This window comes from Bradyrhizobium australiense, from assembly GCF_013114825.1.
GTDB lineage: Bacteria > Pseudomonadota > Alphaproteobacteria > Rhizobiales > Xanthobacteraceae > Bradyrhizobium > Bradyrhizobium australiense.
The window spans coordinates 281,703-337,456 of the sequence record NZ_JAAVLX010000009.1; the positions used below are offsets into that span (position 1 = coordinate 281,703).

Consider the following 55,754-nt stretch of genomic DNA (forward strand, 5'->3'; position numbering starts at 1 on the left):
GCGGCGGTCGCGATGCTGACGGAAAATTCCTCGGCCACATGCGGCAGCACGGGATCGAGAGCACGGGCAGAAAGGCTTGCGGAAAAGGTCGCGAGCGCAATGATATTGAGCGCCGGCGGCATGCCGCTGGTGGCGGTCACCGCGAGGCGTTCTTGGCCAGCGCGTCGAAGGCCATCAGCCTCTTCACCAGCGCCTCGAACTCGCGCAACGGCACCATGTTGGGCCCATCCGACGGCGCATGATCGGGATCGGGATGGGTCTCGATGAACACGCCGGCGACGCCGACTGCGACCGCGGCACGCGCCAGCACGGGAACGAATTCGCGCTGGCCGCCGGATGAGGTGCCCTTCCCGCCGGGCTGCTGCACCGAATGGGTGGCGTCGAAAATAACGGGCGCACCCGTCGTCTGCGCCATGATCGGCAGCGCGCGCATGTCCGACACCAGCGTGTTGTATCCGAACGACGCGCCGCGTTCGGTAACCAGCACGTTCGGATTACCGCCGCCGGCGATCTTGCCCACGACATTTGCCATATCCCACGGCGCAAGGAATTGGCCTTTCTTGACATTGACGACCTTGCCGGTCGCCGCTGCCGCGAGCAGCAGATCCGTCTGCCGGCACAGGAAGGCCGGAATCTGCAACACGTCGACGGCCTGCGCGGCTTCGGAACATTGCGCCGCCTCATGCACGTCGGTCAGCACGGGCAAACCGAGCGAGGAACGAATCTCCGCAAAAACCGGCAGCGCCTGCGAAAGCCCGATGCCACGCGCCGCCGAGCCGCTGGTACGGTTGGCCTTGTCGAAGGAGGTCTTGTAGACGAGGCCAATGCCAAGGCGGCCGGCGACCTCTTTCAGCGCGGTCGCCACTTCGAGGGCGTGCGCACGGCTTTCGAGCTGACACGGACCGGCAATGATCGAAATCGGCAGATCGTTGCCGAATTTGACCGGACCGACCGAGACGACCGGAGCTGCTGCGGGTTTCGCGTTCAAGGGATTTTCCTTCGTGGCTGGCGCGGACCATGCCGGTCCGAGACCCCAGGATCAACCCCGGTTACTCCCCGAATATCAGGGTTGCGCCGCCACCTATTTTACCGCGGAGAACGCCGTCGGCACCAGTAATTGGCTCACGATGTTGTCGATGATCTGGCCGTCCTCCTCGCTCTTGGCACGGCCGGCAATCCAGTCGGGGTCTGACTGGAATGCGGTCCACTTCCTTTCGCGATCGGCAAGCGAATCCCAGGCGATGAAATAGGTCAGTTCCTGATTGGAGGTGCCGATCAGCGTGGTGAAGAAGCCGGCCTGCTTGATGCCGTGCTTGTCCCACAGCTTCAGCGTCAGCGTATCGAAGCGCTTAATCAGCGCCGGCAGGCGTCCCGGCAGACAGCGATAGACGCGCATTTCCATGATCATCGGTGGTCCTCCCCGGATTATGACGGAGGCGCGTTATAGCGGCTGGCCCGGACGCTGTCTTGGGTCCGATTTGGGGGATCCTGCGGCGCCGCGCGCATGGCTCGGGCAATCAGAACTCCTCGGCCCCTGCCGATCCCGCAATGCTGCCGCAATGTTACTGGCGCTACTAGGGCTGGTCCGGAAACGCGGGTGCAGGATGAGGGTTTTGCTGGTTGAAGACGAAGCGGAAATGGCGGCGGCGCTGTCGTCAGCATTGAAACGCTATGACATGGTCGTTGACCATGCGCCGACGCTGGCCGACGCCGAAGCGGCTATTTCGGCCGACGTACATGGCGCGGTGCTGCTCGACCGCCGATTGCCCGACGGAGACGGGCTGGCGCTGATCCCGAAACTCAGAGCGCGGGCCGATGGCGTCCCCATAATTGTGCTGACCGCACGCGGCGAGCTTGCGGACCGCATCGCCGGACTGGACAGTGGAGCTGACGACTATCTGGCCAAGCCGTTTGCGGTCGAAGAACTTCTCGCGCGGCTGCGCGCCGTGCTGCGCCGGCCGGCCGGCATGCAGCCGGACGTCATGCGGGCCGGACGTCTGGCTTTCGATTTCAGCCATCGAGAGGCCAGCGTCGAGGGGCGTCCGCTCGATCTGCCGCGGCGCGAACTGCTGGTGCTGGAAGCGCTGCTCCGACGCATGGGACGCACCGTGCTGCGCTCGGCGCTCGAGGAGGCCGTCTACAATTTCGACGACGCAGTCCAGTCGAACGCGCTGGATACTCACGTGTCCCGGCTCCGCCGCAAGCTCGCCGATAGCAACGCCGGGGTTGAAATTCACGGAATCCGCGGCGTCGGCTATTTGCTGAAACCGCTGCCGTGACCGAGACAGCCCGCTCGCATTGCCTGCAGACGCGGCTCGTCTGGCGATTGATATCGCTGCAGGCGGGGCTGCTCGCGATCCTCGCAATCCTGGTCATCGGCACACTATGGGGCGCAGGCTTCCTGCTGGACGTGCGGGACGAAGACCACGTCATCGACATCGTCCAACAGGCGGTGGCGCGCGATACCTCGGGTGGCCTGCTGCTGCGTTCGACCCCCGAGCTTGCGCAACTGCGCGAGGAGATTCCCGATCTTTGGTTCGTGGTACGGGACGGCCAGGGGCACAGGCTGTCGGAAGGCGCGGTGCCGCCGGACTTTGCCGGCATTGTCGAGGCGCTCAGCCATATCAGCCAGGCGCGGCTCGGCTGGCAGCTCCTCGCAGACGACCTGAGCAAGCCGGCGGCGCGATTGAAGCGCGTCGAAACCGCAGCCGGCAAGGTGCAGATCCTGACGGCAACCCAGGGCAAGCTGTCCGGACGCAAGGCGGTTCTGATGAGCTCGCTCAGTTTTCTCGGCATCGTCCTTCCCGGACTGCTGCTGATGACGGCCGCGACATTCATCGCGACGCCGATGGTGGTGAAGCGGGCGCTCGCCGGCCTTGCCATGATTGCCGATCAGGCACGCCGGATCGACATCCATCAACGTGGCGCGCGGCTTTCGGTGGAACACGTCGCCGACGAGATTGCTCCGCTGGTAAGGGCCGTCAACGAGGCGCTGGCGCGACTGGATGATGGTTATTCGCGGCACCAGCGCTTCGTGGCCGATGCCGCGCATGAGCTGCGCACGCCGATCGCGATCCTGAACACGCGCCTGGAATCCTTGCCGCCGGGCGCGGAGAAAACCCGCTTGCTCGAGGATACGGCGCGGCTTTCGACGCTGACCGAGCAATTACTGGACATCCAGCGGCTCGACCAATGCAGAAGCCCGTTCACTCCGGTGGATGTGGTGGCAGTCGCGCAGGGCGTCGCTGCGGACCTGGCGCCGCTGGCGATCGCCGCCGGCTATGAATTGTCGCTTCAAGTCGCGGCCGATCGCATCGAGACGCTTGGCGACCACGCCGCGATCGAGCGGGCGGTTACTAATCTCGTGCAGAACGCGATCCAGCACGGCGGCCGCCACGGCACCATCAGCATCCACGTGAGCCGTCCAGCGACCATCGAAGTCACCGACGAGGGCCCGGGTATTCCGGCGGAACAGCGCGCATTGATCTTCGAGCCGTTCTATCGCGTGACGCCGCTTGATCGCGGCGCCGGCCTCGGACTGAACATGGTGCGCGAGATCGCGCGCATGCATGGCGGCCACATCTCGGTACTCGACGGCCCGAATGGCGGCGCATGTTTTCGACTGACGCTGCCGCCTCGCCCGTCGTTGCCACCTGCGCCGTCAGCGAAATAGCGGTGCGCACGGGGCGCGCTCCGCAATGCTCTCGCAATGCAGGCACGCGAGATTGTTCGCGCCTCGTCATCGAATCGAGGCGCGGTCAATTCGTTGGAGTGCCTATGTCACACGACTTCTTCTCGTTCTTTCTGGCCTGGATGTCGGCCCCTGGCCGCGTCGGCGCGATCGCACCATCGAGCCCCGCCCTCGCCGAGCTCATCACCAGCGAGATAACGGCGGGAAGTGGCCCGATCATCGAGCTTGGTCCCGGGACCGGCGCCTTCACCTATCAATTGTTGAGGCGGGGCGTCCGCCAGGAGGACCTGACGCTGGTCGAATACGGCTCCGACTTCATGAAGCTGTTGCAGGTCCGCTTCCCGGGAGCGCGCGTGCTTTGGATGGACGCCGCAAGGCTGGCGGCACAGCCCCTGTATGATGGCGCGCCGGTCGGCGCGGTCATCAGCGGCCTTCCGCTGCTGAACATGTCGATGCGCAAGGTGGTCTCAATCCTCAACGGCGCCTTCAGCTACATCCGCCCGGGCGGCGCATTCTACCAATTCACCTATGGCATGACCTGCCCAGTGTCGCCGCGGGTGCTTGACCGGCTAGGATTGAAGGCGAAGCTCATCGATCGCGCGATCCTGAACGTGCCGCCGGCGGCGGTTTACCGGCTGACGCGGCGACCGCAGAGCAAGCTTTTCGCGGGGAACGTTACGCTGCCGCAGCCAGAGCTGGTCCGACCGCAGGTGGACCAGCCGACGTAGACGTCGTTACACTAGCCGGCTCTGCACCACCGCTGCCTGAATGAACGAGGCAAACAGCGGGTGGGGCTCGAACGGCCGCGATTTCAGCTCGGGGTGGAACTGCACGCCGATGAACCAGGGATGGTCCTCGTATTCGACGATCTCCGGCAGCACACCGTCGGGCGACAGGCCGGAGAAGCGCAGGCCGTGCTGTTCGAGGCGGTCTTTGTATGCCGTGTTGACCTCGTAGCGGTGGCGGTGGCGTTCGGAAATCTCGGTGGCGCCGCCGTAGACCGCCGAGACGCGGCTGCCGCGCTTCAGCGTTGCGGGATAAGCGCCAAGCCGCATGGTACCGCCGAGATCGCCCGACTGCGAGCGCTTCTCCAACTCGTTGCCGCGCAGCCATTCCGTCATCAGGCCGACCAGCGGCTCCTTGGTCGGGCCGAACTCGGTTGAGTTAGCCTCCTCGATGCCGACCAGATTGCGTGCGGCCTCGATCACCGCCATCTGCATGCCGAAGCAAATGCCGAAATACGGCACGTCGCGCTCGCGCGCGAACTGCGCTGCGCGGATCTTACCCTCGGCGCCGCGCTGGCCGAATCCGCCCGGCACCAGAATGCCGTTGACGTGTTCGAGGAACGGCGTCGGGTCTTTGTTCTCGAACACCTCGCTCTCGATCCAGTCGAGATTGACTTTCACCTTATTGGCGATGCCGCCATGGGACAGCGCCTCGATCAGCGATTTGTACGCGTCCTTCATGCCGGTGTATTTGCCGACGATGGCAATGGTCACCGCGCCTTCCGGATTGCGCACGCGCTCGTTGATGACGTTCCAGCTCTGCAGCGCCGGCGGAATCTTTGGCGCGATGCCGAACGCGGCCAGCACTTCATCGTCGAGACCGGCGGCGTGATAGGCTTCGGGCACGGCGTAAATATTGTCGACGTCCCTCGCCTCGATCACGGCACTTTCGCGCACGTTGCAGAACAGACCGAGCTTGCGCCGCTCTTCCTTCGGGATTTCGCGGTCGGTGCGGCAGAGCAGGATATCCGGCTGGATGCCAATCGAGCGCAGCTCCTTCACCGAGTGCTGGGTCGGCTTTGTCTTGAGTTCACCTGCGCTCGGAATGTAGGGCAGCAGCGTCAAATGAATGTAGACCGCGTGATCGCGCGGCAGCTCGTTCTTGAGCTGACGGATCGCCTCGAAGAACGGCAAGCCCTCGATGTCGCCAACGGTGCCGCCGATCTCGACCAGCACGAAATCATATTGGTCATTTCCCGAGAGCACGAACTCCTTGATCGCGTTGGTGACGTGCGGCACGACCTGGATGGTCGCGCCGAGATAATCGCCGCGGCGTTCCTTGGTGATGATGTCCTGGTAGATGCGCCCCGTGGTAATATTGTCGGCCTTGGTCGCCGGCCGCCCGGTGAAGCGCTCGTAATGGCCGAGATCGAGGTCGGTCTCGGCGCCGTCATCGGTCACGAATACTTCGCCGTGCTGATACGGCGACATCGTTCCGGGATCGAGGTTGAGATAGGGGTCGAGTTTGCGGAGGCGGACCTTGTACCCGCGAGCCTGCAGCAGGGCACCGAGTGCCGCCGAAGCCAGCCCCTTTCCGAGCGAAGAAACCACGCCGCCGGTGATGAATATGTACCGCGCCATGGGATTCTACCTTTAAGGCCACTGCCCCGATTCTCCAAAACGAATCGCATGCGCGGGCAAACATTTTGCCGGGCTGTGGGTGACGTTAAATTTGAAACGATTTCAAAGCATTGATGGGAAGGCCTGATGCAGGACGGTAGAGGCCGCCCTGCATAGCCACCCTGCTTTATTGCGAACGCGGAGCCTGCGGGCCCGACTGACCCTGCTGTTCATCCACCTTCTTAAGCGTATCGAGCACGCCACCGGAGGTCGGCGGAGCGGCTGGCGTCGCGCCGCCCGGCTGGGACTGCGTCGCCGGCGCGGTGCCGAGGATCGAGGTCGGCTTGCGGTCGATGCCCGCCATCCACGCCAGTGCCATGCTGGTCAGGAAAAAAAGCCCCGCGAGGACCGCGGTCGTCCGCGTCAGGAGATTGGCAGTGCCGCGACTCGACATGAAGCCGGCGCCGCCGCCCATGCCAAGGCCGCCGCCTTCGGATTTCTGCAGCAGCACCGAGCCGATCAGCACGGCGACGATCATGAGGTGAACGACGATAATGACGGTCTGCATCTTGAAACCTTCCGTCACAAGCCGAGAGCGCCGGGCTTCGGCTGCACCAACAGCTTGCGGGTTTTCCTGAAGTTGCGCGGTGTTACACGATCGGACAGGGCATTGTCACCCCCAACCGCCGCCGTGGAGATAATTGCCGCAGGCGCGACGGCAAGGCTGTCCATACCCCTCGCCCGACGTTCGCATCTGGGGCTTGCGGTCGGGCCGATTTCTCTTATACTGGACGAATGGATACTTTAGTAGACGATCTCAGCGCCCGGCTTGCGCACCGCCTGCGGCTCGAGCGCGACAGCCGCGGCTGGTCGCTGGCCGACCTCGCCGAGCGCTCCGGCGTGTCAAAAGCCACCATCAGCAAGATCGAGCGCGCGGAGGTCAGCCCGACCGCGGTGGTGCTGGTTCGGCTCGCGAGCGCCTTCGATCTCACCCTCGCCGGCCTGATGCTGCGCGCCGAAGGCCAGGGCGGACGTCTGTCGCGCGCAGCCGAGCAGCCGGCGTGGCGCGATCCCGAAACCGGCTATTTGCGCCGGCAGGTGTTCAACCGGCCCGATCATCCCATCGAGATTATCAAGGTCGAGATGCCGGCGAAGCAGCGCGTGACGCTGCCCGCTTCGTCCTACGCCCACATCCGTCAGGTTCTCTGGGTGTTATCGGGCGCGCTCGTCCTCATCGATGGTGGCGAACGGCACGAACTCGGCGCCGGCGATTGCCTCGGATTCGGTCCGCCGGCGGAAGTGATCTTTGCCAACGAGAGCGCCGCGCCCTGCACCTACGTCGTTGCCCTTGCCCGGAGCTGACGCCGATGCAGGAGATCGCTCGCAAGAATACCGCGATCGAGCCTGCAAGCGCCGATGACCCTATTCCGGCCGGCCACAATGGCGGTCCGCCGCTCGAGGATAAGCACCGGCCAGAATGGGGCGACGGCGGCATCGGCAATTACTTTTACTGGAAGGCGACACATCGCGCGGCCTGGCACAACCCCTCGTCCGGCATCGTCGCGTTCCGCATCCGGAAAGCTGAGCGGCTGGGCCTCACCTACGAAGAATACACGCTGGAAATTCTCGAACGCGGGCGACACCTGCAGATCGAGGATGTCGAACGGATTGCAGAGATCAAGCGGGCGCGCGTCCAGCGCGCCGCCAATTACCGAAGCTGAACTTCCCGGAAATTCATTCTCATGTCGGATATCCAGATCAAAGCCTTGAGCCCGTCGCCCGAAATTTGCGCGATGCTCAGTGAATTGCTGATCGAGACCGTGGCGAATGGCGGCTCGGTCAGCTTCCTGCATCCGTTGTCACGGAAGGCGGCCGAGGCGTTCTGGTCCAACTCGCTGAGCGCCGCGGAGCGCGGCGAGCGGATCATCCTCGGCGCCTTTGACGGCGACAGGCTGATCGGGACGGTCACGCTGTTGCTCGATCTTCCGCCGAACCAGCCGCATCGCGCCGAGATCGCGAAGATGATGACGTGTATCAGCCACCGCCACTGCGGGATCGCCACGGCGCTGTTGCGCGAGGCCGAGCGAATAGCGGTCGCGCACGGGCGCTGGCTGTTGGTGCTCGACACCGCAGAGGACGAGGGCGCGGCGGGACTATATGAACGGATGGGATTCAAGCTGACCGGCGTCATTCCGGACTACGCGTTCAAACCCCATGGCGGCCTCACGGGCACGCTGATCTACTGGAAGCGTTTGCACGAAGGCGTGCCCGCCTGAGCTAGCATGCCTCCGCAATGGCCAGGAAGTCTGTCGCCTTCAGGCTGGCGCCGCCGACGAGCGCGCCATTGACATCGGCGACCGCCATTAGTTCCGACGCGTTGGAAGGCTTGACCGATCCACCGTAGAGAATCCGGATTCTGCTGCCTTCGGTCTTAAATCGGCTGGTGAGAACACCGCGGATAAAGCGATGAACTTGCTCGACATCTTTTGGCGTCGGCGTCAGCCCGGTGCCGATCGCCCAGACCGGCTCATAAGCGACCACCAGATTGGCCGCCGTCGCGCCGTCCGGCAACGAACCGGCGAGTTGCCCGCCACAGATATCCAGCGTCTGACCGGCATCGCGTTGCTTCTGGGTCTCGCCAATGCAGACGATCGCCACAAGACCCGCCCGCCAAGCCGCTTCTGCCTTCTGCCGGACCAGCGCATCGGTCTCGCCATGGTCGGCACGGCGTTCCGAATGCCCGACGATGATGGCACTGGCACCGGCATCAGCCAGCATTTCCGCCGAAAGATCGCCGGTATGGGCGCCGGAGGCTTTCGCATGGCAATCCTGGGCCCCGACCGCGAGTTTTGAACCGAGCGCCCTGTCGGCGAAACCACCGATCAGGGTGGCCGGGGGGCAGACCAGCAGGTCAGCCTTGCCGGCCAACGCACCGGCGCCGGCGATCATGGCTTCGAATTCACCTAAGGAAGATTTTAGGCCGTTCATTTTCCAGTTGCCGGCGATCAGCGGCCGGATGGCATCGGTCATGTCGATTGTCCCGCAAATGTCAGCGTTCTAGATGCGCTAGCAGAGCCACGCCGCCAGTTCCAGCTACCGATCGGGCGACCCCGGGCCATTAACCGCTTCAAATAGCCCGCATGGCCGAGGTTGCGAGGGGGACGCGGCCACTTTATGATGCGTTTTCAACTCGGTGACGCCTTGTTGCGGAATTCGGTCCCGGATCGAAATTTCCCTTGGGTACGACCCGGTTCCCCTCTCCTTTAAAAAACAAGTTGGACCCATGCTTCGAGGAATGCGGAAAGCCTCATCAAACTGGCTCGGCAAGATTGTCATGGCGACCGTGATGGGCGTTTTGATTGTCAGTTTCGCAGTGTGGGGCATTGCCGACATCTTCAAGGGGTTTGGCCAGTCGTCGCTCGCCAAGATCGGCAAGACCGAGATTTCGACCGATCAGTTCCGTCAGATCTACACGGAAAAGCTGCAGCAGCTCGGCCGCAGTTTCGGCCGTCCGCTAACCTCTGAACAGGCTCGCGCCTTCGGGCTCGATCGGCAGGTGCTGCAGCAAACCATCGCCGAAGCCGCGCTGGATGAGGAAGCCCGGCGCATGGGGCTGGCCCAGTCCCAGGAAGAAGCCATGCGGCAGATCTACAGCGATCCGAGTTTCGCGGGATTGGGCGGCAAGTTCGATCCCGCTCGCTTCCAAGCCGCGATTCGGCAGTTCGGATATACCGAGCAACGCTATCTGGCGGAACGCCGACGCGTCGGCCTGCGGCGCCAGATCGCCGGGACCGTGTCGGCCGGAGTGGAGCCGCCGAAGGTCATGATTGAGGCACTCGCCCGTTTCCAGAACGAGCAGCGCTCGATCGAGTACGTCAAGCTCGATGCCGCGCAGGCCGGCACGATCGACCCGCCTTCGCCGGAGGCGCTGGCGGCCTATTTCGAGGATCGCAAGACGCAATTCCGCGCGCCCGAATATCGCAAACTGTCTTTTGTCGTGATCAGCCCGGAAGAGATCGGCAAGTGGACCGAGGTCTCCGACGAGGACGCTAAGAAAGTTTTCGAGCAGCGCCGCGACCAGCTTGGCACGCCGGAAAAGCGCGAAGTGTCGCAGATGTTTTTTCCGAACGAAGGCGAAGCCCAGGCCGCGCGCAGCCGCATCACGTCGGGAACGCCGTTCGACGACGTGGCCAAGGAGCGCAACCTCAATCTGGCCGACGTCGATCTCGGCATGATCGCAAAGAGCGCGATCATCGATCCGGCGATTGCGGATGCGGCGTTCTCGCTTGCATCAGGCGAAGTCAGCCAGCCGGTGCAGGGCCGCTTCGGCGTGGCGCTGGTCAAGGTCGGCAAGATCGAGCCGGGCGTGACGCCGACCTATGAAAGTGTCGCAGGGCAGGTGAAGAAGGAAATCGCGACCGAACGCGCCCGCGCCAAGGTCAACGAAATCCAGAACAAGATGGAAGACGAGCGCAGCGGCGGCGCCAATGTGGTCGAGGCTTCGCAGAAGCTCGGTCTCACCCCCGTTACGATCGAGGCCGTCGACCGCTCCGGCCGCACGCCCGACGGACAGCCGGTCGCCAATATTCCCCGCGGCCTCGACGTGGTGTCGCAGGCCTTCAACAGCGACGTCGGCGTTGACAACGAACCAATCCAGTTTGCCGGCGGCTATGTTTGGTACGACGTGCTCGGCGTCACGCCCTCGCGCGAGCGCTCGCTCGACGAGGTGCGCAGCCAAGTCGAGGCGAAATGGCGCGAAGACCAGATTTCCAGCAAGCTGCGGGCGAAGGCAACCGAGATGGTGCAGAAGATCGAGCAAGGCAGCAGCCTCGCCGCCGAAGCGGCTGCGGCGGGAGCGAAGGTCGAGACCGCGACCGGTTTCCGCCGCGACGCCTCGCTATCAGGCGTGCCCTCCGCCGCCATCACTGCCGCATTCCGGACACCCAAGGATGGCGTCACGCAGACGCCGGGCGCCGGTGGCAGCGAGTGGATCGTGTTGCGCGTCACCGGCGTGACTGTGCCGCCGGTCGACATGGCCTCCGAAGAGCTGAAAAAATTAAAGGACACGTTGCAGCGCGGTCTGACCGACGAACAGGTCGCGCAGTACGTGACCAAGATCGAATCCGAGATCGGCACTTCCATCAACCAGGCCGCCTTCGCGCAGGTGACGGGCGCCAACAATTGAGCATAATGACACTCACCTCATCCTGAGGAGCGGCCATGCAGGCAAGTGTACGCAGTCTGCGTTAACTTGGCTACGGGCCGCGTCTCGAAGGATGAGAGCCGGGCCTCATGGTTCTCCTCACCATGAGGTCTCGATTTTGAAAGCAAGCGATGGACGATCTCAAATCTATCATCGGAAAGGTCGCAACCGGCGCGACGCTGTCGCGTGACGAAGCGGCGTCAGCCTTCGACAGCATGATGTCCGGCGAGGCGACGCCCTCGCAGATGGGCGGCTTGTTGATGGCGCTCAGGGTCCGCGGCGAAACCGTCGACGAGATCACCGGCGCGGTGTCGGCGATGCGCGGCAAGATGCTGCGGGTCAAGGCGCCTGCGGACGCAGTCGACGTGGTCGGCACCGGCGGCGACGGGTCCGGTTCGGTCAACGTCTCGACCTGCGCGGCCTTCATCGTCGCCGGCGCCGGCGTGCCCGTCGCCAAGCACGGCAACCGCGCGCTGTCGTCGCGCTCGGGGGCTGCCGACGTGCTGGCTTCCCTCGGCGTCAAGATCGACCTCACGCCCGACCAGGTCGGCCGCTGTGTGCAGGAGGCCGGCATCGGCTTCATGTTCGCGCCTGCGCATCACCCCGCGATGAAGAATGTCGGGCCGACCCGCGTCGAACTCGCCACCCGCACGATCTTCAATCTGCTCGGGCCGCTCTCCAATCCGGCCGGCGTCAAGCGCCAGATGGTCGGCGTGTTCTCGCGGCACTGGGTACAGCCGCTGGCCCAGGTCTTGAAAAATCTCGGCTCCGAATCCGTCTGGGTCGTCCACGGCTCAGATGGGCTCGACGAAATCACCCTCACCGGCCCGAGCTTTGTCGCCAGCCTCGACAACGGCAAGATCACCACCTTCGAGGTGACGCCGGAGGACGCGGGTCTCATCTGCTGCAATGTCGACGCGCTCAAGGGCGGTGACGCGGACGCCAACGCGCTGGCGCTGCAAGGCGTGCTCAACGGCAAGGCCAGTGCCTATCGCGACGTCGCGCTGTTGAACGCCGCGGCCGCACTGATCGTGGCCGGCAGGGCCAGGGACCTGAAGGAAGGCGTCGAAATCGGCGCCAAATCGCTCGACAGTGGCGCGGCGGCAGCACGGCTGAAGCACCTGATCGCAGTCTCACGCGGCTGAGTCCAAAGGGGCGCCAGAAATGTCCGATATTCTGACCGAGATCGAAACCTACAAGCGCGAAGAGATTGCCGCCGCCAAGCGGGCGCATCCGCTTGCCGAGATCGAAGCCCGCGCCAAGGCGGCGCCGCCGCCGCGCGGCTTCGTGCGCGCGATCCGGGAGAAGCTCGCCCGCGGCGACTACGCGCTGATTGCCGAAGTGAAGAAGGCCTCGCCCTCCAAGGGGCTCATTCGCGCCGATTTCGATCCGTCGGCGCTGGCTAAGGCTTACGAGGCCGGCGGCGCGGCATGCCTGTCCGTGCTCACGGATGTGCCCTCCTTCCAGGGCCATCTCGATTTCATGGTGGCGGCGCGCCTGGCAACGAATCTGCCGGTGCTGCGCAAGGATTTCCTGTTCGACACCTATCAGGTGGTGGAAGCCCGCGCCCATGGCGCCGACTGCATCTTGATCATCATGGCGGCGCTCGACGATGCAGCCGCGAGAGATATCGAGGACGCCGCGATCGCGTTCGGTATCGACGTTCTGATCGAAATCCACGACCGCACTGAGCTCGATCGCGCGCTAAGACTTCGGTCGCCGATGATCGGTGTCAACAACCGCAATTTGCGCACCTTCGAGACCACGCTGGCGACCAGCGAGGCTTTGGCGCCGCTGATCCCGCGCGATCGTCTGATGGTCGGCGAAAGCGGCATCTTTACGCCTGCGGATCTCGCGCGGCTCGAGCGCGTCGGCATGTCGACCTTCCTGGTCGGCGAAAGCCTGATGCGGCAGGCCGATGTGACCGCGGCAACGCGCGCGCTGCTGGCGCGTTCCGATACGGCCTGCGCGACCGGGACCGGCTAACAGATGGCGCGGAAGGCTTCCAAAGGCGGCGCCGCCCTCACCCACATCGACGCCGCCGGCGAAGCGCGGATGGTCGACGTCTCCGCGAAGGCAGCGACCGAACGCACCGCCATCGCCGAGGGGCGTGTCGTCATGGCAAAGGAGACGCTCGATCTGATCATCTCCGGCAATGCCAGGAAGGGCGATGTGCTGGGCACGGCCCGCATCGCCGGCATCATGGCCGCAAAGCGCACGTCGGAATTGATTCCGCTGTGCCATCCGCTGGCACTGTCCAAGGTGACGCTCGACATCACGCCCGACAAGAAACTTCCGGGCTGCATTGTCCGCGCTACGGTCAAGGTCACGGGGCCGACCGGGGTCGAGATGGAAGCGCTGACGGCGGTGTCGGTCGCCTGCCTGACGATCTACGACATGATCAAGGCAGTCGAGCGCGGCGTTCGCATTGAAGGCATCCATCTCGTCGAGAAGATCGGCGGCAAATCCGGCCATTATCGCGCGGAGCGGTAAGCCCCGGCGACGGCGTCGCTCTCGTCACGCGCGTGTGACCGGCGCGGCGAGGAATGCGCTCTGCGCGCGCGGGGTTGTCTCCATCGAGGCTTTCACAAGGAGGAACCCGATGTCGATCTACAGGCTTGTTGGCACGGCGGCTGCGTTGGCCGTGATCTCGGCACCTGCGATAGCACAGCAGGTGATCTACGAGCCCGGTTATTGCGCGTTTTACTATCCGAATGCCAACTGCCAGAACAAAGGTCCGGGCAATCCCAATAGCGATCCGCGGCGATTCAGCCAGGGCTACGTCGTGCCGGACGGCTCAGCCACCGCGGGCGTGGTCGTGAAGAAACGCGCGCATCGATCCCCGAGATCCAAGCAGTGACGGCGGCGGCTTTGCAAAGCCCGTAACCTTCGTAACCTCCGTCAACGATCGGCGGATCGCCAGCATGCGATCGGCCGTTTCCTTCCGAAACCGCCTTGTCGGTTCCATCGTCAAGGGAGGTCTCCTGTGGTTGTCGGCGGAACCCACCGCTACCGGACTAACGCTTCATTAACCAGACTTCCTAACGTCAACTCCATCTCGGCGCTGTATCGAAGTCACGGGCCGGGTTTGGGAGAACGCCGCTTCCGGCAGTTCATTTCCCGGCAGCGACCGCGTTCATGGCTTCGACCGGCACTAAATCGTTCAGGATTGCGTCCGCCTTCAGCGGCGGCCCGATCCGCTGGTTGATCCTGGGCGGCACGCTTCTGATCGCCACCATCGCGATCGGAGCCACCGTCATGGCCGGCAATTTCCGCGAGCGTGCGCTGCGCAACAGCGAGCGCGAGCTGGAAAATACCGTGCTGCTGCTCGCCCGCCATTTCGACCAGCAGCTCGAGGATTTTCAGGTCGTCCAGAAAGACCTGATTGCGTTCATGCGCACCAGCGGGATCGCTACGCTCGAAAACTACAAGCGCCGGATGTCTAATCATGACATCCATCTCATCCTGAAATCCAAGATCGACGCGCTGTCCTATGTCGGCGGCATCAACATCTTCGACGCCGACGGCAATCTGATCAATGCGTCGGCCGCCTGGCCGCCGCCGCCGGTCAACTCGGCCGACCGCACCTTCTTCAGAACCTTCAAGTCCGGCCCGCAATCGCCTGACATGGTGGTCGAGCCGGTCTACAGCCGCGTCACCGGCGCCTGGACCACCGTGATCGCCCGCAAGATCACCGGGCCGAGAGGCGAATTCCTCGGCGCCATCGGCCGCGGCATCGAACCCCTCAACTTCGAAAAATTCTTCGCCACCGTGGCGCTTGGACCCGGCGCCTCCATCGCCATGCACCACAGCGACGGCACGCTGCTGGCCCGCTACCCGCATATGGCTGATATGATCGGCAAGAATTTCAAGACCGGTCCAGCCGCCCAGCGGCAGGTATTCGAGCTGCCCCGGACGACCTCGCGTCTCACCAGCCCGATCGACGGCGAGGACCGGTTGATCTCGTCCCGCGCGCTGACCAATTTTCCGCTTGTGATCGTCGCTTCAACCACGACTTCAGCGGCACTAGCCGACTGGCGCGAGCAGATCGGAATCCTGATCGCCGTCACCGGGCTTTCGGTGCTGGCAATCGCCGCTCTGCTGTTCCTTGTCGTCCGCAAGCTGTCTTATCAGCACCGCGCATCGAAGCAGCGGCTGACGCTGGAAAAGCAGCGTCTCGACACCGCCGTCAACAACATGACGCAGGGCCTGTTGCTGTTCGATGCAAAGCAGCAGCTCATCATCTGCAACAAGCGATATCTCGAAATGTACGGCCTTTCGGCCGACGTCGTAAAGCCGGGCTGCAGCTTTCGCAAGGTGATCGCGCATCGCAAGGAGACGGGCTCCTTCGTCGGCGACGTCGATCATTACGTCGGGGTGGTGCTGCGCGACATCGCGCACCGGAACGCCATGGTGATCTCGACGCCCGACGGGCGCTCGATCCAGGTCGTCAACGAACCGGTCGCCGATGGCGGATGGCTGGCGACGCATGAAGACATCACTGAGCGGCGGCGCGCCGAGGAGCGCATCACCCATCTCGCCCATTACGACGCGCTGACCGATCTGCCGAACCGCACCCTGTTCCACGAACGGCTCAAGCGCGAATTGTCCCACGCGGCGCCTGGCGAGCAACTGGCGGTGCTGTATATCGACATCGACGAATTCAAGAGCGTCAACGATTCGCTCGGGCACATGATCGGCGACGAGCTCCTGAAATCGGTCGCGGCCAGCCTCGCCGCCTGCGCACGCAAATCCGATTTCGTGGCCCGGCTCGGCGGCGACGAATTCGCCATCGTGCAAACCGGGATCGAAGATATCGACGACGTGATGAAGCTCGTCAGCCGCATCTTCGAGGCGATCCGCTCGCCCTATCAATGCCTCGGCCATCAGGTCACCACCGACGCCAGCATTGGCATTGCGCTCGCGCCGCAAGACGGCTCCGATATCGACCAGATCCTGAAGAACGCCGATCTGGCGATGTACGCCGCCAAGGCCGCCGGCCGCCGCACCTATCGCTTCTTCGAACCGGACATGGAAGCCGAGGTCCGCGCCCGCCGCGACCTGGAAATGGATCTGCGCCAGGCGCTCGTCGACGGCGGCTTCGAGGTCTATTACCAGCCATGTCTGAGCCTGCAGACCAACGCGATCACCGGCTGCGAGGCACTGGTGCGCTGGCGCCATCCGCAGCGTGGCATGATTTCGCCCGCCGAATTCGTGCCGCTCGCCGAGGATACCGGCCTGATCAACCAGCTCGGCGAATGGGTGCTGACGTCCGCCTGCAAGGAAGCGGCGATCTGGCCCGACAATATCAGGCTCGCGGTCAACGTCTCGCCGATTCAATTCAAGAGCGGCACGCTGGCGCTGAAGGTGATGGCCGCGCTCGCCGCATCCGGCCTCGCGGCAAGCCGGTTGGAGCTCGAGATCACCGAGGCCGTGCTGATCAGGGACGACGAGACGGCGCTCGCCGTCCTCCATGACCTCCGCACCATCGGGGTTCGCATCGCGCTCGACGATTTCGGCACCGGCTATTCCTCGCTGAGCTATCTGCAGCGTTTTCCATTCGACAAGATCAAGATCGACCGCTGCTTCATCACCGACATCGCCGAGCCGGAAGGCTCGTCTTGCATCGTGGAGGCGGTTGTGACCATCGCCGCCGAACGGCACATGACGACGACGGCCGAAGGCGTCGAGACCGAAGAGCAGCGCGGCTTGCTGCGCGAACTCGGCTGCTCGGAAATGCAGGGCTACCTGTTCAGCGCGCCGAAGCCGGCGGCGGAGATCAGGCCGCTCTTGCTAGCGCATCGGGACCGTCCTGGTGCGGAACGCGCGAACCGAGTGCGCAGGCGCAAGAACGAGGCGCGGACAGCTTAGGCCGCACGTCGCTCGGACCATCCCTTGCTAAAACTCAGGGCTAACGCGGACTGCTACTCGGCGCCGCCCCCTGCCCGCCACCCGTGCCAGCGCCCGAACCCGTCGTTTGGCTGCTCGGATGGGGTTGTCCGGGCGGATGTGCGGAAGCACCGGGCTTTTCCTGCTCCGCCACAAATCCGGATTGTCCGGAGTCGCGGGTCTTGATCCCTTTATCCGCTTCTTCCTGCATCTGTTTGTCGGTTTGCACCTGCTGGCCAGGCGCCGTCGACTGCTGAGCCAGTGCCGGCATGGTGAGCGCGGTTCCAAAAGCGACCGCAATCGCGAGAATTGAGGTTCGCATGAGCTGTCCTCCTATAGTTCTCTTCCCACAACGCGCGAGAGAGAGATGGTTTCCAAGCCGTCGCTTCCGCCTTCGCTCTGCGAGCTACAGCGGAAAAGTCGCTCGTCCGGGCTACGCTTGCTCCGATGGTTACAGTCGCGCCTGTGCGAGCGGAATCCGAAAGGTCCTGAATCCGGCAATATCGGGAAACCACTCGGCGGCTTCGCGCGAAGCCAGCGTTAGGACCGCGGCCGGGACTTCGCCGCTGATCAGCCGGTCGATCGCCCCTCGCTGTCCTTCGCTGAACTGGACCTCGGCGGCGCCCGCCGCTATCAACGCGGCGCTGACGCGTCCACTCGATGCGGCCTGCTTCTCCTCGATCGCAATGCTCTTGTTGTTCAGGTCGGATAGCGAACTGATCTCCGGACGTGCCAGAACGAGCGCGACCAGATTGTCTGCTTTATCTGGCGGTGTGGATGCCATCTTCCCGGTATCGCTCACGTCGGCGGGCGCTTCCGGATTGTCCGATTTGTTGCCCGCATCCGGTCCCGTCCCGATCGCCGTGACGAGATCGGCCATTCCCGTCGCTTCCACAAGCTGCTGCTGTATGGTCCGGGAAGCCGGTGCTGGCGCGCCGGCAGCCGTGGCCGGCAACGCAGCGTTCTCGGACGCGGCGGGCCTCGCGGCGATCTCGAGCGTGGCTGGCGGCGGCAGGATGACCTCGGATTTGATCTCGGATTTGGGAGCCTCCGCGGGCTGCGCCGTGGCGACGGCGGCTGCCTGAGCCGGCTCAGACCTGTTCGAGATTACCAATTTACGCTCGGGCGCCTTGCCGCCGGCGACTGTCTTTTCGCGAGCCACTGTCGCCGTGGCCGCCGGAATGTCTTTCCTCCTTGCTGCAAGACTGGGAGTCGCCGCCTTTTTGCCGTTCGACGGCCTTGTTTTCGACGCCGCCAAGCTATCGCGCGGCGCGGAGCGGGAAACGGGTCCGCCCCGCTTTGCCACGCGTGCAGGGCTAGCGTGTTCCGGCCCTACTGTTTCCGCGTCAGCCGGCACCACAACAACAGCCTCGCGTTGCTCGCGGTACCTGGCAGATAACGCTTGATCAGACCAGGCCATGTAGGACTGGCACGCGTAGTTGCACGGCAGCCCGTCGATATAAACGACGCCAGGTGAGTCCAGCGGATTGGCCTGCAGGGCTCCACCCGAACAAAGGGACAAGATCAGGGCCGGCAAAATCCATCTTCTCGACATGACTACTCCGTTCGACGCGCGTGGTGTTCAACGCGAGCTACGAATGGATGGAGATCAGGTTTCAAAAGTGGTGTTCGCGGACCGCTATGCGCGTGTTGAGGATGCCTCTTCGCTGCCCGGCCAGCGACCGGCGCGCCACATTCGAAATGAATTGTCGCAACAGCAAGTAGCCCGGATGGAGCGCAGCGCAATCCGGGGATTCCCTCTCTGATTGAGGGCCGCCCCGGATTTCGCTGCGCTCCATCCGGGCTACAGGGGCTCGCAAGCGGAAGCCGGTTTCGCGCCCGCCGTGAGTAAATTAATTCGGCACGGCCCGCTTCGCGGCCGTGACCGCATTCGCGTTCACGGTGCCGCCGCGCAGCAGGTTGAACGCGGCGTTGAGCGCCTTGTCGTCCTTTTCGTTCGGCGGAACATAGGCTTGCGAGCCGGTCTGCTCGGCACCATCGGCGGCGAGATGGCCGCGCATCGAGGCTTCGCCCTTCAGCTCGGCGCGGCTCTTGAGCTCATCCGGCACGTCCTGCAGCACCTCGATATCGGGCGCGATGCCTTGGGCCTGGATCGAGCGACCCGAAGGCGTGAAGTAGCGCGCCGTGGTCAGCGCCAGCGCGCCATTGCCCTGCCCCAGCGGAATGATGGTTTGCACCGAACCCTTGCCGAAGGTGCGCGTGCCGATCAGGGTGGCGCGCTTGTGGTCGCGCAAGGCGCCGGCAACGATTTCGGACGCCGAAGCCGAGCCGCCGTTGATCAGCACGACCAGCGGCTTGCCTTTGGTGATGTCGCCGCCGCGCGCGGTGAAGCGCTGGGTTTCCTCCGCGGTGCGGCCGCGCGTCGAGACCACCTCGCCCCGGTTCATGAAGGTGCTCGACACCGACACTGCCTGGTCGAGCAACCCGCCGGGATTGTTGCGGAGGTCGACGATATAGCCCGCGAGTTTCTCCGGCGGAATTTCCTTCGAGATGCTGGCGATCGCTTTCTTCAAGCCGTCGGTGGTCTGCTCGTTGAAACGGGTGATCCTGATGTAACCGATGTCGCCGCCGTCAGTCTTGAAGCGGACCGGCCGCACCCGGATGATCTCGCGCATAATGGCAACGTCGATCGGTGCGGCGGCCCCCTTGCGCACGACCTTGAGCCGGATCTTGCTGTTGGCGGGGCCTTTCATCCGGCCCACCGCCTGTTCGAGGGTCATGCCCTGGATGGACTCGTCGTCGATCTGGGTGATCACGTCGCCCGAGAGGATGCCGGCTTTGGCCGCGGGCGTATCGTCGATAGGCGTGACCACCTTGACGATGCCGTCTTCCATCGTGACCTCGATGCCGAGCCCGCCGAACTCGCCATGGGTGGTCTCCTGCATGTCGCTCCAGCCCTTCTCATTCATGTAGCGCGAATGAGGATCGAGCGCGGAGATCATGCCGTTGATGGCGCCTTCCATCAGCTTGGAATCGTCCGGCTTCTCGACGTAGCTGGTCTTGATCCGCTCGAACACGCTGCCGAACAGATTGAGCTGGGTGTAGGTGTCGGAACGGGCCGCGGCCTTTGCCGCCGCCACCAGATGCGCCCCTTGAGGTCCGATCACGAGAGCGGTCAGAGACGCACCCGTCACCGTGCCGAGAAGAAAGGCAAAATTCCTGCGCATCGTGGGGCGTCCCTTTTTGCTAACGGACGCCCACCATCCCTGTGAATCGGCGCCCCTGTCCCGGCCCCGCCAACTCACAATGGCTTTTTGGTCGGATCAAGGCACGCCGACCGGGCCGCTTTTCAGGAGGCTTTATCCGCCTCCTGCAGCCCGTTTTGCCAGGTGGAAGGCCGGGTTCCGAAACCGCGCTTGGCGCGGGTGCCCAGCCAGTAGCCGAATTGCGGGGGAACGTTGCGGAACGGGCCCTCCACGCCGAGTTTGAGCGCGGCATCCATCGGCCAATTGGGATTATTGAGGATTTCCCGCCCCACCGCGATCAAATCGGCCCGCCCGTCGCGCAGGATCTGCTCGGCCTGGTCGCCATGGATGATGAGGCCAACCGCCATTGTCATGATGTCGGCGTGGCGCCTGACATATTCCGACAGCGGCACCTGATAACTGTATTTGATTTCCTTGCCCAGGATCGGCGCCGCCTCGGAGATGCCGCCGGATGAACAGTCGATGACGTCGACGCCTTTTGTCTTCAGTATCTTTGCCAGCCGCGCGCTCTGTTCCGGTCCCCAGCCGGCATTGTCCTCGACCGAAAGGCGGACGAACAGCGGCTTTTGGTTGGGCCAATGTGCACGCACGGCTTCCGTCACCTCGATCAAGAGGCGCATGCGGTTGGTTTCGGAGCCGCCGTATTCGTCAGTGCGCTGATTGGCGCGCTCCGACAGGAACTCATGCACGAGATAGCCATGGGCGCCGTGCAGCTCCAGCACGTCAAAACCTGCCTCATGGGCGCGGCGCGCCGCCTGCCCCCAGGCCTGCACGAGATCTTTCACTTCGGCTGTTTCAAGCGCGCGCGGCACCGGCCAGCGCTCGCTATGGGGAATCGCGCTCGGCGCCACCGGCTGCCAGGCGTCCCAATCCTCGATATCGGGCGTCCGCTGCAGCGGGCGGTCGCCCTCCCACGGCCGGGTCGCACGCGCCTTGCGGCCGGAATGGCCGAGCTGAATTCCGGCGACCGCGCCCTGCTGTTTGATGAATTTGACGAGGCGGCCGAGCGGCTCGATGAATGTGTCGTCCCAGATGCCGAGATCGCCGACCGTGCCGCAGCCGCGCCGCTCGACCTTGGTCGATTCCACCACGACCAGGCCAGCGCCGCCGGCGGCGAACTTGCCAGCATTCATCAGGTGCCAGTCGGTCGGAAAACCCTTCACGGCCGAATATTGATGCATCGGCGGTACCACGATGCGGTTCTTCAGCGTGACGCCGCGGATCGTCATCGGAGAAAACAGCAGCGTTTCCGTCATGGTTTCCTCGGCCTCGTGGACAACATTGGCCCGGCACCGTCCCGGGAAGTGTCTTCTACTTTGCGGCGCCTTCGGCGGATTTGGCCTTCGGCTTGGCTGGCGGTGGTGCCTTGGCCGCGGCTTTCGGCGGCGCGCTGTCGCCGCGCATCGTCCCCCAGGGGTCGGAACTCTTTTGCTGCTCGGGAATGTTGCCAAGCGACCTCCGGTAGGCCCGCTCGGCCTCCTTCTCGGCCGCGATTTCCGAAGGCGTCTTGGGCTTGTCCTCCTCGCCATATTTGGCCGGACCTTTTTGGGCCGCGGCGGATCCGGCCAATAATCCGATCATCGCGACAGCGCCCAGGATTCTGCCAACAACTTGCATGCGACTACTCCCTGAAATTGGCCCAAGCCTTAGCACAGCTCGCGCACGGGCTTAAGCACCGGATTGGGCTTCGAAGCGTATCCGGTGGCCGTTGCCGAGGCCGGTCCAGTTTTGTAAACGACTGGCATGAATCCGCCGCCAGCGCCCCGCTCCGTCGACGCCTTGCTGTTCGACCTCGGTCGCGTCGTGCTCGACATCAGTTTCGATCAGGTGATGACCTGCTGGGCGGAGCATGCTGGCTGCGCGCCTGCCGACCTCGCCGGACGCTTTGTTGTCGATGACAGCTTCAAGCACCATGAGACCGGCCGGATCGACGATGCCGCGTTCTTTGCCGGGCTGCGTCAGTCGCTCGGCATCGGCATCACCGACGCGCAGTTCCTGGAAGGCTGGAACGCGATCTTCACCGGCGAGATGCCCGGAATTGCGCCACTGCTGGCGGGTGCAGCAAAACGCCTGCCGCTCTATGCCTTTTCCAACACCAATCCGGCCCATGTCGCGCATTTTTCGCAGGCCTATGGCGATGTGCTCAGCCATTTCCGCGAGATATTCCTGTCATCGAGCATCGGTTTGCGCAAACCCGACGCCGAAGCCTATGATCATGTGATAAAGGCGATCGGCGTGCCGGCGTCGCGGATCCTGTTCTTCGACGATTCGGCCGCCAATATCGAAGGCGCGCGGGCGCGCGGCCTTTCTGCCATCCACGTGACATCGACGGATGACGTGGCGAGGGCACTGACCGCACTTGGAATTTAAGCACTTGGAATTTGAGCGCGTCGAATTTGAGGGAGGTCTGCCCGTGGCCTTGATGCCTGTCGCCGATGCGCTCGCTGCGATCCTTGCCGGCGCAGAAGCGCTGCCCGAAGAAATGGTGGCGCTCGATGACGCGTATCACCGTATCCTCGTGCGTGACGTCGCCGCGCGGCGGACGCAGCCGCCGCAGGCGATGTCGGCGATGGATGGCTATGCGGTGCGCGCGGCGGACGCCGCGGATGTCAACGCACGGCTGAAGGTGATTGGCGAGGTCGCCGCCGGCCGCCCGTTCGAGCGGAGGGTAGGCCCAGGCGAAGCGGTGCGGATTTTTACCGGCGGCGTGATCCCCGCCGGCGCCGATGCGGTCATCATCCAGGAAGACGCTGGCGTCGACGCCGACCATATCACCATCACGGAAGCTGCCGTTCCGGGACGGCATATTCGCGCCGCCGGCGTCGACTTCCGCGAGGGCGACGTCCTGCTCACGCGCGGACGCCGCCTCTCCGACCGCGACCTGTCGCTCGCCGCCGGCATGAACTACCCGGAGCTTGCGGTGCACCGCCGCCCCAAGGTCGCTGTACTCGCCACCGGGGACGAACTGGTGATGCCGGGCGTAACCCCCGGCCCCGGCCAGATTGTCTATTCCAACGGTTACGCGATTCGGGCACTGGCGCGGGCCGAGGGCGCGGAAATCATCGACCTCGGGATTGCCGCCGACACGGTCGCCGCGACCACCGAAGGTATTCGCCGCGCCCGCGAGGTGGATGCGGACATCCTGATCACCATGGGCGGCGCCTCGGTCGGCGACCACGACCTCGTCAAGCGGTCGCTGGAGGCCGAGGGCGTCGCCATGGCATTCTGGCGGATCGCGATGCGGCCGGGCAAACCGATGATGCATGGACGGTTGGGCGCAATGCGGGTGATCGGATTGCCCGGCAATCCCGTCTCCGCCTATATCTGCAGCTTCCTGTTCCTGGTGCCGCTGATTCGCGCTTTGTCGGGCCGCAACCACGTCCATCACGTCAGAGAAAGCGCCCTGCTCGGCCGCGATCTCTCAGCCAACGACCAGCGCGAAGATTATCTGCGCGCCCGCCTCGAAGCGCGCGAAGACGGCACGCTGGTCGCCGTGCCGGTCAACCATCAGGACTCGTCGCTACTCGGGAATCTCGCTGCGGCACGGGCACTTGTGATACGTCCGCCGTTCGCGCCGGCTGCCGCGAATGGATCGCGTTGCGAGCTGCTCCGGCTGCCGGAATGACGCCTGAACGGTGCTTTGGGCCGAAATCGCAGAGCGTTCACCTGAAATTAAGTGGTTGCGGAACACATATCGAACATATAGTGTCCGTTCATGATTTGTTTCGACTGCTAGTGTCTATGTCGGGAGTTTTGGGGACTCTCGCGAACTGGGCCCTGGGGATTCGGAACGACGACGCCAACCGGGGGATTGCTCGCGATGCTTACGCGCAAACAGTACGAACTTCTGCGTTTCATCAATGAACGGCTGAAAGAGGCCGGTGTGCCGCCCTCTTTCGACGAGATGAAGGACGCGCTTGACCTGCGCTCTAAGTCCGGAATCCACCGCCTCATTACGGCGCTGGAGGAGCGCGGCTTCATCCGCCGTCTGCCCAACCGCGCCCGCGCCATCGAAGTCATCAAGCTGCCGGAGCTTGCAGCCGCCGGCAACGGCCGCCGCGGCTTCACGCCAAGCGTCATCGAAGGTACGCTCGGCAGGCGCGCCGCGAGCGCGCCGGCCGTCGAGGACGATGGCAATCGCCCGGTCGCCGTCCCCGTGATGGGCCGAATCGCCGCCGGTACGCCGATCGAGGCGCTGCAGACCCGCAGCCACACCATCAGCGTGCCGCCGGACATGCTCGGCTCCGGCGAGCATTATGCGCTCGAAGTGCGCGGCGATTCCATGGTGGATGCCGGCATTCTCGACGGCGACATGGCGCTGATCCAGCGCAACGAAACCGCCGACACCGGCGATATCGTCGTGGCGCTGATCGACGAGGAGGAAGCCACGCTAAAGCGCTTCCGCCGCCGCGGCGCCTCGATTGCGCTCGAGCCCGCCAACGCCGCCTATGAGGTCCGCATCCTGCCGCCGAACCGGGTACGGATTCAGGGCAAGCTGATCGGGCTGTACCGCAAGTACTGACCCGTTATGCCGCCCCAGCCATGACGAATAGCAGCCCTGGCCCTCGGCCGGGGTTTTTTGTTGCGCGTGTGGAACTAAGGAACGTTAGCGCGTTTGTGAATGTGGCGCAGTGCGCCAGTCGCAGAATTGCCCAGAAAGAAGAAAAGGCTCTGCGCCATGTCCACTCTGATAGAGGCCTGTGCCTCCTTCTAGACACGGGTCAGCTATCTCAAACGAGGGAGCCATCCGATGTGTGACTATAGCCTGCATGCTGTGGCTACGCGGCCTGCCCAAGTCGGCGAGACGCTGATCACCACGACCTTCCGCGGTACATCGACCCGCGGCTTTGCGTCGGAACGCGAGCCCGCAGTGGCGGTCTGCATGCTTCCCGGCACCGAGCTGGCGTTCGCTGAGGACGTCAGATACGACAACCGCTGGATCTGGACGCGAACCACCGACTGGCGGGTCGGCAAATTCAACCAAATCGACCCGCATATATCCGACCGTCATCACGACGCGATCGAATTTCCCGACGGAAGCCATGTGCTGGTGACGCAGCTTTGCGAAGGCCAGCGTGCGACCGTGCTGCAACTGCCGGTGGTCCAGACCGGTGGCGAGCGTGCACCGAAGGTGACGGAAGCGCCTCCGGCCGAATCGATCGTGACCGGATAAACGCCACGCGCATACGATCCGCCGGTCCAGGCCGGCGGATCGTCGTGGTGCATTTTTCAGAACTCGGCTTTCAGAACTCGGCACCGCAGGGGGCAGCCGGTGGTCAACAAGGTTACGTGGCAAAAAGCCGGACGCGTCACTGAGCCCGGACGGTACATGTTCAGGTACGGCTGGCTCACCATCACGGCGGAAGATCTCGCAATCTGGCAGCAATTCCCCAACGCATCGTTCACGCTGGTCGCTCTGCCGTCGGCACCCGACGCGCCCGAGGAATTCCACCTCGGTGCATTCGAAATACCAGCCAAACCCACAGTCGACGAACACTGAGGGTCGCCTACTCCTCCGCCTGAAGATCTACCTCTGCCGGCGTGGCATCGACGGCGCGCGGTGGCACGACGCGCGGCGCAAGCACGGGGGCGTCGGTCTCGCTCTCGTCACCCGTGGCCGGCGACCACGGGCGGTCGATCCCCCTCGGCTTCGCCGCTTCGACGATAAATCCCTCGCGGCTACGGCGCAACGCCATCGCGCCCTGCCGCCGCAGCCGTTCAGCATCGACGATCGAAGCCACGCAGGCCGCGGGCGCCTGCCGCAGCGTCACAATCAGCGCTGCGCGCTCGCAATCGTCCGAAAACGCCTCGGGCCTGAACGCCTGCGCGATCAAGCCGCCGGCGGATTGCATCACGCAGCCAAGTTCGTCGCAAGAAACTCCTGACGTGAGCGACGCGTCAGCCGCGGTGCGCGCGTCCGCATCCGCCGCCAGCCACTCCTTCAGCAGGAAAACGTCCCGAGACCTCTTGGCCGCGTGCATCAGATGCAGCCGGCCATCCTGGCCGCGGACCCCGACATTGCGCCCGTCGGCGGAAATCAGGATGTCAGGCTGCGGCACCCGCGCCGCCCACAGCGCCGCTGATAGCACCAGCGCCGCGCCCGACCAGCGCAGCGGCGTGCGCAGCAGGCCGAGCAGGATGATGCCAAGGCTCGCCGCGATCAGCGGTCCGATGCCGAATGCCGGCACCCGCCCGACCGCGCCGGGCAAAGCCGCGACCCATTGCGTGACAGCGATCATCCAGTCGATGCCGACGCCCATGATCGCCCAGAACAGGCGGTCGAAGCCGAACGGCATGGCGACGAGGCCGAGGAGGCCCGCCGGCATCACGATCGCCGAAACAACCGGCATCGCCGCGAGATTGGCCAGCACGCCGTAAGGCGTGACCCGGTGGAAGTGAAAGGCCGCGTAAGGCGTGGTCGCGAGCCCCGCGACCAATGAGGCCAGCAACAGCATCGTCAGCTCGCGGCCGCCCCACAGCGCGGCACGCGCGGTCGCGGTGTGATCTGCGGTCGCGAACAGACGGGGCATGCCGATCTGCACCAGCGCGACGAGACCCAGCGTGGCGGCAAACGACATCTGAAAACTCGGATGCACCAGCGCTTCCGGCGCGACCGTCAGCACGATCAGGGCGGCGACCGCGAGCGTGCGAAACGTAATCGCGCGGCGATCGACCATGACGGCGATCAGCACCACGGCCGTCATGAAGAACGATCTTTGCGTCGCGACCTCGGCGCCGGACAGCAACAGATAGAACGCGGCGGCAACGAGGGCTGCCGCCGCCGACCACTTCTTGATGGGCTGGCCGACCGTGAACACGGGAAACAGCGCCAGTAGTGCCCGCACCGCGAAGAACACGACGCCGGCGACAACAGCCATGTGATAGCCGGAGATCGACAGCACGTGCCCCAAGCCGGAGATGAACATCGCGTCGTTGACCGGCGGCGAGATCGCATCGCGCCGACCGGTCAATAGCGCGGTGGCAATGGCGCGCTTATCGCCCTCCAGCGTTGTCCTGATCCGCGCATCGATCGTGTCGCGCAGGCCCTGCATCACGGCCGAATAGCGCAGGCGGAGCCCGCCGCCTTCCGGCGGCTCGGTGGTCTTGATCGCGCCCATCACGAAGCCGGAGGCGCCGATGCCGGCGAAAAACATGTCGCGGCTGAAATCGTAGCTGCCCGGCCGCACCGGCGAAAGCGGCGGCAACAGCCGCGCCTTCAACTCGACGAAGCTGCCGACCGGCGGCGCCGTGCCCTTCTTTACCGAGAGCCGTACGCGCTCCAGCTTCGTCGTTCCGCGCGCGCTTTCCATGGTGGCCACGCGAAGGACAAAACGGTCGGTGCGCTCGCGAATGTCGCGGGTCTCGACAAAGCCGGTCAGCGATACCGAGAACATCGGCCGCGCCAACACGCCATGCGCGATCCGCGCCGTCTTCCACGTCGCTATCGCAAAGCCTGCCGCAACGGCTGCGATCATCACCGCGGCGGGAAAGAACTTTTGCCGCCGCAACAGAACCGCCACCGCGCACAGCGCGATCGCCACAATGGCAGCCGCCGACAGCACCGGCTCATGATCGGCAGCGAAGTAAAAGGCAATGCCGGTGCCGAACGCCACCGGCACCCACGGCAGCAAGCGGCCGGCACCAGCTTCCGCGCGCGCCCATGCGCGCAGGGTCTCGATCAGCGGCGGCCAAAACGCGGGACGTGATGGCAGAATGCCGCCGACCGGCGCCGCAGCGCCCGGCGGCCAAGTCCCGGCATAGCCCCGCTTTCGACCCGACGTGTCGCCCTGCTCCGTCACTGAGCCTACACCTTACGCTCTCGTGGATGGCACAAGACTACCGGACGCTGTATTGAGGCCGCTAGCGGAACGAATGCAGAAACCTGAAGAAATGCACGATGGCCCGCGCTACAATCACGTCATGAGACTTGCGGCCTGCCTCTTATTTGCTTTGGCGACGTCAGCATCCGCTGCCGCAGCGGCTGAACAATGCCGCTTCATCGAAGCGAGAGCAGAGCGCGAGGCGTGCTATCAGCGCCAGGATGTTGCGCGGGCTGCCCGGCAACAGGCTAATGAGGCCCGGCAGGCACAGCAAAAGCCGTATGAGCCGATGGCCCAGGAGGATGCTCAGCTCGCCAAATCCCTGCGCAGCATTTGCCGGGGCTGCTAGGCCGATCCTGGAGGACGCCGTGGACGCGAAAGGTCGTCACGCTCAAGCCAACGCCCATCGCGGCCGACCGCTACCCCCGACGGGCGGCTAACTCTCTCGTCCTCAGCCGGCGCCCCAGCGGTCGTGCCACCAGGTGCTGAAATCACGATCCGTCATCAGTTCCCAGGCAGCAAACAGGATCACCAATAGGCCCGACAATACGCTGTTCACCGTAGCTGCGCCCACCTCATAACCGACCGTCCACGGTGCTACCACGAGCGCCAGACCCAGAAGCATCTCTCCCCATTCCTCCAAGTAAGAAGGAACGACAAATGCCTCGACGGCAAACAGGATGATGCCGAACCCGAGTGCGATAGTTAGCGCGACGGCTGCCCCGGCCATGCCGAGGACGAACGGCGAAACGACCAGCCACGCACCCACCATCAGGCTGACAACGTCCTGCCAGTGTTGAATGCGCATGATGCTCACCTCCCTCTTCCATGGATATGGTGGTGCGGCACTCAAAGCGCAGCCGTCCGGCCTGCGTGTGTTGCCGCTGCTCTTCCCCCGGAGCCACCATCCAATCCCGGCAGCTCACCGGCAGGACGCGCTCTTAAAAGCGCTCTTGCAAGTGCGCCGCAGCAGGATGCACACTGTAAGCGCAGGATCAGGTGTCAACGTCTACGGCTCTCAGCTCGACTGGAATTCACGGTCGCGCTCAGAACGAGAGGAGCATGACGCCATGCGAGAAACCGAAATCCACGACTATGCGCGGCAGTTGCTGGAAGCACATGGCGCCAAGGCCATTGCGGAAGCCGCCCAGAACGCCATCGAACTCGAGGCAAAAGGCGAGGTCGAACTGGCCAGAACCTGGCGCCATATCGAGGACGCGATGAAGATGATGCGCGGGCCCCACCAAAGCTGAGGTTGCTAGCACGGTAACGCAGAACGTGCGCCAGGACCCGTCGCAGGCCGCTTCGCCGCGGCTGAAGGGCGCATGACGTCCAAGATGCGGCCCTCCATTCCAGGAGTGAAGCCATGTTTCCGAAGTGTGCGACAGCCGAAGATCTCGTGAAGGCGATCAAAGACGAGAAGGTGCAGATGATCGATCTGCGCTTCACCGACTTGCCCGGGGTGTGGCAGCATTTTTCCGTCCCGCCGAGTGCAGCGACTATCGATGCTCTCAGCGAAGGCATTGGATTCGACGGCTCATCCATCCGCGGCTTTCAGGAAATCCAGGAAAGCGACATGCTGGTCGTGCCGGACCCGGCCACGGCGTTCCTTGACCCGTATTCCCCTACGTCGACCCTGGTCCTGATCTGCAACATCAGGGACCCTGTGACCGGTCAACCCTATAGCCGTGACGCCCGTTACATCGCCCAGAAGGCCGAAACCAACTTGAGGGGCACCGGCCTCGCCGATACGAGTTACTTCGGCCCGGAGGCGGAGTTCTTCGTGTTCAACGACGTGCGCTACGGACAGGGCATCAATTACGCTTTCCATGAAATCGATTCCAGCGAAGGCAGTTGGAATACCGGCAAGGAGGAAGAGCCGAATCTGGCCCACAAGCCGCGCCCCAAGGAAGGATATTTTCCCGTTCCCCCGACCGATAGCATGCAGGCTCTCCGCACCGAAATGGTGCTGACGATGGAACAGCTGGGCATCCAGATCGAAGCCCATCACCATGAAGTCGCGACCGGCGGCCAGAACGAGATCGACATGCGCTTCACTACGCTCACCCGCATGGCGGACAATCTGATGATCTACAAATACGTGGTGAAGAACACCGCCCGCGAGCACGGCATGACCGCGACGTTCATGCCGAAGCCGCTGTTCGAGGACAACGCCTCGGGGATGCACGTTCACCAGTCCCTGTGGAAGGGCGAGACCAATCTGTTTTACGACAAGGGCGACTACGCTGAATTGAGCCAGCTCGGCCGCTACTACATCGGCGGCCTGTTGACCCACGCCTGGGCGTTGTGCGCGCTTTGCGCCCCCACCACGAACTCCTATCGGCGTCTGGTGCCCGGCTATGAGGCTCCGATCAATCTGGTCTATTCCCAGCGCAATCGCTCAGCCTGCTGCCGGATTCCGATGTATTCGCCGAACCCGCGGGCAAAGCGGGTTGAATTTCGCTCGCCGGATCCCTCCTGCAATCCCTATCTGGCCTTTGCCGCGATGCTGATGGCCGGTCTCGACGGCATCACCAGCCGGATCGATCCGGGCAGCCCGATCGACAAGAACCTATATGACCTGCCGCCGGCCGAAGCGAAGAACGTGAGGTCGACACCAGGGTCGCTGGATCAGGCGCTTGACGCGCTCGAGCGCGATCACGCCTTCCTGCTCCGTGACGATGTGTTCACCGGTGACGTGATCGAGACCTGGCTCGACTACAAGCGGAAGAAAGAGGTCGATCCAATCCGGCTGCGCCCTCATCCATATGAGTTCCATTTGTATTACGACATCTAGGGCGCGAACTTATCCGCAGGCATGGGGCGGATTTCGGCTTCAGTGGGGCAGGAAAGGCGCCAAAAAATGGACTCGTGCCGCCCATTGGTACCCGCTCAGCTCGGCGGCGGAGCCGAGGCGCCGTGACTGCGGGTGGAACCTATCGCAACATGACACGTTCTTTTCGCCGATGAGCAGCGCCGTTGCCCCGGCGCAGCGAGCGCCGAGGCCGAGGCGTTGCGTTGCGCGGGGAGGACGCTCATGAGACTCACTCTGTCCGTCATCAAAGCTGACATTGGCTCCATCGGCGGGCATACGAAGCCATCTACACGCATGATGGCGGCTGTCGAGGGCGAGGTCGCGAAGGCGATCTGCGATGGTCTGCTGATCGACGGTTTCGTCTGCCACACCGGCGACGATATTGCGATCATCATGACGCACACACGGGGCGAAGGGAGCTCCGAAGTGCATCAACTTGCTTGGAAGGCATTCCTCGCGGCCACTTCGGTAGCGAAAACCTCCGGGCTTTATGGCGCGGGCCAGGATCTTCTCGTCGACGCACCGTCCGGAAACGTCCGCGGCGCCGGACCGGGAGTCGCCGAGCTCAGCTTCGACCACAGCCTCTCGGGCACGAGACCTGCCGAATCGTTCATGGTATTCGCCGCCGACAAATGCGGCCCCGGCGCCTACAACCTGCCGCTCTACCTCGCCTTTGCCGATCCCATGTATTGCGCCGGCCTGATGCTGCCCCCGATGATCAAGGGATTCCGTTTCCATGTCATCGACATGGACAACACGGACGGCGACAGCGTGATCGAACTCGACGCGCCCGCGGAGGGCTACCACATCGCCGCGCTGCTCCGGGACAACGAGCGCTTTGGCATAGATCGCATCATTTCGCGGACCCATGGCGAGGTCGCCGTCGCCGTTTCGGCGCAGCGTCTTCACGCGATCGCAGGCAAGTACACCGGCAAGGACGATCCGGTCGCGATCGTCAGGAACCAGGGGATTTTCCCGGCGCCGGAAGAGATCATCTCGCCGTTCGCCAAGGCGCACTTCGTGGGCGGCGATGCACGCGGCTCGCACGTGATGCCGCTGATGCCCGTGCCGATCAACACACCGGTGACCGGTATGTACTGCCTGCCGATCGTTTCCTGCGCCGGCTTTTCGATCGACAAGGACGGCCGCTTCTCGGAGTCCTATACCGATTTCTTCGACAACCCGGCGTGGGACGAGGTCCGTCGCCGCGCCCAGAGCAAAGCTATCGAGATGCGCAGCCAAGGCTGGTCTGGTGCAGCGATGCTGCCCTATTCCGAGTTGGAGTATGGCGGCTTCCGCGACACCGTGTCCGCGCTGTTGAAGCGCTTCCAGTTGCGCGAGGAGCGCAAGCCGGAAGCGGCCGAGTAATACGGCGTCACGGTCAGTCTGCCTGGAGACGGGTCACCCCAGTCTGTGCCGCTATTCACAAACCATGACCCACGCAGGTGCTAGTGCGACATGCCAATCTTGGGAGGTCGGTATGGCAAGAAAACGCATCGGCATTCTCACGGGCGGCGGCGACGTCCCCGGTCTCAACGCCGTCATCAAGAGCGTGACATATCGCGGCAGTGAGGACGACATTGAGGTCGTCGGCCTGCGTCGTGGCTGGGAGGCTCTCACGCACCTGAACCTCGAGGCCCCTGCCAGCAAAGCCCATTACATCATCCCGCTGAACCGTGCGAACACACGCATCATCGACCGGCGCGGCGGCACCGTGCTGCACTCGAGCCGTACCAATCCGTCCAAGATGAAAAAGCTGCCCGATCATCTCGTCGGGAAGGACTTTCCAGTCTCCCCGAGCACCAACAATGGCATCGCAACCAGGACGTGGGACCTCACAGGCCAGGTGCTGGCGAACCTCTCGGGGCTCGGCATCGAACATCTGATTGCCATCGGCGGCGACGACACGCTCAGTTACGCGGCGAGGCTCAATGAGCTCGGCGTCAGGATCATCGCCATCCCGAAGACGATGGACAACGACGTCCGAAATACCGAGTACTGCATCGGCTTCTCGACCGCGATCACCCGCGCCAGCGACGCCATCCAGCGGCAACGCACCACGGTCGGCTCGCACGAGCGAATCGGCATTTTCCGCGTCTTTGGCCGCGATGCCGGATTTACGGCGCTCTTCAGCGCATACGCAACCTCGATACGGTGCGTCATACCGGAGTACAGGGTCAATCTCGACAAGCTGATCCACTTGCTCCTCGAGGACAAGCGGACCAACCCGAGCAACTACGCGCTGGTCGTGCTCAGCGAGGGTGCCGCGTGGGAGGGCTACAAGGTGCAGGAATACGGCGAGCCTGATGCCTACGGTCACCGCAAGAAGGCGAGCGTGGCGGAATCGCTGGCAGATGAAATCAAGCGGCGCGTCGGCGAGGAGACGATCACCTCCGACCTCACCTACGATCTGCGATCGGGCGATCCGGACTTCATGGACAAGCTCGTGGCCCTGACCTTCGGCAACATGGCCTACGATGCCATCCTGGAAGGAAAGACCGGCCTCATGTCGGCGCTGGTGGAGGGGCGCTATGAACTGGTCCCCATCCCCGACGCCAAGCTCGGGCCGCGCAAGCTGGACGTCGCCAGCACGTACAACACGGAGCGCTACCGTCCGATCTACGCCAACAAGCGCGGGCTGCCGATCTTTCTCAACCTCGCGTCATAGGGTGGCGGGCCTACTGCTGGATCAGCGGCGTCTTCGACGAGACGTGATGGCTGACGATCTTCCATTCGCCGTGTTCGCGAACGATCACCCAGGTGATTTTCACCACCAGCGGCTCGGCGTCCTGCTCGACGGCAAAGGTCGCGGTGCCCGCGACATTGATCAGGTCGGCCGCGGCCTGCGCCGTCCTGACATCGGTGAATTGAACGGATGGCGATTGCCAGCGCGGCAGGCCCTCGAAATAGGTCTGCACGCCGTCATTGCCGCGGTAGAAGTTGGGATTCGAGCCGAAGAAGAACGCGTTGCGTGAATAGAGCGATGCTAGCGCCTCAGCGTCCAGTTTGCCAAACGCTGCCGCCCATCTTTCCATGATGCCGGAGACGATATCGTCGGTGGCGCTCTGCATCGATGATCCAATTCAAAATCGCAGAAATCGTTAACCCTGATGGTGAGGAGCGCGTTTTCGCGCATCTCGAACCATGCAGCCCCGCCGGTGCCATTCATCCTTCGAGACGCGCGTTCCGCGCTCCTCAGGACGAGGTCTGACAGATCGCAAATGGGCACGACTGGTCCACGCGTGCAACGTTTGCCGACGAGAACTACGGCTTCACCCCTTCCCGCCGACTTCCTTGGCAAAGGTGTCGCGCAGGCCGATGGTGCGGTTGAACACCGGCTTGCCGGGCGCAGAGTCCTTGTCGCGCACGAAATAGCCCTGCCGTTCGAACTGCATCACCTCGCCCGAATTATTTGATGCCACCGACGGCTCGATCCGTGCGTCAGGCAGCACTTCCAGCGATTCCGGATTGAGGTCGGCAGCGAAATTCGCCGCGCTCGGGCTGGGGTTCGAGAACAGCTGATTGTAGATGCGAATTTCCGCCGGCACCGAATCCTTGGCCGACAGCCAGTGCATGGTGGCCTTGACTTTGCGGCCGTCAGGCGCATTGCCGCCCTTGGTCGCTGGATCGTAGGTGCAGCGAAGCTCGACCACTTCGCCGGCACTATTCTTGATCACGCCGGTGCATTTGACGAAATAAGCGTAACGCAGCCGCACCTCGTGGCCCGGCGACAGGCGGAAGAACTTTTTCGGCGGGTTCTCCATGAAATCGTCGCGCTCGATATAGAGCTCGCGGCCGAACGAGATCTTGCGCGTTCCCAACGAAGGATCGTCCGGATGGTTGACGGCCTCGAGCTCCTCGACCTGGCCTTCCGGATAATTCTCGATCACGACTTTCAAGGGCCGCAGCACTGCCATCCGGCGCTGCGCTGATTTGTTGAGGTGCTCGCGGATGCAGAATTCCAGCATGCCGACATCGACCACGCTGTTGGCTTTTGCCACGCCGATGCGCTTGACGAACTCGCGCACGGCGGCCGGCGGCACGCCGCGCCGCTTTAGGCCTGCAATGGTGGGCATCCGTGGATCGTCCCAGCCAGAGACGTGACCGTCGCGCACGAGCTGCGTCAGCACGCGCTTCGACAGCAGGGTGTAAGTCAGGTTGAGGCGGGCGAATTCGTACTGCCGCGGCTTTGATGGTACCGGCAGTTTTTCCAGCAGCCAGTCATAGAGCGGCCGATGGTCCTCGAATTCCAGCGTGCAGATCGAATGCGTGATGCCTTCGATCGCATCCGACTGGCCATGGGCGTAGTCGTAGCTCGGATAGATCGACCATTTGGTGCCGGTGCGCGGATGCTCGGCATGCAGGATGCGGTAGAGCACGGGATCGCGCAGGTTGATGTTGCCCGCGGTCATGTCGATCTTGGCCCGCAGCACGCGGCTGCCGTTCGGGAATTCACCCGTCTTCATGCGCCGGAAGAGATCGAGGTTTTCCTCCACCGTGCGGCCACGAAACGGCGAGTTCTTGCCGGGTTCCGTCAGCGTGCCGCGGTTGATGCGGATTTCCTCCTGCGACTGGTCGTCGACATAGGCATCGCCCGCCTTGATCAGGCCCTCCGCCCAGTCATACAGGCGATCGAAATAGTCCGAGGCGTAATAGAGGTCGGTTCCCCAGTCATAGCCGAGCCAGTGCACGTCGGCCTGGATGGAATCGATATATTCCTGCTCTTCCTTGGTCGGGTTGGTGTCGTCAAAGCGCAGGTGGCACTTGCCGGCGAATTCCTGCGCGATGCCGAAATTAAGGGCAATCGACTTGGCATGGCCGATATGCAGGTAGCCGTTCGGCTCCGGCGGAAATCGGGTCACGATCCGGCTGTGCCTTTTGGAAGAGAGATCGGCCTGGACGATGTCGCGGATGAAATCGCTCCCCGCCTCTGCCGTTACCGGTTCTGTGGTCATCCTGAGTTCCTGTTAGGGATTGGCGAACCTTCTGCCAAATTCGCCGCTGTGAGCCAAGCCACTTTGCCAGCGGCTAAGGCTTTAGTTATGCACCGTTCCTGCTATACACCACCGCCATTCACCGCTCATGCGCCTGGTAATGACTCATTCCGTCGTCACACGCTTCGCCCCCTCGCCCACCGGCTTCCTCCATATCGGAGGCGCCCGGACGGCGCTGTTCAACTGGCTCTATGCCAAGAAGCGCGGCGGCAAGATGCTGCTGCGGATCGAGGACACTGACCGCGAGCGTTCGACTGAAGCCGCCATTGCTGCCATCCTCGACGGGCTGAAATGGCTCGAGCTCGATTGGGACGGCGACGTCATCTATCAGTTTAGCCGCGCCGCCCGTCATCGCGAAGTGGCCGAGCAATTGCTCGCCAGTGGCAAGGCATACCTCTGCTATGCCACCGCGGAGGAACTGGCTGCGATGCGCGAGAAAGCGCGCGCGGAGGGCCGCACCCGTCTCTATGATGGGATGTGGCGGGACCGCGATACGGCCGAGGCGCCCGCCGGCATGAAGCCGACCATCCGCCTCAAGGCCCCGCAGACCGGCGAGACCGTGATCGAGGACCAAGTGCAGGGCCGCGTGGTCTGGCAGAACGAGAACCTTGACGATCTCGTGCTGCTGCGCGGCGACGGCAACCCGACCTACATGCTGGCTGTCGTGGTCGACGACCACGACATGGGCGTGACCCATGTCATTCGCGGCGACGACCATCTGATCAACGCCGCGCGCCAGAAGCAGATCTACGACGCGCTCGGGTGGGACATCCCCAACATGTCGCACATCCCGCTGATCCACGGGCCGGACGGCTCGAAGCTGTCAAAACGCCACGGCGCGCTCGGCGTCGATGCCTACCGCGCCTTGGGATATCTGCCGGCGGCGCTGCGCAATTACCTGGTCCGGCTCGGCTGGAGCCATGGCGATCAGGAGATTTTCTCGACGCAGGAAATGATCGAGGCGTTCGACCTGCCGGCGATCGGCCGCTCCGCGGCGCGGTTCGATTTCGCCAAGCTGGAAAATCTTAATGGCCATTACATCCGCCAGGCAGATGACGGCGCGCTGGTGGGCCAGTTCGAGAGCGTCCTGGACTATGTCCCCGACGGCGCCGAGCTAAAGGCAAAACTAAACGACACCACCCGCGCGCAATTGCTGCGGGCGATGCCGAGCCTGAAGGAGCGCGCCAAGACGCTGATCGAGCTGATCTCGGGCGCCTATTTCATCTTTGCCGACCGCCCGCTCCAGATCGAGCCGAAGGCGGCCGCCCTGCTGACGCCGGAGACCCGCACCCTGATCGGAAAACTCCGGACCGCGCTGGAGGCCGTCACCGACTGGCGCGCAGATACCACGGAATCCGCCATGCGGAATTTCGCGGAGCAGAACAACCTCAAGCTCGGCGCCGTCGCCCAGCCACTCCGGGTGGCACTGACTGGACGCACGACGTCGCCCGGCATTTTCGATGTTTTGGCGGTCCTGGGGCGGGAGGAATGCCTGGCCCGCCTTGCCGATCAGGCCCAAGGCTAAGCCCCTACGTTGTGCGGGTTTCCGGCCATCTTGCGGTGCACAGGGCAATAAGCTAACCCATTTCCCGCCGCTTCTAGACAATCCGGCCTCCCTGTCCGTGCCCGGAAAACGGCACCGGGGTCAGGCGCGGTTTTCGCAACGATTTCATCGGGGACTTCACGATGGACGCAAAATCCAGCAACAAGACTGCAACGCTCACGGTAGGTAACAAGACCTACGATTTCCCGATCCTCAGCGGCACGGTGGGGCCAGATGTCATCGACATCGCCAAGCTCTACGCCCAGGCCGGGATGTTCACCTACGACCCCGGCTTCACCTCGACTGGCAGCTGCCAGTCGAAGATCACCTATATCGATGGCGACGCCGGCGTGCTGGAATACCGCGGCTACCCGATCGAGCAGCTCGCCGAACGGGGCGACTTCCTCGAAACCTGCTATTTGCTGCTTTACGGGGAACTCCCGACGGCCGCCCAGAAGCAGGACTTCGACAGTCGCGTGATCCATCACACCATGGTTCACGAACAGATGGCCCGCTTCTTCCAGGGTTTTCGCCGCGATGCCCATCCGATGGCTATCATGGTCGCGGCCGTCGGCGCGCTCGCCGCGTTCTATCACGACAGCACCGACATCAATGATCCGAAGCAGCGCATGATCGCCTCGATGCGCATGATCGCGAAGGTCCCGACGCTGGCCGCCATGGCCTACAAATACACCGTCGGCCAGCCCTTCATGTATCCGAAGAATGCGCTCTCGTTTGCCGAGAATTTCCTGCACATGTGCTTTGCGGTGCCGTGCGAAGACTACAAGATCAATCCGGTGCTGGCCGACGCGCTCGACAAGATCTTCATCCTGCACGCTGACCACGAGCAGAACGCCTCGACTTCGACGGTGCGTATCGCCGGCTCTTCCGGCGCCAACCCGTTCGCCTGTATCGCGGCCGGCATCGCCTGCCTGTGGGGCCCTGCGCATGGCGGCGCCAACGAAGCGGCGCTGGCGATGCTCGCGGAGATTGGTTCGGTCGACAAGATTCCGGAATTCATCGCGAAGGTGAAGGACAAGAACAGCGAAGTCCGCCTGATGGGCTTTGGCCACCGCGTCTACAAGAACTACGACCCGCGCGCCAAGATCATGCAGAAGATGTGTCACGCCGTGCTGGCCGAGACCGGCCATGGCGACGATCCGATGCTGAAGGTGGCGCTGGAGCTGGAAAAGATCGCGCTCAACGATCAGTATTTCATCGACCGCAAGCTCTACCCGAACGTCGACTTCTATTCGGGCATCACGCTGAAGGCGATGGGCTTCCCGACCTCGATGTTCACTGTGCTGTTCGCGGTCGCCCGCACCGTCGGCTGGATCAGTCAGTGGAGCGAGATGATCGAAGACCCGCAGCAGAAGATCGGCCGCCCACGCCAGCTCTACACCGGCGTCGCCCGCCGCGATTACGTCCCGATGGACAAGCGGAAGTAGGCGCCGGACACACGACAGTCTGGAAAGCCGGATGCGATTACCGCGTCCGGCTTTTGTTTGACGGGTAGTATGGGTGGAGCGCAAGCGATACCCATCCTACGCCCTACACCCGCCGCGCATTGCGCATCGTTGCCAGCACGATATCGGCGGCACGCACGCTTGGCGGCTGGTTGCCGGTCGACAAGATACCGTCGATTTTGCCGAAGGCCTCGAGTTGCCTTCGACGCAGCTCGCTGTCGCCCAACACCTCACGCAGCGTCGCTGCGAGTTTCTCCGGCGTGCAGTTCTCCTGCAGGAATTCGGGAATGACATTCTCGCCGATCACGAGATTGGCCAAGATCACCGAGTTCACCTTGATCGCCCGCCGCAAGATCCAGGCTTCCACCGCACCGGTCCGGTAGGCCGTCACCATCGGCACGCCGGCCAATGCCAGTTCGAGCGTCACGGTGCCGGATTTGGCGAGCGCTGCGTGCGCGATCCGGAACGACGCCCGCTTCTCCTGCTCACCGATCACGACCTGGGGCTGCACCGGCCACCCCTTCACCGCCTCCACGACCGCCTCCTGCAGGTGCGGCATGGTCGGCAGCACCAGTTCGAACGTCGTGCCCTGCTCCTGAAGCAGTCCCACGGCCTGGCCGAATACCGCCATGTGGTGACGAATTTCGCTGCGGCGGCTGCCCGGCAGCACCAATAGCACCGGCGGCGACTCTACGCGACGCTTCGCCTCGTCGGGGTTCGGACGCAGTGATGACAATTGCTCGGTCAGGGGATGACCGACATAGCTGCAGGGCGGGCCATGAAGCCTGCGGTAGGCCTCGGGCTCAAACGGCAAGAGCGCCAGCACGTGATCGACATATTTCCGCATCGCGCGCGCCCTGCCGGGCCGCCATGCCCACACCGAGGGCGACACATAGTCGATGATCGGAATTCTGGGGTCCTTGGCGCGCACGCGCCTGGCGACGCGATGGGTAAAGTCGGGGCTGTCGATGATGACGAGAATATCCGGCGACGCCTCCGTCACCACGATAGCCGTTTCCTTGATCAGCCCAAGGATCTTCGGCAATTCCTTGACGACCGCGGCCAGCCCGATGATGGAGAGTTCTTCGATCGGAAACAGTGAATCCAGCCCTTCGCGCGCCATTGCGCGGCCGCCGACGCCCTCGAACTGTACTGCATCGCCAAGGCGTTGGCGCAGTACCTTCATCAAGCTGGCGCCGAGGCGATCGCCGGATTCTTCCGTCGCGATCAGAAATATCCTCCGCTCCATCCCGGCGGTCCCGCGAGGCGGCGTCACGCGGGCAAGCCCTGGATGAACAGGCCGGCGCGATCAGCGGCCTCGATCATGGCTTGCGAGTCCGCGGCAATCGTATGGCCGGCGATCACGGCAATGCCGGCGAGCCCGGCCCGAGCCACGCCTTCGATGGTTTTTGCACCTACGGTCGGCAGGTCGAAGCGCAAATCCTGCCCGCTCTTCGGCGCCTTCACCAGCACGCCGCGGCCGGATTTGGCGCGAATGCGCCCGGTCTCACGCAGCTGTGCAACGCGCGCCAGCAACCCGTCGGTGCCCTCGATATCCTCCACCGCCACCACGTGCCCGTCGATCACAACCACGGCCTGGCCGATATCGAACGGGCCGAGCGCGCCGAGTACCTCCCGCCCCTTGGCAATATCAGCGGCGGCGGCGGCATCCGGCGCGGCGCGGGCAATTTGTCCCTCTGGCATCAGGACATCGGGGGCGACATCCCGGATGCCGATCATCCGGAAGCCGTCTTGTTCAAGGATGCGGCCGATCCCCGATAACAGATGATCGTCACCGCCGCGAAACGCCGCCCAGACGCGGCCGAGGACCCGGAGCGTTCCCCAGTCCAGCCTGATCTCCGACAGCGCCGGCCGCAGCAGTGTCCCGATGAAGATCAAGTCGCGGCAGCCCTCGCTGCGAAACAGTTTTGTCGCGCGGCCGAGTTGTCCGACCGAGATCCAGTGATGGCGGAAACGCTCGACCCGAGCCGGATCGCAGGCACCGCGCAGCGCGAACAGCACCGGCGCGATCCCCCGCGCGACAAGCGAATCCGCCACCGCGAACGGCATGGCGCCGCCGCCGGCGATGACGCCGACGGGCGATGAAATGTCGGAAGCCGCTGAGATCATGGCTGCGGCGACCCCGTCATCAAGGTTTGTTGCCGCCGTCGGCGGGAAGACAGAGCGTGCGATGCTTGCCCTGCTCGATGAAGGCAAGGATTTCGGCGATCGCCGGATCGTCTGCGGCCATCGGTTGCACCGCATTCAGTCGCTCGGCAAAAATACCGGGCCCGTGAAACAGCTTTTGATAGAACGAGCGCACCTTCGCCAGTCGCTCCTTGGTGAACTTGCGGCGTTTCATCCCGATGATGTTCAGCCCTTCGAGGCTCGCATATTGCCCGTTGACGAGGCCGAATGGAATGATGTCGCCGCGCACGCCGCAGACGCCGCCGACCATCACCTGCGGTCCAATCCGCGTGAACTGGTGCACAGCCGACAGCCCGCCGATGAAGACGAAATCACCGATCTCGCAATGACCGCCGAGCGTGGCGGAGGTTGCAAAAATCACGTCGTTGCCGACCTGGCAATCGTGGCCGACATGACTGCAATTCATGAAGTAGCCGCGCTCGCCGACGCGCGTAACGCCACCGCCGGCAACCGTACCAGCGTTCATAGTGACGGATTCGCGAATGGTACAGCCCGCACCGATCTCGAGCCGGGTCAGTTCGCCCTTGTAACTCAGCGATTGCGGCGGCGTACCGAGCGAAACGAACGGATAGATGGTGCAGCCGTCGCCGATCGTGGTCTGCGCAGTGACGTGCACATGCGCGATCAACTTGCAGTTGGCGCCGATGACGACGTTGGGCCCGATGATGCAATAGGGACCGATTGTCGTCCCCTCGCCGATCACAGCGCCATCCTCAACCCGCGCGGTTGGATCGATCGTACCCATCAAGCAGCCCAGCCCATCGATTGGACGCGAATATCTCACGTTTTCCGGTGGTTAGCGCGGCGCCTCAATGCTGTCTAGTGACGTATGATTACGTCATGTGTCGGGCGCGCAAGGCCTGCAAGATCCATCCGGCGCCGCCCGATTCCCGGCCAAAGGCCAAGACGAGCCGTCGCTACGTCATGCTGCCGGGCAGAAAACAGCGGATCGAAATCCCGAGCGAGTCCTTGACCGGCCACACCATGGTTCGGCCGGCGCGATTGGGCTCGGTAATCACGGCATCGTCGGGAACGTCGATCCATTGGCCATCGAGCCGCACGCGGTAATGACCGTCCTTGGATTCCCAATCGACATCGGCAACGGCAGAGCCATCAGCGTCGGAGCAACATGGCCCCTTTCCGCTCCTGAGGCTGTCGAACCACGACTTGAGTGGAGAGCCGGCGTAGCGGCCGTCATCGCGGGCCACAGCATGTCCGCCGAGAACAATAGCTGTGCCTAGCAGCGCAACACCGACCCACAGAAATTTCATGCGGCCATCCGGCAACAGATTCCCCACAGGATCTACAAAGCTGCTGGCCGCCTGAAGTTCCCTCGACAGGCACAATTAGGCTGGCGCGGTCGCCTAAAGTTGATGCACGCCGAGCGACCTCCTGTCAGCTACCGGCCTGAGCAATCCATTCGCCAGGTTGAACGCGCGCGACCAGGACGGCCGGGCCCGAGGTACTGGTCTTGTAGACCAACGCCTCGCCCTCGCGGATATCAGCAAATTCGTTTCCGAAGGCATCGGCGACGTTGGTCTTGTGCGTCACCGCCACATTATTAACGCCGGCTTTCGGCGGCGCATTGACGAGATCGCGGACGGCGCGCCCAATTTTGGCGTTCTTGCCGTCGGGGTTCGCCATCGCCGACGAACTGCCCGCACCGCTGTCGGTCAGGGCCTCGACAGGAGACACGTCCTTGCCGCTGAGCAGCTTGCCGGTCTCGACTGCGCGGTTTAGCTGGCTTGTGTAGACGTCACCGATCGGTATCCCGACTTTAGCGAGCGCAGCTCCAAGATCGCGCGCCAGTGTGCGGCCCTTTTCGCTCAGTTGGCGCTGTGCACTCATGTCGTCGAATTTGAAGGGGTAAACGTCCTTCTGGCTATCGTCGGTGGCGCCGTGTCGAAACACGATGACGTAGCCGCCACCCCTGAGGGACGATACAAGACCGTTGAGATCTGCCGCGTAACCTTGCGGCGGCATCAGCAGAAAAATGACCAAATACGAAATGACGGACGCAAGCCTGTTCACGGACGCCTCCGTTGAAAAAGCATGGACCCAAACCGGACTTAGGCGGCAAATTTGCTCAATCGACCTCGGCGTAGGTTCCACTACCAAGGATTGAGTAGTGACATCAGGAAGACGTCAGTTGTATGACGGATAAATTCAATCCGTCAGCATCGCGCCGACGTCGGCCTCCGCAACCACGGCCCCATTTACCTTGGCGTCACCGTGAAACCACCACATCGCCTTGCGACGACCGATCGAGCGCATGTGGTACTCGATGGTGTCGCCGGGCATCACCGGCTTGCGGAATTTGCACTTGTCGATGGTGAGGAAATAAACCGCGCGCGGCTTCTCGGTGCCTTCGACCGACTTGATGCCGATCACGCCCGCGGTCTGTGCCATGGCCTCGATCATCATCACGCCCGGATAGACCGGACGCTCGGGGAAATGGCCGAGAAACGGCGGCTCGTTGAAGGTAACGTTCTTGATACCGATGCCGCTGTAATCGGTCCGGATCTTGATCACCCGGTCGATCAGCAACATCGGATAGCGGTGCGGGAGCGTCTTGAGGATCTCGTTGATATCCACGAGCTCAAACCTGACCGGTGCCTCCTCCATCACTCCCGCCCCTCGCCTTTCGGATCGACGGTGCCACCCTGGACCAGCCGCTCCACTGCAACAATCTCCCTGAACCACTGCTTGGTCGGTTTGGCAAAATGGCCGCCCCAGCGGCCGTTGGGCGGGATATCGTCCTTGACCGCGCTCATCGCTGTAACCTGGGCGCCATCGCCGATCTTGAGGTGATTGTTGATGCCCACCTTGGCGCCCAGCGCGACATTGTCACCGATCGTCAGGCTGCCCGCGAGCCCGATCTGGGCCGCGAGCAGACAGTGCCTGCCGATGGTCACATTGTGGCCGATCTGGACCTGATTGTCGATTTTGGTGCCCTCGCCGATCACCGTATCCCGCAGGCTGCCGCGGTCGATGCAGGTGCCGGCGCCGATTTCGACATTGTTCTGGATCAGAACGCGGCCGGTCTGGGGCACCTTCAGATGGCCCTCTGGGCCGAAGAAAATGAAGCCATAGCCGTCCTGGCCGATGCTGCAGGCCGGATGGATCAGGACGTTGTTGCCGATCAGGGCGAACTGGATCGCACTGCGCGCGCCGACATTGCAGTCGCGGCCGATTTTGACGTCGGCCCCGATCACCGCACCGGCACCGATTACGGTGCCAGTGCCGATTTCGACCCGGGGGCCGATCACCGCGAGCGGATCGACGATGACGTCGTCCTCGAGATGGGCGGATGGGTCGATGATTGCCGACGGCGCGATGCCGTCATTATCGAACCAGGATTGCGGGCGTAGCGCATCGGCGTGCCACTCGCGCGCCAGCGTCACGAAGGCGCGGAACGGCTGGGTGGCCCGCAACACCGCGACATGGGCGGGCACCTGGGCCTCGACACGCGGGCTGACCAGGCAGGCGCCGGCTTTGGTCGCCTTGAGCTGATCGGCATATTTGAGGTTGTCGAAGAACGCCAGATGCATCGGACCGGCTTCGTCGAGCGAAGCGAGGCCCCTGATCACATGACCGCCCCGCGCGGGATCGGCCAATACCGCTCCCGTCAACGCGGCCAGCTCGGCCAGCGTCGCGGAAGGTGGTTGCTTGAAGAATACTGGCTGCGCCATTCCACCCGTCGCAGTCCGGCCGGTGTTCACACCGAAGGGGCCGGCTCCGCGAAACGGGGCCGAACCCTCCTCTTATTCCGTGGCATTCTCGTCAGACGGACCTTACGTCCGCTGCGTATCGAGACGCCTTAGAACGATGTGCCACCACCAAACTTGAATTGCTGCACGCGGTCAAATTGACCCTTCGTAAGCGGAACCGCATAGTCGAAGCGCAGTGGACCGAACGGCGAGGCCCAGATGATACCGACACCCACCGAGGTGCGGACCACATTCCCGTTGTCATACACCAAGCCCGTACAGGTTCCAGCCGTGTTCGGATTAATTGTCGATGGGGTGCAATTCGAGTTGGCCGGGGTGGTAAGTTCGGCCGTCTGAGCCCACGTGGTCGGTCCCTTATAGTCAAAGAGTCCGCCCGCGTCGGCATAGACCGATCCTTTGAGCCCGACTTCCTTCGGCAGGAACCAGAACGGCATCTGCAATTCGAACGAAGCGCCCCAGTATTTGGTGCCGCCCAGCGCGTCACGTGTGCCAAACGGATTGAGATCGCGCGGACCGATGCCGTTCGGCGCAAAGCCGCGAACCAGGTTCGGGCCCATCTGGAAGTGATCGAGCATGCGCAGCTCGCTGCCGCCGAACTGGTTGAGGATACCGCCCTGCAGATGGATCAAACCGACGATATCGGCGACCAGCGGGGTGTAGTACTTCGCGTCGATCGCCGACTTGATGTACTTCACATCGCCGCCAACGCCGGCGAAGTCCTGCTTCCAGTCGATCAGCAAGCCATCGGTCGGGTTCTTGTTGTTGTCCAGCGTGTTGTAGTTCAGCGAATAGCCGACCGACGAGGTCAACGCCTTGCCGCTCTGCAACTCCCTGCGGACCGGCAGCGAGGCTTCGCCGTCGAAGTAACATCCGAGACCGTTTGTGGATGTCAGGTCGATGCCGTTCGCGTTCGCGAAGGCCGGGCTTGGATTAAAGGCGAGCAACGAGTTCGCCGGATTGTTGTTACAGTTCGCGAGCTGGCTCGGCAGCGAGATTTCCTGCTGATAGATCGAGTACCGCAACTGCAGCGCCAGATCTTCGCGCAGGGTGAAGCCCAGTCGCGGGCTGAAGCCAAGCGTCTTGGTGCCATAGGCGATATAGCTGTTGGCCAGCTGCTCACGGTAAAACAGATCGAGGCCGAGCGCGACGCGATAGTCGAGTAGATAGGGATCGACGAACGACAGCGAGCCGCCGCGCGCGTACTGACCGTAGGTCACGGCAGCCTTCGCATACAGGCCCCGACCGAGGAAGTTGCGCTCGGAAATGCTGACCTCGGCCAGTGCACCGTCCGTGGTCGAATAGCCGCCCGACACCGAGAAGTCGCCGGTCGATTTTTCTTCGAGATCGACGATCAGGATCACGCGATCGGTCGACGAACCGGGCTCGGTGACGATCTTCACGGCCTTGAAGAAGTCGAGGTTCTTCAGCCGGCGCTCGGCGCGATCGACCAGGGCGCGGTTATAGGCGTCGCCTTCGGATAGGTCGAACTCGCGGCGGATCACGTAGTCGCGGGTGCGGGTGTTGCCGCGGATGTTGATGCGCTCGATATAGGTCCGCGGGCCTTCGTCGACGGCGAACACGATTGAAACAGTGTGCTGCTCGAAGTTGCGATCGCCGCGCGGACGCACCACGGCGAAGGCATAGCCGCGCCGCGAGGCCTCGATCTGCATCTCCTCGACGGATTTCTCCAGCGCCTCGGCGTTGTAAACCGAGCCGACGCTGACGCGCGAGAAGCTGCGCATCGAGGCGGCATCGAGGGTCGCGATGGAGGTCTGGAAATCGACGGAGGCAACGCGATATTGCTGCCCCTCATCGATCTTGAAAGTGACGAGGAAGCCCTTCCTGTCGGGATCATACTCGGTCAACGCGGCAACTACCTGCACGTCGGCGTAACCGTTCTTGAGGTAGAAGCGGCGAATCAGGTCGCGATCGGCCTCGACCCGGTCGGGATCGTAGACGTCCGCGCCGCCGAGGAAGCTCAGAAGGTTGGATTCGCGCGTCTTGATGACGTCCTTCAGGCGATAGGACGAATAGGCGACGTTGCCGATAAACTCGATCGACTTGACGCCGGTCTTGGTGCCTTCGGTGATCGTGAAGATCAGATCGACGCGGTTGTTCGGCTGCTCGATGATTTCAGGAGTGACGCGCACGTCATAGCGGCCGGAGCGCCGGTAGATTTCAGCGATTCGCTGGGCGTCCGACTGGACCATCGGGCGCGAGAATGTGCCGCGCGGCTTGGACTGGATTTCAGCCGAAAGCTGCTCGTCCTTCACCTTCTTGTTGCCTTCGAAGGCGATGCGCCCGATCACGGCGTTTTCCACAACCGTCACGACCAGCCGGCCGCCCACCTGGTTGATTCGCACGTCCTGGAACAGGCCAGTCTCGATCAGCGCCTTCAGGCCGTCGTCGATCTGGGCCTGCCCGAGGCGGCCGCCGGGGCCCGGCTTGAAATAGGAGCGAATGGTCTCGACCTCGACACGCCGGTTCCCCTCGACGGCGATCGACGCCGCGGTCTGGGCCGCAGCCGGCGCAGACACCAGCGCACCCCCCGTCGGTGCGGCAACCATGATCAGAGCGGCCAGCAAGCCCCCCCGCACTCGCATTCCCAACATCATGCGCAACGCGCCCTCGTCATTGCAATGCCGGCCCGTACCCCTACGAACCGGCAGATTCCCAAAGTTGCAATGCTTGTAGCCAATTTCGACAGGGCGGCAAACCAGACATGCGATGCGATTCCATTTTCATTCCAAGACGTTGCCGATGGGCAACGTCATAAAAAAGCCGCTTCTACGACCTCCCGAACAGCCCCTTCAGCCACGGCACCTGGTGGAAGTCGTTGTAGAAGGCGAACACCATCAGCATCAGCACCAAAACCAGCCCCACGCGGAACCCGTATTCCTGCGATTTTTCCGACAAAGGACGCCCGCGGAGCACTTCGGCCGAGTAGAACAAAAGGTGGCCGCCGTCGAGCAAGGGGACCGGGAACAGGTTCAGCAGTCCGATCGAAATGGACAGCACCGCCGCTAGATGCAGCAGCGGAATGATTCCCAAGGTGGCGACCTGCCCCGAAATCTGCGCGATCCGAATCGGCCCGCCGATCTGGTCCGCGCTGGCCCGGCCGGTAAAGATGTTGCCGATATAGGCGAGCGTCTGCTCGATGACGAACCAGGTTTCCTTGATTCCGAGCCAGAATGCGGTCGCCGGATCGACCTTTTCCGTGGTCACTTCGCCCGGCGCGGTCGCGCGGGTAATGCCAAGAATCCCGAGCCGCTGTGTGTTTCCGAACGGATCCTTCACTTCGCGCAGTTCCGGCGTGCCCTTCAATTGCAGCGTGGAATCACCCCGCTTGACGGTGAAGGTCATGGTTTCGCCGGCACGGACGCTGACGAAGCGCTGCATGTCGGAGAAGCTGCCGATCGTCTTGCCGTCGATGGCGGTGACGATGTCGCCGACCTGAAAGCCCGCCCGCTCGGCGGCGCTGCTGGCTTCGATCTTGTCGACGCGCGCAGTCGTGCTCGGCTTGCCGAAGAAGGTGAAGAGACAGGTGAAAATGACGATCGCCAGAATGAAATTCGCGATCGGACCGGCGGCAACAATGGCTGCGCGCGCGCCGACTTTCTTGTGATGGAAACTGCCCGCGCGCTCTTCCTCGCTCATGGTGGCGAGCGTTTCGGCCGAGGCAGGCGTCGAGGCTTCCGATTCGTCGCCGAAGAACTTCACATAGCCGCCGAGCGGGATCGCGGAGATCTTCCAGCGCGTGCCATGACGGTCGTTGAAGCCGGCAAGTTCCGGCCCGAAACCGAGCGAGAACGTTAGCACCTTCACACCCGCCCAGCGGGCGACCAGGAAATGGCCGAGTTCATGAAAGAACACGACGATGGTCAGAACGAACAAAAAGGGAATGATGTAGCCGATGAGCCCGTGGCTCAACGTACTGAAACTACTTAGAAAAAACTCTGACATCAGATTCCCCTCGACAAGAGCCGATGGCTCCGTCCCCAACCCTCTAGGATGCCTTTAAGGCAATTTGAGGCAATAGGGAGGCGGCTCGATTTCGCGCGTTATGGTCAACGGAGATGGCGTCGTCGGCCGAGCTCAAAGGCGCAAGGTTCCCCGCACGAATCCAATCGTTGATGGTGGCTTCGACGAGGCGCGCGATCGACCCGAATTTGATCTTTCCGGCGATAAACGCCGCCACTGCCACCTCATTGGCGGCGTTGAATACCGTGGTCGCGCCACGTCCCGTACGTAACGCTTCGTAGGCCAGCCGCAAGCCCGGGAATCGCTCGAAGTCCGGCGCCTCGAACGTGAGCTGGCCAATTTTTGCGAGGTCCAGCCTGGCCGACGGACCAACGATTCGATCGGGCCATCCAAGACAATGCGCAATCGGGATGCGCATGTCGGGCGCGCCGAGCTGCGCAACCACAGAGCGATCGGAGAATTCGACCATGCCGTGGATGATCGACTGCGGATGCACGAGGACGTCGATCTCGTCGGCCGAGAGCGCAAAGAGATAAGAGGCCTCGATGACTTCGAGGCCCTTGTTCATCATCGAGGCTGAATCGATGGTGATCTTCTGGCCCATGCTCCAGTTCGGATGCTTTAAGGCCTGTTCAAGCGTCGCTTGCTCGATATCGGCCGGCGCCCAGGTGCGGAACGGGCCACCGGATGCGGTGATGATCACGCGCACCAATTCCTCGCGATTGCCGGAAGAGAGCGCCTGAAACAGCGCGTTGTGTTCGGAATCCGCCGGGAGGATGCAGGCGCCGGCCTTCGCCGCGCGCTGCATGAAGAAGTCGCCGGCACAAACCAGGCATTCCTTGTTCGCCAATGCGACGGCGGCGCCGCGGTCGACCGCAGCGAGCGCGGGTTTCAGCCCGGCCGCACCGCTCACCGCCGCCATCACCCAGTCGGCGGGACGCGCGGCGGCCTCGATGATCGCGCTTTCGCCGGCGCCGCATTCGATGTTCGTGCCTGCAAGCGCGTCCTTCAGTTCGCCAAGGCGCGCGGGGTCGGCGATCGCAGCGAATCGTACGCCGAATTCCTTCGCAAGCCTGGCCAGCGCTTCGACATTGGAATTCGCGGTCAGCGCCTCGACCTGGTAGCGGTCGCGCGCGCCGCGCAGCAAATCCATGGTGCTGTCGCCGATGGAACCGGTGGCGCCCAGGACTGTGACGGTGCGCGCATCCGATAAAGCGGCCTTGTTGTTACGCAATGGAACTGCGCTCATCGTTTCACCAAACCATAAGACCGCGGCCGACGCCATCGGCGCCGCCCCGCAGAAAGCCGAAAAGAGCCGCCAGAACGACGGCTGCGACAAATCCGTCCAGGCGATCCATTAGTCCGCCATGGCCGGGAATAATGTGACTTGAGTCCTTTACGCCGAAACGCCGCTTAACGGCGGATTCGAAGAGATCGCCGAGCTGCGAAACCACCGAAAGGGCCACGGAAAGCATCAATAGCGGCCCTATTCTGCCGAGATCGAATGCGGCAAATCCGCCTGCCACGGCCAGACTGGCGGCAAAACCGCCGACGGCGCCGGCCCAGGTTTTTTTCGGGCTGACGCGCGGCCACAGTTTCGGCCCGCCGATGCTGCGGCCCGCGAAATAGCCGCCGGTGTCGGTCACCCACACGATCAGCAGCACGAACATCAGGGCGGCAAAACCCTTCACGGAATCCAGACGCACCAGCACCGAGGCAATCTCGGCCGCCGCCGCGTACAGAAATCCCGCCGCCACCCAGTTTCGCCGCTCCGGAGCGATCGACGCGACCGCGACAAAGCCGATGCCGAGTACGATCAGCGCGGCATCGAGCCGGCCGATCGCAAAGCAAAGTCCGGCAACCGCAAGCGCAGTCACGCCAGGCACGATCACACGCGTCGCCCCGGCGAGGCCCACGATCGCGAGCCATTCCACGAACAGCCCAATGGCCGCCAGCGTCACCAGCGTGGCCCACAGCCAGCCGCCCGCATAGGCGATGGCGACTGCAAGCGGTATCAGCACGGCGGCTGCGATGATGCGCATCACGAGATTGCGCGAACCGGATTCGCGACTACGCGAATCGGATTCGCGACTACGCGAATCGGATTCGCGACTACGCGAATCAGGCTCGCTTGCTGCCGCCGGCGCGGCCTCGCGCTCAGTCACGATCCGGTTTTCGCGGCCAGACCGCCGAAACGGCGCTCGCGTCTGGCATATTCGGCAATTGCGCTTTGGAGAGCGGCCTTGTCGAAATCCGGCCAGTGGATCGGCACGAACACGAGTTCGCTATAGGCCGCCTGCCACATCAGGAAGTTCGACAGCCGCTGTTCACCGCTGGTGCGGATGATCAGGTCGGGATCGGGAATGTCAGGCGCATCGAGATAGCGGCCGAGCGTATCGGCGTCGATCGAGGCCGGATCGCGCTTGCCCTCAGCCACTTCGCGCGCCAGCCGTTGGGCAGCGCCGGCGATTTCCTGCCGCGATCCGTAATTGAAGGCGACCACGAGGTTGAGCTTGGTGTTGGCTCTTGTCAGTTCCTCGGCCTCGTTCAACAGCGTGCAGATATCGGGCTCCAGCCCCTCTCGTTCGCCGATCACGCGCACGCGCACGCCGTCGCGGTGCAGCGTCGCCAGATCGTTGCGGATGAAGCGGCGGAGCAATCCGAACAGATCGCCGATTTCGGTCGCCGGCCGCGACCAGTTTTCGGAAGAGAACGAAAAGATCGTCAGATAGAGCACGCCGAGTTCATGGGCAGCGCGAACGACTCGGCGCAGCGCCTCGACGCCGCGGCGGTGGCCTTCGGCGCGCGGTAAGCCGCGCGCTGCCGCCCAGCGCCCGTTTCCGTCCATGATGATCGCCACATGCAACGGAACGGATCGATCCGGTCCTTCCGTGGCGGGGGCGGCGGCGTTCGGCATTATCTGAATTCCAGGGCCAGTCTCAATTCGTGAACGTTGCCATCAAACGGTGAGGATTTCCTTTTCCTTCGCCGCCAGCAACTGATCGATTTCCGCAATCGTTCCATCGGTCGCCTTCTGCACCTCGTTGGCGAGCCGCTCCTGATCGTCTTCGGAAATCTCGTGATTCTTCTCTAGTTTCTTGACGATATCGAGCCCGTCGCGACGGACATGGCGAACAGCAACTTTGGCGGCCTCGGCGTATTTATGCGCGACCTTCACCAGTTCCTTGCGTCGCTCTTCGTTGAGCTCGGGAATCCGCAGGCGCAGCACCTGGCCTTCGGTCGCGGGCGAAAGGCCGAGATTGGAATCGACGATCGCCTTTTCAACTGCTTTCACCATCGATTTGTCCCACACCTGCACAGAAAGCAGGCGCGGCTCGGGCACACTGACGGTGGCGAGCTGGTTGAGCGGCATGTGCGAACCGTAAGCCTCGACCTGAACCGGCTCGAGCATGGACGCCGCCGCGCGGCCGGTCCGTAAGCCACCGAGCTCGTGCTTAAGCGCGTGGGTAGCGCCTTGCATGCGGCGCTTCAATTCGTTGATGTCAAAACCGGGCGTGGGCATAACGCTCTCCCCTCCTTAAGAAAACCAGCCGCCGGCGTTTTGAAGCCGCGGCTCGAAACTGCAACCGGCATATCAGCCGGCAACCACCGTGCCGCGGCCGGTCCCGCGCAGGATCGCGCCGATCGAACCCGGCTCGGCGATCGAGAATACGATGATAGGCAGTGATGTCTCGCGGGCAAGCGCGAATGCGGTCGCGTCCATCACCTTGTAGTCGCCGGCAATCGCCTGCGAATGCGTCAGCCGATCGAAACGCTTGGCCGATGGGTCTTTTTTGGGGTCGGCGCTGTAAACGCCGTCGACGTTGGTGGCTTTGAGTACCGCCTGTGCCCCGATTTCGGCCGCCCGCAGCACCGCGGTGGTGTCGGTGGTAAAGAACGGATTGCCGGTTCCGCCGCCGAGCAGGACGATTCGCCCATCGGCGAGGTATTTGTGCGCTGCACTGCGGGTGAACAGCTCGGAAATTTCGGGCATCACGAACGCCGACAGCGTCCGCGCCGGCGCGCCCTTGCGCTCGATAGCGGCTTCGAGCGCCAGGCAATTCATGATGGTGGCGAGCATGCCCATGGTGTCGCCGGTCGGGCGCGAGACGCCGCGCGAGGACACTTCCACGCCACGAACGATGTTGCCGCCGCCGATCACGACGGCCACCTCGACGCCAAGCTTGTGGGCCGCGATGAGGTCGTCGGCGATGCGGTCAACGGTGGGCTGGTCGATGCCGAAAGAATGGCTGCCTGCGAGATACTCGCCTGAGAGCTTGATCACGACGCGACGATAGACCGGCTCAGCCATTGCTTACGCTTCCCTCTCTCGCGCAGGCGACTTCCGGCGCGATTGCGCCGGAAGATTTTGACTGCAGCGGTTACTTCTTGCCGCTGGCCGCCGCGACCTCGGCTGCGAAGTCGGATTCCTGCTTCTCGACTCCCTCGCCGAGCATATATCGCACAAAGCCGGCAATCTTCACAGGCGCGCCGATCTTGCCTTCGGCTTCCTTCAGGACTTGCGCGACCGACTTGCCCTTTTCGTCGTGGATGAACGCCTGCTCCAAGAGACAGACTTCTTTGTAATAGGTCTTCAGGCCGGACTCGACGATCTTCTCGATCACGTTTTCCGGCTTGCCCTGCTGGCGGTACTTGTCGGCCAGCACGTCCTTTTCGCGCTTCACGATCTCGGGGTCGAGGCCGGACGGATCCAGCGCCTGCGGATTGGTCGCAGCCACATGCATCGCAAGCTGTCGGCCGAGATGCGCGAGTTCATCGGTCTTGCCGGTGGATTCAAGCGCGACCAGCACGCCCATCTTGCCGGCGCCGTCGATCACGGCGCCATGGATGTAGCTCGACACCACGCCCTTGCCGACCTCGAGCGAGGCAGCACGGCGCAGCGTCATGTTCTCGCCGATGGTGGCGATCGCGTCCGAAATCGCGGTCTCGACCGTGACGCTGCCGACTTTCGCCGCCTTGATCTTCTCGACGTCGGCGCCGACGTTGAGCGCGACCTGTGCGATCATCTTGACGAGGCCCTGAAACTGCTCGTTGCGGGCGACGAAATCGGTCTCGGAGTTGACCTCGACCACGACACCCTTGGTACCCGACGTCACGGCGCCGATCAGGCCTTCCGCCGCGACGCGGCCGGCCTTCTTGGCAGCCTTCGATAGACCCTTCTTTCGCAGCCAGTCCTGGGCCGCCTGCATATCGCCCGAGGTTTCGGTGAGCGCTGCCTTGCAGTCCATCATGCCTGCGCCGGTCGATTCGCGCAGTTCCTTGACCATTGCCGCAGTGATCGTTGCCATCGTCTAATCCTTCTTGCCTGTGCGCTGCGACGCGGCGCGCGCCTTGCACCTGCCGTCGTCAGCTACAGGAATGCCGTATCTGGGGAACAGGACCGGTGGCCGGAAGACCCGGCCACGCGGCGAACCAATTATTCCGCTTCCGCGGTCAGCGTCTTGGCCTGGGCAACCCAGGCATCGGCCCGGCTCGGAAGACCAACCTCTTCACCGATCTTGTGCGCGGTATCGTGGTCGAGTTCGGCAAGCTGCCAGTAGTGGAAGATGCCGAGATCGTTGAGTTTTTTCTCGATCGCCCCCGACACGCCGGTGAGCTTCTTGAGGTTATCGGCGGTGCCGCGCGGACCGGCGAGACCCTGGAAGCCGGTCGGCTGGGGCGCTGCCGGAACTTCCTCGCGGACCGGCTGAACGGCGGCGCCGATGTCGATGCCGGAGTCGCCTTGGGCGCGCGAAATGCCGTCGATGGCGGCGCGGGCAATCAGGTCGCAGTACAGCGAAATAGCGCGGCCGGCGTCGTCATTGCCCGGCACCACATAGGTGATGCCCTTGGGGTCGGAGTTGGTATCGACAATCGCGGCAACGGGAATGTTCAGCCGCTGCGCCTCCTGGATCGCGATGTCTTCCTTATTGGTGTCGATCACGAAGATCATGTCGGGAAGCCCGCCCATGTCCTTGATGCCGCCGAGCGAACGGTCGAGCTTGTCGCGCTCCCTCTGCAACGTCAGCCGCTCCTTCTTGGTGTAGGAGTTGGCCTCGCCAGACGACAGCACCTCGTCGAGGTGACGCAGGCGCTTGATCGAGCCCGAAATCGTCTTCCAGTTGGTCAGCGTGCCGCCGAGCCAGCGCGAATTGACGAAATACTGCGCCGAGCGCTTGGCCGCATCGGCGACGCCGTCCTGCGCCTGGCGCTTGGTGCCGACGAACAGGATGCGGCCGCCCTTGGCGACCGTATCCGACACCGCCTGCAATGCGCGATGCAGCATCGGCACGGTCTGCGCGAGATCGATGATGTGGATATTGTTGCGGGCACCGAAAATGTAATCCGCCATCTTCGGATTCCAGCGGTGCGATTGGTGGCCAAAGTGCACGCCAGCTTCAAGGAGCTGACGCATGGAAAAATCGGGTAGCGCCATCGTGATAGTTCTCCGGTTGGTTCCTCCGGAAACGTGTGAGCAAACGAGCCTGACTGGCCCGGCTGCCACCGGACGGCCTTTGAGAGCCATGTTTCCGTGTGAGATGGCGCGCTATATAGCCGGATTCCAGCTGGAAGCAAGGAAATACAGCCGGTTTTTCGGTCTTCCAACCCCGCGATTTAGGGCCAGATCCGGGGATCTGGCCCGTTAAACAATCAGCATCGGGCGCCCGGCGGGCACTTCTTGGCCGCGGCCGCCGGAGCTGGCGCCGGACGCGATGGGGGTGGTGCGGCCATCCGAGGCGGCGGGGCTGGTGCCGCCATCCTTGGCGGTGGTGGTGCCGCCATCCGCGGCGGCGTTGCGGGTGCGGCCATACGCGGCGGCGGCGGGGGTGCGGCCATACGG

The 55,754-nt window shown here is 63.4% G+C and carries 57 protein-coding genes (1 of these 57 only partly in view); 24 read left to right on the plus strand and 33 right to left on the minus strand.

Annotated features, from left to right (window positions below; genetic code table 11):
* The 3 genes from HCN58_RS27215 to HCN58_RS27225 form a co-directional block, all read right to left on the minus strand.
* Window positions 1-122: the beginning of an MFS transporter gene (locus tag HCN58_RS27215; protein ID WP_171582498.1), read on the minus strand. Its footprint begins 1,054 nt before the window's first position; 122 of the gene's 1,176 nt are visible here — the first part of the coding sequence; it begins with the start codon at window positions 120-122; its stop codon lies beyond the left edge, outside the window.
* Between the two features lie 14 nt (window positions 123-136).
* Window positions 137-988, minus strand: coding sequence for a 3-deoxy-8-phosphooctulonate synthase (gene kdsA / locus HCN58_RS27220; protein ID WP_171582429.1), 852 nt, complete (start codon window positions 986-988; stop codon window positions 137-139).
* A gap of 93 nt (window positions 989-1,081) precedes the next feature.
* Entirely contained in the window at window positions 1,082-1,408 is a 327-nt protein-coding gene (locus tag HCN58_RS27225) for an NIPSNAP family protein (RefSeq protein WP_171582430.1), read from the minus strand.
* Window positions 1,409-1,604: 196 nt separating this feature from the next.
* Here HCN58_RS27225 and HCN58_RS27230 point away from each other — a divergent pair, with 196 nt between their 5' ends.
* The 3 genes from HCN58_RS27230 to HCN58_RS27240 all read left to right on the plus strand — a co-directional run bounded on the left by HCN58_RS27230 (window position 1,605) and on the right by HCN58_RS27240 (window position 4,419).
* Entirely contained in the window at window positions 1,605-2,279 is a 675-nt protein-coding gene (locus HCN58_RS27230; protein WP_171582431.1) for a response regulator transcription factor, read from the plus strand.
* Entirely contained in the window at window positions 2,276-3,673 is a 1,398-nt protein-coding gene (locus HCN58_RS27235) for a sensor histidine kinase (protein WP_171582432.1), read from the plus strand. Before HCN58_RS27230 ends, HCN58_RS27235 begins: the two co-directional genes overlap by 4 nt.
* A 104-nt stretch (window positions 3,674-3,777) precedes the next feature.
* Window positions 3,778-4,419, plus strand: a complete 642-nt coding sequence (locus HCN58_RS27240; protein ID WP_171582433.1) for a class I SAM-dependent methyltransferase — start codon at window positions 3,778-3,780, stop codon at window positions 4,417-4,419.
* Window positions 4,420-4,425: 6 nt separating this feature from the next.
* Here HCN58_RS27240 and pyrG read toward each other — a convergent pair whose 3' ends face one another.
* The 3 genes from pyrG to HCN58_RS27255 all read right to left on the minus strand — a co-directional run bounded on the left by pyrG (window position 4,426) and on the right by HCN58_RS27255 (window position 6,768).
* Window positions 4,426-6,057, minus strand: coding sequence for a CTP synthase (gene pyrG / locus HCN58_RS27245; protein WP_171582434.1), 1,632 nt, complete (start codon window positions 6,055-6,057; stop codon window positions 4,426-4,428).
* 166 nt (window positions 6,058-6,223) lie between these two features.
* Window positions 6,224-6,604, minus strand: coding sequence for a preprotein translocase subunit SecG (secG, locus tag HCN58_RS27250; protein ID WP_171582435.1), 381 nt, complete (start codon window positions 6,602-6,604; stop codon window positions 6,224-6,226).
* Between the two features lie 14 nt (window positions 6,605-6,618).
* Complete coding sequence (locus HCN58_RS27255; RefSeq protein ID WP_171582436.1) at window positions 6,619-6,768, minus strand: hypothetical protein; 150 nt, start codon at window positions 6,766-6,768, stop codon at window positions 6,619-6,621.
* Window positions 6,769-6,831: 63 nt separating this feature from the next.
* On the opposite strand from HCN58_RS27255, the gene HCN58_RS27260 reads away from it, so the two are divergent.
* From HCN58_RS27260 to HCN58_RS27270, 3 genes are read left to right on the plus strand one after another with little or no spacing between them, the layout of a single operon-like run.
* On the plus strand, window positions 6,832-7,398 hold the full coding sequence (locus HCN58_RS27260; protein WP_171582437.1) for a helix-turn-helix domain-containing protein: 567 nt from the start codon (window positions 6,832-6,834) through the stop codon (window positions 7,396-7,398).
* 5 nt (window positions 7,399-7,403) lie between these two features.
* Complete coding sequence (locus HCN58_RS27265; protein WP_210266163.1) at window positions 7,404-7,757, plus strand: hypothetical protein; 354 nt, start codon at window positions 7,404-7,406, stop codon at window positions 7,755-7,757.
* A 21-nt stretch (window positions 7,758-7,778) separates the two neighbouring features.
* On the plus strand, window positions 7,779-8,312 hold the full coding sequence (locus tag HCN58_RS27270) for a GNAT family N-acetyltransferase (protein WP_171582438.1): 534 nt from the start codon (window positions 7,779-7,781) through the stop codon (window positions 8,310-8,312).
* Between the two features lies 1 nt (window position 8,313).
* On the opposite strand, the gene tpiA is transcribed toward HCN58_RS27270, so the two are convergent.
* A complete protein-coding gene (gene tpiA, locus HCN58_RS27275; RefSeq protein WP_171582439.1) occupies window positions 8,314-9,066 on the minus strand; it encodes a triose-phosphate isomerase in 753 nt (250 codons plus the stop codon).
* Window positions 9,067-9,319: 253 nt separating this feature from the next.
* Here tpiA and HCN58_RS27280 point away from each other — a divergent pair, with 253 nt between their 5' ends.
* The 6 genes from HCN58_RS27280 to HCN58_RS27305 all read left to right on the plus strand — a co-directional run bounded on the left by HCN58_RS27280 (window position 9,320) and on the right by HCN58_RS27305 (window position 17,110).
* Window positions 9,320-11,221 (plus strand): peptidylprolyl isomerase, encoded by a 1,902-nt coding sequence (locus HCN58_RS27280; protein WP_171582440.1) that lies wholly within the window; start codon window positions 9,320-9,322, stop codon window positions 11,219-11,221.
* 149 nt (window positions 11,222-11,370) lie between these two features.
* Window positions 11,371-12,384, plus strand: a complete 1,014-nt coding sequence (gene trpD, locus HCN58_RS27285; RefSeq protein WP_171582441.1) for an anthranilate phosphoribosyltransferase — start codon at window positions 11,371-11,373, stop codon at window positions 12,382-12,384.
* Between the two features lie 19 nt (window positions 12,385-12,403).
* Window positions 12,404-13,225, plus strand: a complete 822-nt coding sequence (gene trpC / locus HCN58_RS27290; RefSeq protein WP_171582442.1) for an indole-3-glycerol phosphate synthase TrpC — start codon at window positions 12,404-12,406, stop codon at window positions 13,223-13,225.
* A 3-nt stretch (window positions 13,226-13,228) separates the two neighbouring features.
* Window positions 13,229-13,732 carry a cyclic pyranopterin monophosphate synthase MoaC gene (gene moaC / locus HCN58_RS27295; protein WP_171582443.1) on the plus strand — a complete coding sequence of 168 codons (504 nt, stop codon included), beginning with the start codon at window positions 13,229-13,231 and terminating at the stop codon, window positions 13,730-13,732.
* Between the two features lie 109 nt (window positions 13,733-13,841).
* Window positions 13,842-14,099, plus strand: coding sequence for a hypothetical protein (locus tag HCN58_RS27300; RefSeq protein WP_171582444.1), 258 nt, complete (start codon window positions 13,842-13,844; stop codon window positions 14,097-14,099).
* A gap of 278 nt (window positions 14,100-14,377) precedes the next feature.
* On the plus strand, window positions 14,378-17,110 hold the full coding sequence (locus HCN58_RS27305; protein ID WP_171582445.1) for a bifunctional diguanylate cyclase/phosphodiesterase: 2,733 nt from the start codon (window positions 14,378-14,380) through the stop codon (window positions 17,108-17,110).
* 40 nt (window positions 17,111-17,150) lie between these two features.
* On the opposite strand, the gene HCN58_RS27310 is transcribed toward HCN58_RS27305, so the two are convergent.
* The 5 genes from HCN58_RS27310 to HCN58_RS27330 all read right to left on the minus strand — a co-directional run bounded on the left by HCN58_RS27310 (window position 17,151) and on the right by HCN58_RS27330 (window position 21,972).
* Window positions 17,151-17,450, minus strand: a complete 300-nt coding sequence (locus tag HCN58_RS27310; RefSeq protein WP_171582446.1) for a hypothetical protein — start codon at window positions 17,448-17,450, stop codon at window positions 17,151-17,153.
* Between the two features lie 129 nt (window positions 17,451-17,579).
* Window positions 17,580-18,290 (minus strand): hypothetical protein, encoded by a 711-nt coding sequence (locus tag HCN58_RS36140; protein WP_311966876.1) that lies wholly within the window; start codon window positions 18,288-18,290, stop codon window positions 17,580-17,582.
* Between the two features lie 691 nt (window positions 18,291-18,981).
* Window positions 18,982-20,316, minus strand: a complete 1,335-nt coding sequence (locus tag HCN58_RS27320) for a S41 family peptidase (RefSeq protein ID WP_171582447.1) — start codon at window positions 20,314-20,316, stop codon at window positions 18,982-18,984.
* Between the two features lie 122 nt (window positions 20,317-20,438).
* Window positions 20,439-21,611: an NADH:flavin oxidoreductase/NADH oxidase gene (locus tag HCN58_RS27325; protein ID WP_171582448.1), complete on the minus strand. Its 1,173-nt coding sequence runs from the start codon at window positions 21,609-21,611 to the stop codon at window positions 20,439-20,441.
* Window positions 21,612-21,666: 55 nt separating this feature from the next.
* Window positions 21,667-21,972, minus strand: a complete 306-nt coding sequence (locus tag HCN58_RS27330) for a hypothetical protein (protein ID WP_171582449.1) — start codon at window positions 21,970-21,972, stop codon at window positions 21,667-21,669.
* A gap of 126 nt (window positions 21,973-22,098) precedes the next feature.
* Between HCN58_RS27330 and HCN58_RS27335 the strand changes: the two genes are divergently transcribed.
* From HCN58_RS27335 to HCN58_RS27355, 5 genes are all read left to right on the plus strand, one after another.
* Window positions 22,099-22,725 carry an HAD family hydrolase gene (locus tag HCN58_RS27335; RefSeq protein WP_171582450.1) on the plus strand — a complete coding sequence of 209 codons (627 nt, stop codon included), beginning with the start codon at window positions 22,099-22,101 and terminating at the stop codon, window positions 22,723-22,725.
* A gap of 43 nt (window positions 22,726-22,768) precedes the next feature.
* Window positions 22,769-23,980 (plus strand): molybdopterin molybdotransferase MoeA, encoded by a 1,212-nt coding sequence (locus tag HCN58_RS27340; RefSeq protein WP_171582451.1) that lies wholly within the window; start codon window positions 22,769-22,771, stop codon window positions 23,978-23,980.
* Between the two features lie 195 nt (window positions 23,981-24,175).
* A complete protein-coding gene (gene lexA / locus HCN58_RS27345; RefSeq protein WP_171582452.1) occupies window positions 24,176-24,877 on the plus strand; it encodes a transcriptional repressor LexA in 702 nt (233 codons plus the stop codon).
* Window positions 24,878-25,105: 228 nt separating this feature from the next.
* Window positions 25,106-25,528, plus strand: coding sequence for a hypothetical protein (locus tag HCN58_RS27350; protein ID WP_171582453.1), 423 nt, complete (start codon window positions 25,106-25,108; stop codon window positions 25,526-25,528).
* A gap of 99 nt (window positions 25,529-25,627) precedes the next feature.
* On the plus strand, window positions 25,628-25,855 hold the full coding sequence (locus tag HCN58_RS27355) for a hypothetical protein (protein WP_171582454.1): 228 nt from the start codon (window positions 25,628-25,630) through the stop codon (window positions 25,853-25,855).
* 7 nt (window positions 25,856-25,862) lie between these two features.
* On the opposite strand, the gene HCN58_RS27360 is transcribed toward HCN58_RS27355, so the two are convergent.
* Complete coding sequence (locus HCN58_RS27360; protein WP_171582455.1) at window positions 25,863-28,154, minus strand: ComEC/Rec2 family competence protein; 2,292 nt, start codon at window positions 28,152-28,154, stop codon at window positions 25,863-25,865.
* 73 nt (window positions 28,155-28,227) lie between these two features.
* On the opposite strand from HCN58_RS27360, the gene HCN58_RS27365 reads away from it, so the two are divergent.
* Window positions 28,228-28,524: a hypothetical protein gene (locus tag HCN58_RS27365; RefSeq protein ID WP_235983923.1), complete on the plus strand. Its 297-nt coding sequence runs from the start codon at window positions 28,228-28,230 to the stop codon at window positions 28,522-28,524.
* 102 nt (window positions 28,525-28,626) lie between these two features.
* Here HCN58_RS27365 and HCN58_RS27370 read toward each other — a convergent pair whose 3' ends face one another.
* Window positions 28,627-28,983, minus strand: coding sequence for an SPW repeat protein (locus tag HCN58_RS27370; protein ID WP_171582456.1), 357 nt, complete (start codon window positions 28,981-28,983; stop codon window positions 28,627-28,629).
* Window positions 28,984-29,245: 262 nt separating this feature from the next.
* Between HCN58_RS27370 and HCN58_RS27375 the strand changes: the two genes are divergently transcribed.
* From HCN58_RS27375 to HCN58_RS27390, 4 genes are all read left to right on the plus strand, one after another.
* On the plus strand, window positions 29,246-29,428 hold the full coding sequence (locus HCN58_RS27375) for a hypothetical protein (protein ID WP_065729174.1): 183 nt from the start codon (window positions 29,246-29,248) through the stop codon (window positions 29,426-29,428).
* Between the two features lie 113 nt (window positions 29,429-29,541).
* Entirely contained in the window at window positions 29,542-30,972 is a 1,431-nt protein-coding gene (glnA, locus tag HCN58_RS27380; protein ID WP_171582457.1) for a type I glutamate--ammonia ligase, read from the plus strand.
* A 240-nt stretch (window positions 30,973-31,212) separates the two neighbouring features.
* Window positions 31,213-32,358 carry a fructose-1,6-bisphosphatase gene (locus HCN58_RS27385; protein WP_171582458.1) on the plus strand — a complete coding sequence of 382 codons (1,146 nt, stop codon included), beginning with the start codon at window positions 31,213-31,215 and terminating at the stop codon, window positions 32,356-32,358.
* 112 nt (window positions 32,359-32,470) lie between these two features.
* Window positions 32,471-33,658, plus strand: coding sequence for a 6-phosphofructokinase (locus HCN58_RS27390; protein ID WP_171582459.1), 1,188 nt, complete (start codon window positions 32,471-32,473; stop codon window positions 33,656-33,658).
* 10 nt (window positions 33,659-33,668) lie between these two features.
* Here HCN58_RS27390 and HCN58_RS27395 read toward each other — a convergent pair whose 3' ends face one another.
* Both HCN58_RS27395 and HCN58_RS27400 read right to left on the minus strand, forming a co-directional pair.
* Window positions 33,669-34,061 carry a nuclear transport factor 2 family protein gene (locus HCN58_RS27395; RefSeq protein ID WP_171582460.1) on the minus strand — a complete coding sequence of 131 codons (393 nt, stop codon included), beginning with the start codon at window positions 34,059-34,061 and terminating at the stop codon, window positions 33,669-33,671.
* Window positions 34,062-34,262: 201 nt separating this feature from the next.
* Window positions 34,263-35,945: a glutamine--tRNA ligase/YqeY domain fusion protein gene (locus tag HCN58_RS27400; RefSeq protein WP_171582461.1), complete on the minus strand. Its 1,683-nt coding sequence runs from the start codon at window positions 35,943-35,945 to the stop codon at window positions 34,263-34,265.
* 139 nt (window positions 35,946-36,084) lie between these two features.
* On the opposite strand from HCN58_RS27400, the gene gltX reads away from it, so the two are divergent.
* Complete coding sequence (gltX, locus tag HCN58_RS27405) at window positions 36,085-37,509, plus strand: glutamate--tRNA ligase (RefSeq protein WP_171582462.1); 1,425 nt, start codon at window positions 36,085-36,087, stop codon at window positions 37,507-37,509.
* A 161-nt stretch (window positions 37,510-37,670) separates the two neighbouring features.
* The gene (gltA, locus tag HCN58_RS27410) at window positions 37,671-38,975 is read left to right on the plus strand and encodes a citrate synthase (RefSeq protein WP_171582463.1); all 1,305 of its coding nucleotides are present in this window, start codon (window positions 37,671-37,673) and stop codon (window positions 38,973-38,975) included.
* A 103-nt stretch (window positions 38,976-39,078) separates the two neighbouring features.
* On the opposite strand, the gene lpxB is transcribed toward gltA, so the two are convergent.
* The 17 genes from lpxB to HCN58_RS27495 form a co-directional block, all read right to left on the minus strand.
* Window positions 39,079-40,242: a lipid-A-disaccharide synthase gene (gene lpxB / locus HCN58_RS27415; protein WP_171582464.1), complete on the minus strand. Its 1,164-nt coding sequence runs from the start codon at window positions 40,240-40,242 to the stop codon at window positions 39,079-39,081.
* Between the two features lie 23 nt (window positions 40,243-40,265).
* A complete protein-coding gene (locus HCN58_RS27420; RefSeq protein WP_171582465.1) occupies window positions 40,266-41,123 on the minus strand; it encodes an LpxI family protein in 858 nt (285 codons plus the stop codon).
* A gap of 19 nt (window positions 41,124-41,142) precedes the next feature.
* Complete coding sequence (lpxA, locus tag HCN58_RS27425) at window positions 41,143-41,946, minus strand: acyl-ACP--UDP-N-acetylglucosamine O-acyltransferase (protein WP_171582466.1); 804 nt, start codon at window positions 41,944-41,946, stop codon at window positions 41,143-41,145.
* Window positions 41,947-42,118: 172 nt separating this feature from the next.
* Entirely contained in the window at window positions 42,119-42,472 is a 354-nt protein-coding gene (locus HCN58_RS27430) for a hypothetical protein (protein ID WP_171582467.1), read from the minus strand.
* 124 nt (window positions 42,473-42,596) lie between these two features.
* On the minus strand, window positions 42,597-43,232 hold the full coding sequence (locus HCN58_RS27435; protein ID WP_311966877.1) for a histidine phosphatase family protein: 636 nt from the start codon (window positions 43,230-43,232) through the stop codon (window positions 42,597-42,599).
* Window positions 43,233-43,367: 135 nt separating this feature from the next.
* Window positions 43,368-43,826, minus strand: a complete 459-nt coding sequence (gene fabZ, locus HCN58_RS27440; protein ID WP_028345839.1) for a 3-hydroxyacyl-ACP dehydratase FabZ — start codon at window positions 43,824-43,826, stop codon at window positions 43,368-43,370.
* Complete coding sequence (gene lpxD, locus HCN58_RS27445) at window positions 43,826-44,893, minus strand: UDP-3-O-(3-hydroxymyristoyl)glucosamine N-acyltransferase (protein ID WP_171582468.1); 1,068 nt, start codon at window positions 44,891-44,893, stop codon at window positions 43,826-43,828. Before lpxD ends, fabZ begins: the two co-directional genes overlap by 1 nt.
* A 128-nt stretch (window positions 44,894-45,021) precedes the next feature.
* Entirely contained in the window at window positions 45,022-47,547 is a 2,526-nt protein-coding gene (gene bamA / locus HCN58_RS27450) for an outer membrane protein assembly factor BamA (RefSeq protein ID WP_171582503.1), read from the minus strand.
* A 172-nt stretch (window positions 47,548-47,719) separates the two neighbouring features.
* Complete coding sequence (rseP, locus tag HCN58_RS27455) at window positions 47,720-48,895, minus strand: RIP metalloprotease RseP (protein ID WP_171582469.1); 1,176 nt, start codon at window positions 48,893-48,895, stop codon at window positions 47,720-47,722.
* A 43-nt stretch (window positions 48,896-48,938) separates the two neighbouring features.
* The gene (gene dxr / locus HCN58_RS27460; RefSeq protein ID WP_171582470.1) at window positions 48,939-50,162 is read right to left on the minus strand and encodes a 1-deoxy-D-xylulose-5-phosphate reductoisomerase; all 1,224 of its coding nucleotides are present in this window, start codon (window positions 50,160-50,162) and stop codon (window positions 48,939-48,941) included.
* 4 nt (window positions 50,163-50,166) lie between these two features.
* Window positions 50,167-50,955, minus strand: a complete 789-nt coding sequence (locus HCN58_RS27465; RefSeq protein ID WP_171582471.1) for a phosphatidate cytidylyltransferase — start codon at window positions 50,953-50,955, stop codon at window positions 50,167-50,169.
* 119 nt (window positions 50,956-51,074) lie between these two features.
* Entirely contained in the window at window positions 51,075-51,830 is a 756-nt protein-coding gene (locus tag HCN58_RS27470; RefSeq protein WP_171582472.1) for an isoprenyl transferase, read from the minus strand.
* Window positions 51,831-51,872: 42 nt separating this feature from the next.
* On the minus strand, window positions 51,873-52,436 hold the full coding sequence (gene frr, locus HCN58_RS27475; RefSeq protein ID WP_057843034.1) for a ribosome recycling factor: 564 nt from the start codon (window positions 52,434-52,436) through the stop codon (window positions 51,873-51,875).
* 72 nt (window positions 52,437-52,508) lie between these two features.
* Window positions 52,509-53,225, minus strand: a complete 717-nt coding sequence (gene pyrH / locus HCN58_RS27480; RefSeq protein ID WP_171582473.1) for a UMP kinase — start codon at window positions 53,223-53,225, stop codon at window positions 52,509-52,511.
* Window positions 53,226-53,295: 70 nt separating this feature from the next.
* Window positions 53,296-54,222 (minus strand): translation elongation factor Ts, encoded by a 927-nt coding sequence (tsf, locus tag HCN58_RS27485; protein ID WP_171582474.1) that lies wholly within the window; start codon window positions 54,220-54,222, stop codon window positions 53,296-53,298.
* A 128-nt stretch (window positions 54,223-54,350) separates the two neighbouring features.
* The gene (locus tag HCN58_RS27490) at window positions 54,351-55,349 is read right to left on the minus strand and encodes a 30S ribosomal protein S2 (RefSeq protein WP_171582475.1); all 999 of its coding nucleotides are present in this window, start codon (window positions 55,347-55,349) and stop codon (window positions 54,351-54,353) included.
* A gap of 207 nt (window positions 55,350-55,556) precedes the next feature.
* Window positions 55,557-55,754 (minus strand): hypothetical protein (locus HCN58_RS27495; RefSeq protein ID WP_210266164.1); only part of this gene is annotated, 198 nt, incomplete at its 5' end.

Bases quoted from the DNA above. Each gene is read 5' to 3' on its own strand.
- HCN58_RS27225 (WP_171582430.1), bottom strand. From the start codon at position 1,408: ATGATCATGGAAATGCGCGTCTATCGCTGTCTGCCGGGACGCCTGCCG.
- HCN58_RS27230 (WP_171582431.1), top strand. From the start codon at position 1,605: ATGAGGGTTTTGCTGGTTGAAGACGAAGCGGAAATGGCGGCGGCGCTG.
- HCN58_RS27240 (WP_171582433.1), top strand. From the start codon at position 3,778: ATGTCACACGACTTCTTCTCGTTCTTTCTGGCCTGGATGTCGGCCCCT.
- pyrG (WP_171582434.1), bottom strand. From the start codon at position 6,057: ATGGCGCGGTACATATTCATCACCGGCGGCGTGGTTTCTTCGCTCGGA.
- secG (WP_171582435.1), bottom strand. From the start codon at position 6,604: ATGCAGACCGTCATTATCGTCGTTCACCTCATGATCGTCGCCGTGCTG.
- HCN58_RS27255 (WP_171582436.1), bottom strand. From the start codon at position 6,768: ATGGACAGCCTTGCCGTCGCGCCTGCGGCAATTATCTCCACGGCGGCG.
- HCN58_RS27260 (WP_171582437.1), top strand. From the start codon at position 6,832: ATGGATACTTTAGTAGACGATCTCAGCGCCCGGCTTGCGCACCGCCTG.
- HCN58_RS27265 (WP_210266163.1), top strand. From the start codon at position 7,404: ATGCAGGAGATCGCTCGCAAGAATACCGCGATCGAGCCTGCAAGCGCC.
- HCN58_RS27270 (WP_171582438.1), top strand. From the start codon at position 7,779: ATGTCGGATATCCAGATCAAAGCCTTGAGCCCGTCGCCCGAAATTTGC.
- tpiA (WP_171582439.1), bottom strand. From the start codon at position 9,066: ATGACCGATGCCATCCGGCCGCTGATCGCCGGCAACTGGAAAATGAAC.
- HCN58_RS27280 (WP_171582440.1), top strand. From the start codon at position 9,320: ATGCTTCGAGGAATGCGGAAAGCCTCATCAAACTGGCTCGGCAAGATT.
- trpD (WP_171582441.1), top strand. From the start codon at position 11,371: ATGGACGATCTCAAATCTATCATCGGAAAGGTCGCAACCGGCGCGACG.
- trpC (WP_171582442.1), top strand. From the start codon at position 12,404: ATGTCCGATATTCTGACCGAGATCGAAACCTACAAGCGCGAAGAGATT.
- moaC (WP_171582443.1), top strand. From the start codon at position 13,229: ATGGCGCGGAAGGCTTCCAAAGGCGGCGCCGCCCTCACCCACATCGAC.
- HCN58_RS27300 (WP_171582444.1), top strand. From the start codon at position 13,842: ATGTCGATCTACAGGCTTGTTGGCACGGCGGCTGCGTTGGCCGTGATC.
- HCN58_RS27305 (WP_171582445.1), top strand. From the start codon at position 14,378: ATGGCTTCGACCGGCACTAAATCGTTCAGGATTGCGTCCGCCTTCAGC.
- HCN58_RS27310 (WP_171582446.1), bottom strand. From the start codon at position 17,450: ATGCGAACCTCAATTCTCGCGATTGCGGTCGCTTTTGGAACCGCGCTC.
- HCN58_RS27320 (WP_171582447.1), bottom strand. From the start codon at position 20,316: ATGCGCAGGAATTTTGCCTTTCTTCTCGGCACGGTGACGGGTGCGTCT.
- HCN58_RS27325 (WP_171582448.1), bottom strand. From the start codon at position 21,611: ATGACGGAAACGCTGCTGTTTTCTCCGATGACGATCCGCGGCGTCACG.
- HCN58_RS27330 (WP_171582449.1), bottom strand. From the start codon at position 21,972: ATGCAAGTTGTTGGCAGAATCCTGGGCGCTGTCGCGATGATCGGATTA.
- HCN58_RS27335 (WP_171582450.1), top strand. From the start codon at position 22,099: ATGAATCCGCCGCCAGCGCCCCGCTCCGTCGACGCCTTGCTGTTCGAC.
- lexA (WP_171582452.1), top strand. From the start codon at position 24,176: ATGCTTACGCGCAAACAGTACGAACTTCTGCGTTTCATCAATGAACGG.
- HCN58_RS27350 (WP_171582453.1), top strand. From the start codon at position 25,106: ATGTGTGACTATAGCCTGCATGCTGTGGCTACGCGGCCTGCCCAAGTC.
- HCN58_RS27365 (WP_235983923.1), top strand. From the start codon at position 28,228: ATGCAGAAACCTGAAGAAATGCACGATGGCCCGCGCTACAATCACGTC.
- HCN58_RS27370 (WP_171582456.1), bottom strand. From the start codon at position 28,983: ATGCGCATTCAACACTGGCAGGACGTTGTCAGCCTGATGGTGGGTGCG.
- HCN58_RS27375 (WP_065729174.1), top strand. From the start codon at position 29,246: ATGCGAGAAACCGAAATCCACGACTATGCGCGGCAGTTGCTGGAAGCA.
- glnA (WP_171582457.1), top strand. From the start codon at position 29,542: ATGTTTCCGAAGTGTGCGACAGCCGAAGATCTCGTGAAGGCGATCAAA.
- HCN58_RS27385 (WP_171582458.1), top strand. From the start codon at position 31,213: ATGAGACTCACTCTGTCCGTCATCAAAGCTGACATTGGCTCCATCGGC.
- HCN58_RS27390 (WP_171582459.1), top strand. From the start codon at position 32,471: ATGGCAAGAAAACGCATCGGCATTCTCACGGGCGGCGGCGACGTCCCC.
- HCN58_RS27395 (WP_171582460.1), bottom strand. From the start codon at position 34,061: ATGCAGAGCGCCACCGACGATATCGTCTCCGGCATCATGGAAAGATGG.
- HCN58_RS27400 (WP_171582461.1), bottom strand. From the start codon at position 35,945: ATGACCACAGAACCGGTAACGGCAGAGGCGGGGAGCGATTTCATCCGC.
- gltX (WP_171582462.1), top strand. From the start codon at position 36,085: ATGACTCATTCCGTCGTCACACGCTTCGCCCCCTCGCCCACCGGCTTC.
- gltA (WP_171582463.1), top strand. From the start codon at position 37,671: ATGGACGCAAAATCCAGCAACAAGACTGCAACGCTCACGGTAGGTAAC.
- lpxB (WP_171582464.1), bottom strand. From the start codon at position 40,242: ATGGAGCGGAGGATATTTCTGATCGCGACGGAAGAATCCGGCGATCGC.
- HCN58_RS27420 (WP_171582465.1), bottom strand. From the start codon at position 41,123: ATGATCTCAGCGGCTTCCGACATTTCATCGCCCGTCGGCGTCATCGCC.
- lpxA (WP_171582466.1), bottom strand. From the start codon at position 41,946: ATGGGTACGATCGATCCAACCGCGCGGGTTGAGGATGGCGCTGTGATC.
- HCN58_RS27430 (WP_171582467.1), bottom strand. From the start codon at position 42,472: ATGAAATTTCTGTGGGTCGGTGTTGCGCTGCTAGGCACAGCTATTGTT.
- fabZ (WP_028345839.1), bottom strand. From the start codon at position 43,826: ATGGAGGAGGCACCGGTCAGGTTTGAGCTCGTGGATATCAACGAGATC.
- lpxD (WP_171582468.1), bottom strand. From the start codon at position 44,893: ATGGCGCAGCCAGTATTCTTCAAGCAACCACCTTCCGCGACGCTGGCC.
- bamA (WP_171582503.1), bottom strand. From the start codon at position 47,547: ATGATGTTGGGAATGCGAGTGCGGGGGGGCTTGCTGGCCGCTCTGATC.
- rseP (WP_171582469.1), bottom strand. From the start codon at position 48,895: ATGTCAGAGTTTTTTCTAAGTAGTTTCAGTACGTTGAGCCACGGGCTC.
- dxr (WP_171582470.1), bottom strand. From the start codon at position 50,162: ATGAGCGCAGTTCCATTGCGTAACAACAAGGCCGCTTTATCGGATGCG.
- HCN58_RS27465 (WP_171582471.1), bottom strand. From the start codon at position 50,955: ATGCGCATCATCGCAGCCGCCGTGCTGATACCGCTTGCAGTCGCCATC.
- HCN58_RS27470 (WP_171582472.1), bottom strand. From the start codon at position 51,830: ATGCCGAACGCCGCCGCCCCCGCCACGGAAGGACCGGATCGATCCGTT.
- frr (WP_057843034.1), bottom strand. From the start codon at position 52,436: ATGCCCACGCCCGGTTTTGACATCAACGAATTGAAGCGCCGCATGCAA.
- pyrH (WP_171582473.1), bottom strand. From the start codon at position 53,225: ATGGCTGAGCCGGTCTATCGTCGCGTCGTGATCAAGCTCTCAGGCGAG.
- tsf (WP_171582474.1), bottom strand. From the start codon at position 54,222: ATGGCAACGATCACTGCGGCAATGGTCAAGGAACTGCGCGAATCGACC.
- HCN58_RS27490 (WP_171582475.1), bottom strand. From the start codon at position 55,349: ATGGCGCTACCCGATTTTTCCATGCGTCAGCTCCTTGAAGCTGGCGTG.